This is a genomic window from Streptomyces sp. NPDC026522, from assembly GCF_055567555.1.
Genome location: NZ_JBVHQF010000010.1, coordinates 123,193 through 180,031, shown reverse-complemented (window position 1 = coordinate 180,031; position 56,839 = coordinate 123,193). Strand labels below are relative to the sequence as shown.

The window sequence follows — 56,839 nt, the reverse complement described above, 5'->3', positions numbered from 1 at the left end:
GGGACTTGAGCTGGCCCGCGTCGTCGACGACGAAGAGGTCGCTGACGTTGGTGGCGTTCTTGGCGGTGTTGCCGACGTTGGCGGCGACGATGAGCGGCTTGGTGGAGATGATGCCGGCCCACTCGATGCCGGGGGCGAGCTTGTACGAGGCCTTCGGCGCGCCCGTGGCGGGGTCGAGGGTCTGCGCGGTCAGGGTCACGTTGGGCTCGCGGCCGCACTTGCGGAGCACGGCGAGGGCCTCGCCGCCCGCGTAGCCGAGGTCGTAGCAGCCCTCGCCGTCGACCTTGGGCGTCCACAGCGACTTGCCGTCGGCGAGGTTCCAGGCGGCGCCGCCGCGCAGGCCGCCGGCGGCGACGGTCTGGCCGCTGAGGGTGACTTCGGTGAAGGCGACGGGCTTGTCGCCGTTGGTCTGTGACTTGGCGGTGCCGGACCACAGGAGCTTGCCGGCGTCGAGGTCGATGACGCCGACCTGGGTGCACTGGGGGTACTTGTTGCTGTCACTGGCCATGCCCTCTTGGAAGAGGATGGCCGTCTTGTTGCCGCTGACGTGCTTGGTCGCGGCGCAGATCTGGGCGGGGAGCGGGATCTCCCACTTCTTTCCGCCGTCGACGAGGTTGTACCCGACGACCTTGGCCACGTCGGACTTGACGTAGGTGGTGTCGGTGAGCCAGGAGCCGTCGACGGAGACGACGTCATCGGGCGCCGGGCTGGGGACGTTGACCAGGGTGCGGGACTTGGTGTTGGCCGGGACCTTCTCCGTGCCGCCCGGGGCCGCGGTGCCCTTGCCGTTGTCGGGGGAGCCGCTCTGGCCGCCGTTGGCGGTGGGCTGCGTGCCGCCGCCGCTGCCGTGGTCGGAGACGTACCAGAAGCCGCCGCCGATGATGAGGACGATGGCCAGCAGCGCGGCGCCGACGATCATCAGCTGGGTGCGCTTGTCGCCGCCGCCCGCGCCGCCGCCCTGGCCCGCGGCCTGCTGCGGGCCGGCGGGGTAGCCGGGCTGCTGCTGGGGGTACCCGTAGCCGGCCGGTGCCTGCGGGGGGTAGCCGTACGAGGGCTGCCCGGACGGGGCGGCGGACTGCTGCGGAACCGTCGGCGGGACCGGCGGTACGGGCGGGACCGGCGGGGGCGCGCCGTACCCGCCCGGCGGCGGCTGGTGGGGCGGCGGGGGCGCGCCGTAGCCGCCGGAGGGCGGCTGGTTCGGCGGGGGCGGGGTGCTGGGCGTGCTCATGGGGGGATCTATTGCCTCTCGGTGGGCGGCGCGGTGGACTCGTTCACTTGCCGAATGCCATCAGGAGCTTCTCGTCCTTGCCGTCGGCCTGCAGACGGGTGACGGACAGGAAGAACCGGCCGTCCACGTAGTCGAGCTCCGGGGAGTAGAACGCGCTCTCGACCTTCGAGGCGGCTCCCGAAGGGTTGTGCAGCAGCACGGTGGGGTTGCCACCGGCGGCCGGGACCGCGACGATCTCGCCGCCCTGGTCGGAGGAGAGGCTCTTGCGGTAGGCGACGAGCCGCCCCTGCTCGGCCACGAGCGGGGAGATGAGGGCGTTGTTCCCGGAGGGGGTGCGCCACTTCGCCTTGCCGGTGCCCAGGTCGAAGGCGACGATCTCGTTGGACTTGCCGCCCGTCGCGGTCGCGGTCGCCAGGTAGAGGGTGTCGTCGGCGACGGCGGAGGTGCCGCAGCCCTGCCGCCCTTCGTCGCCGCCGGGGCACGTGGGGAAGGAGCCTTCGGCGGACATGCTGGCGCGCTTCTGCCCGTCGGGGCCGAGGGAGATGACGGCCCGTTGCTTGGTGTCACGGTTGCCGACGTCGAGGACGACGGGGTCGACGGAGTAGACGCTGTTGACGGTGAAGCCCTTGGCCAGCCGGTAGGTCCAGCCCTTCTTGCCGCTGGCCGGGTCGATGCCCTGGACCTCGACGGTGCGGTCGGCGTCCTCGCAGGTGGCCAGGCCGATCATCTTGGCGTTGCCGCCGATGTAGGCGTGCGGCTTGCAGCCCTCGGGGACGTTGCCGGTGAAGAGCTTGTCCCCGGTGCTGATCTTGTAGGCGGTGCTGGAGATGAGGCGGTTGACGGCGACCGTGTCGCCCACGATGCTCGGGTAGGCGCTGACGGCGGTGTCGAAGAGGTTCTGCTGCTCGACGGTCTTCGTCCAGCCCTCCTTGCCCGCCTTGAGGTCGATCAGCTTCACCTGGTTGCAGTCGGCGCCGTCGCCGTCCCCCTCCTTGAGCAGGATGGCCGTCTTGCCGTCGCCGGTGGTCTGGTCGGTGGTCCCGCAGATGTCGGCGGGCAGGTCGAGCTTCCACTTCTGCTTGCCGTCGGTGACCTGGTAGCCGATGAGGGACTTGCCGACCGCCTTGACGACCGTGTCGCCGACGGCCCACTGGCCCTGCGCGGGAATGCCCGCGCCCGGCCCGTCGATCTTCGCGCTCTTGTACCAGAGGACCTTGTCCTCGCCGGGCTTGCGGCCCGCGTTGAAGTCTTCCTGATCGCCCGCGCCGTTGCCGCTGCCGTCGCCCGTGTCGACGGAGGGCGAGCCGGAGGGCTTGCCGTCGGAGTCGGAGGAGGTGGGGCCCGCGACGGGATGCCCGGGGGAGCCGCCGCCGTCGCGGCCGAAGGCGAAGTACGCGCCGGCGCCGAGGACGATGGTGGCGGCCGCGACGGCGGCGATGGTGACGACCAGCTTCTGCCGGCCCTTCCCGCCGGGGGCGCCGGGCGGGTGCGGCGGAACGCCGGGGGCGCCGGGCGGGTGCGGCGGAACGCCGGGGGCCGTCGGGGGCTGCGGCGGGAGCCCGTAGCCGGGCTGCGGGAACTGTGCGTGTCCCGGCTGGGGCTGCGGGGCCGTCACGGGCTGCTGGGCGTACGGGTTCTGGCCCGGCGGAGGTACGTACGCGGGCTGCGGCGGGCCGGGCAGGTGGCCGTAACCGGAAGGCGGTGGCGGCTGGTTCGGCGGCGGCTGGGGCGGCTCGGTCATCAGCGCATACCTTCGGCGTGGGACGGTCGTGACGGGAGGATGACCTTTCTATCACTGCCGCCGAACATGCATCGGGCCGGTCCACGCCCTGTTCCCAAGGGAGGACCGGCCCGTGACGCGGCCGTTATCCGGCCGCCGGGCGGCCGGGCGCGGTGCTGATCAGGCCTCTTCGGCCAGCTCCAACCAGCGCATTTCCAAGTCGTCCCGTTCTGCGATGAGTTCGCGCAGCTCGGCGTCGAGCTTGGCGACCTTGTCGTAGTCGGTGGAGTTCTCGGCGATCTGGGCGTGCAGGTTCGACTCGCGGTCCGACATCTTGTTGAGCTGCCGCTCGATCTTCTGGAGTTCCTTCTTCGCGGCGCGCGCGTCACCCGAGGAGGACGACTTGACGGCCGCGGGCGCGGGCGCCGGGGCGGCGGCCTCGATCATCGCGCGGCGGCGCTCCAGGTACTCGTCCAGGCCGCGCGGCAGCACCCGCAGGGTCGCGTCACCGAGCAGCGCCATCACGGTGTCCGTGGTGCGCTCGATGAAGAACCGGTCGTGGGAGATGACGATCATCGAACCGGGCCAGCCGTCGAGGAGGTCCTCCAACTGGGTCAGGGTCTCGATGTCCAGGTCGTTGGTCGGCTCGTCGAGGAAGAGGACGTTGGGCTCGTCCATCAGCAGCCGCAGGATCTGCAGTCGCCGCCGCTCACCGCCGGAGAGGTCGCCGACCGGCGTCCACTGCTTCTCCTTGGTGAACCCGAACTGCTCGCAGAGCTGGCCGGCGGTCATCTCGCGGCCCTTGCCGAGGTCGACGCGGTCACGGACGCGCTGGACGGCCTCCAGGACGCGCAGCGACGGGTCGAGCTCGCCCACCTCCTGGGAGAGGTAGGCCAGTTTGACGGTCTTGCCGACGGTGACGCTGCCGCCCGCGGGCTGCTCCTCGCCCTGGGTGCGGGCGGCCGCGGCGAGGGCGCGCAGCAGGGAGGTCTTGCCGGCGCCGTTGACGCCGACGAGCCCGACGCGGTCGCCGGGGCCGAGGTGCCAGGTGAGGTGCTTGAGGAGGATCTTGGGGCCGGCCTGGACGGTGACGTCTTCCAGGTCGAAGACCGTCTTGCCGAGGCGGGCGTTGGCGAAGCGCATCAGCTCGGACGTGTCGCGCGGCGGGGGCACGTCGGCGATGAGCTCGTTGGCGGCCTCGATGCGGTAGCGCGGCTTGGAGGTGCGGGCCGGGGCGCCGCGGCGCAGCCAGGCGAGCTCCTTGCGCATGAGGTTCTGTCGCTTGGACTCCTCGGTGGCGGCGATCCGTTCGCGTTCGGCGCGGGCGAAGACGTAGTCGCTGTACCCGCCCTCGTACTCGTGGACTGCGCCGCGCTGGACGTCCCACATGCGGGTGCAGACCTGGTCGAGGAACCAGCGGTCGTGGGTGACGCAGACGAGTGCGGAGCGGCGTTCCTGGAGGTGCTTGGCCAGCCAGGAGATGCCTTCGACGTCGAGGTGGTTCGTGGGCTCGTCGAGGACGAGCAGGTCCTGCTCGGCGATGAGGAGCTTGGCCAGGGCGATGCGGCGGCGCTCGCCGCCGGAGAGCGGGCCGATGACGGTGTCGAGGCCCTGCCCGAAGCCGGGCAGGTCGAGGCCGCCGAAGAGACCGGTCAGTACGTCGCGGATCTTGGCGTCGCCGGCCCACTCGTGGTCGGCCATGTCGCCGATGATCTCGTGGCGGACGGTGGCCTGCGGGTCGAGGGAGTCGTGCTGGGTGAGGACGCCCATGCGCAGCCCGCCGGACTGGGTGACCCGGCCGGTGTCGGGTTCCTCCAGCTTGGCGAGCATCCGGATGAGGGTGGTCTTGCCGTCGCCGTTGCGGCCGACGACACCGATGCGGTCTCCCTCGGACACGCCGAGGGAGATGCCGTCGAGCAGGGTACGGGTGCCGTACACCTTGCTGACTGCCTCGACATTGACCAGATTGACGGCCATCAGACGCGCTCCAGGTGGGGGTCCCCCCGGCCGGTGTCCGGGAGAGGGTGTGGATCAGCCCCTCAGCCTAACCCTCCGGGAGGGCCGTGGCTCCGGGGGCGGGGCTGGTCGCCACCCGGGTGGCACGGCAGGTCCCGGAGGCTTCGAGGGCGGCGGCGACGGTGGCGGCGGACTCCGCGTCGCGCACCAGGAAGGCGGTGGTGGGGCCGGAGCCGGAGACCAGCCCGGCCAGTGCCCCGGCGCGGGTGCCCGCCGCGAGGGTGTCGGCGAGGGCGGGCCGCAACGACAGGGCGGCGGGCTGGAGGTCGTTGGCCAGGGTCGCGGCGAGCGCGCCGGGGTCGCCCGAGGCGAGGGCGGCCAGCAGGGCCGGGGAGGCCTCGGGGGCGGGGATGTCCCGCCCGGCGGCGAGCCGGTCGAACTCGCGGAACACGGCCGGGGTGGACAGGCCGCCGTCGGCGACCGCGAACACCCAGTGGAAGGTCCCCGCCGGGACGGGCGTGAGGATCTCCCCGCGCCCGGTGCCGAGCGCGGCCCCGCCGACGAGGCTGAACGGTACGTCGCTGCCCAGCTCGGCGCAGATGTCCAGCAGCTCCGCGCGCGGGGTGGCCAGCCCCCACAGGGCGTCACAGGCCAGCAGGGCCGCAGCGCCGTCCGCGCTGCCGCCGGCCATGCCGCCCGCCACCGGGATGTTCTTGGCGATGTGCAGGTGGACGGCGGGGGTGAGGCCGCTGCGCTTGGCGAGGAGCTCGGCGGCGCGGGCGGCGAGGTTGCTGCGGTCCAGGGGCACCTGGCCGGCGTCGGGGCCTTCGCAGGTGACCGTCAGCTCGTCGGCGGGGGCCGCGGTGACCTCGTCGTAGAGGGACACGGCGAGGAAGACGTTCGCCAGGTCGTGGAAGCCGTCGGGCCGGGCGGCGCCCACCGCCAACCGGACGTTGACCTTCGCGGGGACCCGTACGGTCACGGAGCGGCTCACAGCGCGGGCCTCTCGGCGGCCGGCTTGTGCTCGGCGATCGCGGCGAACTCCTCCACCGTCAGGGATTCCCCGCGGGCCTGCGGGGAGATGCCCGCGGCGACCAGCGCGGCCTCGGCGCCCGCGGCGGAGCCGGCCCAGCCGGCGAGGGCGGCGCGCAGGGTCTTGCGGCGCTGCGCGAAGGCCGCGTCGACGACGGCGAAGACCTCCGCCTTGGAGGCGGTGGTCTTGATCGGCTCGGACCGGCGGACCAGGGAGACCAGTCCGGAGTCGACGTTGGGGGCCGGCCAGAACACCTTGCGGCCGATGGCCCCGGCCCGCTTGACGTGCGCGTACCAGTTGGCCTTGACGGAGGGGACCCCGTAGACCTTGTTGCCCGGTTCGGCGGCGAGCCGGTCGGCGACCTCCGACTGCACCATCACCAGCGTCCGCTCGATGCTCGGGAAGCGGTCGAGCATGGTGAGCAGGACGGGCACGGCGACGTTGTACGGCAGGTTCGCGACGAGCGCGGTCGGCGGGGGGCCGGGCAGCTCGGTGACGAGCATGGCGTCGGAGTGGACGAGCGCGAAGCGGTCCTTGCGCCCGGGCATCCGGGCCTCGATGGTGGCGGGCAGCGCGGCGGCGAGCACGTCGTCGATCTCGACGGCGGTGACCCGGTCCGCGGCTTCCAGCAGGGCGAGCGTGAGGGAACCCAGACCCGGTCCGACCTCCACGACCACGTCGTCCGGCCGCACCTCGGCGGTGCGGACGATCCGGCGGACCGTGTTGGCGTCGATGACGAAGTTCTGGCCCTTCTGCTTCGTCGGCCGGACGCCGAGTACGGCGGCCAGTTCGCGGATGTCGGCCGGCCCCAGGAGGGCGTCGGAAGGGGTCTCGTGGGGCTGCTGCTCTGCGGTGCTCACCGGTAAAGCCTACGGCCGCAGTGGGGCCAGGGAGTCGCCCCCCGCTGCACGTAGAGCTTCTTGGCCCGGTACGTCTGCTCCGCGCCCGGGGCGTCCTGGGGCCGGCCGCTGCCGCCGAGGCTCTGCCAGGTGCTCACGTCGAACTGGTACAGGCCGCCGTAGGTGCCCGAGGCGTCGGTGGCGGCGGGCCGGCCGCCGGATTCGCACTGGGCCAGTGCGTCCCAGTCGAGGTCGTCGGCGCCCGCGACGGAGGGCGGCAGCGGCTTGGTACCGACCTTGACGAGCTGGGTGACGGGTTCGCGGATGACCTCGTCGGCGATCCGGCGGGGCTTCTCCTGGACGCCGTTGACGGTGCGCAGGCTGTAGGTGACCCGGCGGGCGCCGGGCCGGCCGGCCCGTTCCACCAGCTCGGTGCCGGCGAAGAGGCTGTCGTCCTCGGCCCGCTCGGTCTCGAAGGGGATGCTCTCCTCGCGGACCTCGCGGGTGCCGGTGATGCGCAGCACGGTGACGGTCTGCCCGTCGCGGGGGAAGGACTCCGGGGAGACGGAGGTGGTGTCCTGGCCGCGCAGGGTGATCCCGGCCTGCCCGAGGGCTTCCTGGACGGTGGCGGCGTTGGTGCGGATGGTGGTCTCGTGGCCGTCGGCCATGAAGGTGACGCCGCGTTCGGTGCGGACGGTGAGGGTGAGCCCGGTGCGCGGTACGGCGGTGGTGCGGGAGGCGGAGAGGTAGGCGCCTTCGGCGCGGACGCCGAGCTGGTGCAGGGCGCCTTCCACGGTGCGGGCCGTGGTCCACACCTGGCGGCGCTGTCCGTCGAGGGTGAGGTGGAGGGGGCGGCCGTAGCGGACCACGACCTCCTCGCCGTCTTCGAGGGCCGTGTCGCGGCCGGGGGCGACGAGGTCGTGGGGGCCGACGCCGAGGTCTTCGGCGGCGAGCAGTTCATCGACGCCGTCGGCGAAGGTGTGGAGGGTGCGCGGTACGCCGTCGACGGTGAGGCGGACCGTCTTGTCGGCGGCGACGAACGCCGTGGTGCCGCCCGCGAGGAAGGCGACGACCAGGGCCTGCGGGACGATGCGGCGCCACTGGTCGGGGCCGGCCGGGGCGGGGGCCGCGCGGCGTCTTCCGGTGCCCGCCGGGGCCGGCAGGGGCGCGGCCGGTGGGTTCTCGGCCCGGCGGCGGCGCCCGGGCCCGGTCTCGGCGGGGGGCGGGAGGGTGGCGGGGCCGGCTTCCGGGCGGCGCCTGCGGCCGGGGCCGGGCGGCTGTGCCGCGGGGGTGCTGCGGTACGGGTCCTCGTGCGGGGCGGGGAGGGCGCCGCGGCCCTTGCGGCGGCGGGCGGAGCGGGGGCCGGGGACGGCGGGGTCCGGATCGCCGGCGGGCTCCGGGTCGTGCGGCGCGGGGTCGTCGCCGAGGGGGCCGAACAGGCGGTCGAGCGGGCCGCCGACGTGGCTCCAGTACGGGCCGTCGCGGTGGCCGGCGGGCGGGCCGCCGTCGTCCGGGCCGCCGCCGTCCGGGCCGAAGGGGCCGCCGCCCTGGCCGTGGAGGCCGTCGTACGGCCCGCCGTCGCGGCCGCGTCGGCCGCCGGGCGGTGCGTCCGGGGGCCGGGCGCCGGGGTCGGGCCACGCCGGGTCGGGTGCGCGGCGCCGGCCGGCGGCGGCCGGCCAGGGCACCGGTTCCGCCGGGTCGGGGCCCCATCCGCCGCGCTCCTCGGCCGGCCGGGGCGGGGCCGCCTGCGCGGCGCGGCCGCCACCGCGGTGTCCGCCACTGCCCTGTGTCTCGCTCACGACGCTCGCTCCACGTGTCCGGCCCGCGCTGGTTCGGGCACGGCACCCTAGCGGGAACGGCGGTCACTCATCAAAGCCGCAGCACTACTCAGCGTGTCGGCGGGAGCGGACTCGTACAGCCGTCTCAGTAGTCGAAGGCGCGGGCGGTGTTGGCGGCCAGCGCGGTGGCCATCGCGTCCTCGTCGATGCCGCGGACGGCCGCCATCGCCCGTACCGTCAGCGGAATGAGGTAGGGGGCGTTGGGCCGGCCGCGGTACGGCGCGGGGGTGAGGTACGGGGCGTCCGTCTCCACCAGCACCAGCTCCAGCGGCGCCACGGCCAGGGCCTCGCGCAGCGGCGCGGCGTTCTTGAAGGTCACGGTCCCGGCGAAGGACATGTAGTAGCCGGCCGCGGCGCACTCCCGGGCCATGGCCGCGTCGCCGGAGTAGCAGTGGAAGACGGTCCGCTCGGGGGCGCCCTCCTCGCGCAGGATGCGCAGCACGTCGGCGTGGGCGTCGCGGTCGTGGATGACCAGCGCCTTGCCCCGGCGCTTGGCGATCTCGATGTGGGCGCGGAAGGAACGCTCCTGCGCGGCCATGCCCTCGGGTCCGGTGCGGAAGTGGTCCAGCCCGGTCTCGCCGACCGCTTTGACGTGCGGGAGCGCCGCCAGCGCCTCGATCTCGGCCAGCGCGTCGTCCAGCGCGCCCTCGCCGCCGCCGGGCCGGGCGCCCTGCCTCGACCAGTTGTCGGCGTCGCCGTGGACGATCCGGGGCGCTTCGTTCGGGTGAAGCGCGACGGCCGCGTGGACGTTCTCGTACGCGGCGGCGGTCTCGGCCGCCCAGCGGGAGCCCTTCACGTCGCAGCCGACCTGGACGACGGTGGCCACGCCCACGGAGGCGGCCTTGGCCAGACCTTCTTCGACGGTTCCGGACTGCATGTCCAGGTGGGTGTGCGAGTCGGCGACCGCCACCCGCAGCGGTTCGGGCAGCGGGGGCGGCGCGTCGTTCGGGGTACGGCTCATGGGGCCGATCTTATGACCGGTCGGGCGGGGCCGGGCCCGCCGCTCACCTGCGCAGCAGTGCCCGCAGCCGGGCCAGCGGTCCGCGCCGGGTTCCGGCGTCCTCGACGGGGACCGGGCCGGGGGCCGGGTGGTCGGGGGCGCTCCTGCGCTGCTTGGGCGGGCGCGGGGCGTCGTGGGTGGCCGGGACCGGTCCCGCGATGCCGGGGTGGATGGCCTGGTGGTAGAGCTGGTCGAGCATGCCGAGGACCGACTTGACCTGTCCCTCGCGCATGATGCGGACCACGTGGCCGTCGCAGTTCATGCACGTCGGGTTGGACAGGGGGGAGGGCACGCGCTCGCTGTTGACCGTGTAGACGATGAAGGGCTCGCCCTTGCCGTTCACGTGGTGCTCGATTTCGTACCCCTGCTCCCAGCCGTACCCGCACTTCATGCAGGCGAACGAGTACGCCTCGTGCACGGTGTCCACGGACGGCCTGGACGGGACGGTGGGTACGGCGGTGGCGGTGGTCGGTGCGGGTGCCGGGGTCTCAGCGATCTCACTCATGCCAGCTCCTCTTGTTCCACTGGTGCATTGCCAGTGGACGCCTCTTCGGGCGGGAGCGCATCAGGTCCGGTCCAGTGTTGGACTGACTTTGGGCCACTCATGTCCAAAAGGGCCGGTGCGCGGTCTGAGCTTTGCTTTTCAGCTTATCTCTTTACCGATCTACGGGACGTTTTGAGCCGCATTCTTTGCCGCCACCACTGCGTCGAACACATCCCGCTTGGGTACCCCGGCCTCGGCGGCGACCGCCGCGATGGCCTCCTTGCGGCGCTCCCCCGCCTCCTCGCGCACCCGCACCCTGCGCACCAGCTCCTCGTCGTCCACGTCACCCGGGGCGGCGGCCGGCGCGCCCTCGACGACGATCGTGATCTCGCCGCGCACGCCGTCGGCGGCCCAGGCCGCAAGCGCGCCGAGGCCGCCGCGCTTGACCTCCTCGTACGTCTTGGTCAGCTCGCGGCACACGGCGGCCCGCCGGTCCCCGCCGAACACCTCGGCCATCGCGGCCAGGGTGTCGTCCAGCCGGTGCGGGGCCTCGAAGTAGACGAGCGTGCGCCGCTCGCCGGCGACCTCGCGGAGCCGGCCGAGGCGTTCGCCCGCCTTGCGCGGCAAGAACCCCTCGAAGCAGAACCGGTCCACGGGCAGCCCCGACAGCGCGAGCGCGGTCAGTACGGCGGAGGGACCGGGGACGGCGGTGACCTTGATGTCCTTGGCCACGGCGGCGGCGACGAGCCGGTAGCCGGGGTCGGAGACCGAGGGCATCCCGGCGTCGGTGACCAGCAGCACCCGCTTGCCGGACTCCAGGGCCTCGACCAGCTCGGGGGTGCGGGCGGACTCGTTGCCCTCGAAGTACGACAGCACCCGCCCGGTGGTGTGCACGCCCAGCCCCTGGGTGAGCCGGCGCAGCCGCCGGGTGTCCTCGGCGGCGATCACGTCGGCCCGCTCCAGCTCGGCCCCGAGGCGGGGCGGGGCGTCGGCGAGGTCGCCGATCGGGGTTCCGGCGAGCACGAGCACGCCGGTGGTGGAGGGGGCTTCGGCGGCGCGGGGCTGGTCAGTCGTCACCGGTCCATCCTCTCAGCCGTCCCAGCTGACTCGCGCAGCCACTGGGGTTCCCACAGGCGCGTTCCCTACGATGACCCGGTGACCAGAACCGCGACGCCGCCGCCCAGCCCCGCGGGGGCCCCGCCCGTCCCGCCGGGCGGACGCGGCTCCGAACCCGAGCCCCCCGTCTGGCTCCGCCGCCTGCGCGGCTTCGGCTACGCCCCGCAGGCGCGGGGCGCGGACGTGCGCACCCGCCTCGTGCCCCCGTACGCGCGACCCTCCGAACAGCTGTGGACCGCGCTGGGCGTGCCCGCCGCCGCGCGCGAGCGCTGGCAGCGCGTCGCGTCGTGGGTGGGTCCGCTGCTGGTGACGCTGGTCGCGGGGGTGCTGCGGTTCGCGCACCTGGGCAGCCCGAAGGCGGTGATATTCGACGAGACGTACTACGCGAAGGACGCGTGGGCCACCATCCAGCAGGGCTACGAGGCGAGTTGGCCCAAGGACATCGACAAGGCGATCCTCGCCGACCCGAGCGGGGTGGCGCTGCCGCTGGAGCCGGGGTACGTCGTCCACCCGCCGGTCGGCAAGTGGGTGATCGGTCTCGGCGAGTGGATGTTCGGCTTCGATCCGTTCGGCTGGCGGTTCATGACCGCCGTGCTGGGCACCTTGTCCGTCCTGATGCTGTGCCGGATCGGCCGTCGGCTGTTCCGCTCGACGTTCCTGGGCTGCCTGGCCGGTGCGCTGCTGGCCGTCGACGGACTGCACCTGGTGATGAGCCGGACCGCGCTGCTCGACCTGGTGCTGATGTTCTTCGTACTGGCCGCTTTCGGGGCGCTGCTCATCGACCGGGACCGGACGCGGGCGCGGCTCGCGGCGGCGCTGCCGGTGGACGGCGACGGCCGGGCCCGGCCGGACGCGGTCGTCGCACAGACGCTGCGGCTGGGCTGGCGCCCGTACCGGATCCTGGCGGGCGTCTGTCTGGGCCTGGCGTTCGGCACGAAGTGGAACGGCCTGGTGGTGCTGGCCTTCTTCGGCGTCCTGACCGTGCTGTGGGACGCGGCCGCCCGCCGCACGGCGGGCGCGGGCGCCCCGTACGCGGCGATGCTGCGCCGCGACGCGCTGCCCGGGTTCCTGTCGACGGTGCCGGTGGCGATCGCCGTCTATCTGGCGTCGTGGGCGGGCTGGATCCTGAGCCCGGACAACGGCAAGGGCGGCTACTTCCGCGACTGGGCCGCCAAGCAGGACCAGGGCAGTTCGCTGTCCTGGCTGCCGGAGTGGCTGCGGAGCCTGTGGCACTACGAGACCGAGGTGTACAAGTTCCACGTCGGCCTGACCTCGGGTCACACGTACGAGTCGAATCCGTGGAGCTGGCTGGTGCTGGGCCGGCCCGTCTCGTACTTCTACGAGTCGCCCGCGCCCGGTACGGACGGCTGCCCGGCGACCGAGACGGCCAAGTGCGCCCGCGAGGTGCTGGCCCTGGGTACGCCGCTGCTGTGGTGGGCTGGCTGCTTCGCGCTGCTGTACGTGCTGTGGCGGTGGTTCTTCCGCCGCGACTGGCGGGCGGGCGCGATCGCGTGCGCACTGGCCGCGGGTCTGCTGCCCTGGTTCAACTACCAGGAGCGGACGATCTTCTACTTCTACGCGGTCGTCTTCGTCCCGTACCTGTGCCTGGCGGTGGCGATGATGATCGGCGCGCTGCTCGGCCCGGCGGGATCCTCCGAGCGCCGCCGGGCGCTGGGGGCGATCGGCGCGGGCGTCCTGGTCCTGCTGATCATTTGGAACTTCATCTATTTCTGGCCGATCTACACGGGCGGGAGCATTCCGATGGACTCCTGGCGCGGCCGGATGTGGCTCGATACCTGGGTCTGAGACCTGGTGGAACGGGGTTCGTGAAGGGTCCGGCGCGGTCGTCGCGCCGGACCTTTCGCAGGAGGGCGGGAACCGGCCACGGGACGTTCCGGTCCGGTAACGACGTGTCGCGTGCGGCGTCGCGCCGCGTAAGGTCCACACCAAGAGTTCTTGAACATGTTCAGGGACTGTGGCCCGGGGAGGGGACGCAAGTGAACGGGGCGGCGAAGGGTGCCATCGTCGGCGGGGTGTTCCTCGCGCTGATCGGCGGTGGCGGGTACGGCGTGTACACGCTGGTCGGGGAGGACGGCGGCGGGGGCGGCGGGGGCGGCGGGGCGACGGGGGTCACGGCCGCCAAGGCCAGCGGGCCACCGACCGAGAAGGAAACGGCGCAGACCGCGAAGGACTTCCTCGCCGCCTGGGCGGCGGGCGACGAGCGCGCGGCCGCCGACCTGACGAACAACGCGCAGGAAGCGCAGGGCGCGGTCGCGGACTTCAAGGCCAAGGCGTACGTGTCCAAGGCCGTGATCACCCCCGGCACGCCGAACGGCGCGACCGTGCCGTTCAAGGTCGAGGCGGAGGTCACGTACGAGGGCACCACCAAGCCCCTCGCCTACGACTCCCGGCTGACCGTCGTACGCGGCGTCACCACCGGGAAGCCGCTGGTCGACTGGCAGCCCTCGGTGCTGCACCCGCAGCTCCAGAAGGGCGAACGGCTGCGTGCCGGGGCGCCCGCGAGCCCGCCGGTCAAGGCCGTGGACCACACCGGCGCGGAGCTGACGGCGGAGAAGTACCCCTCGCTGGGCCCGGTCCTCGCCGAGTTGCGCCAGACGTACGGCGCGAAGGCGGGCGGCAAGCCCGGCGCGGAGCTGTGGATCGAGCCGGCCGTCGCGAGCGCGCCGAAGCGGACCCTGCTGACCCTGGCGGAGGGCGAGCCGGCCACGCTCACGACGTACCTGGACGCGCGGGTGCAGGCGGCGGCGGAGCAGGCCGTCGCACGCTACCCGGAGTCCTCGGTGGTCGCCGTCCAGCCGAGCACCGGACACGTCCTGGCAGTGGCGAACAACCGCAAGGACGGCTTCAACGCGGCCATGCAGGGCGCCCGCGCCCCGGGCTCGACGATGAAGATCGTGACGGCGGAGATGCTGCTCGACCGGGGCAAGGCGGCGGCCGACCGGCCGTCGGAGTGCGTCAAGGAAGCGGTCTGGGGCGGGCGCGCCTTCCACAACCTGAACGACTTCGCGCTGCCCGGCGCGACCTTCGCGACCAGCTTCGCCAAGTCCTGCAACACCGCCTTCATCAAGCAGATCGACGACGTCAAGGACGACGCGGCGCTGGCGACGGAGGCCAAGGAGGTCTTCGGCATCGGCCTGGACTGGAAGACGGGCGTCAAGTCGGTCGACGGCAAGGTCCCGGCCGCCACGGGCGCGGAGGCGGCGGCCGAGTACATCGGGCAGGGCAACATCACCATGAACCCGCTGAACGTCGCGTCCCTGACGGCCACGGCGCGCAGCGGACAGTTCCGCCAGCCGCTGCTGGTCCCGGCGGAGCTGGACGGCCGGCCGGTCGCGGCGGCGGCGCGCGGCATGAAGCCGTCGGTGCGGCAGCAGCTGGTGTCGATGATGCGGCTGACGGCGTCGAGCGGGACGGCCGCGGGGGTGATGTCCTCGGTCGGCGGCGACAAGGGCGCCAAGACCGGCTCGGCGGAGGTGGACGGCGTCAGCCCGGACAGCTGGTTCACCGGCTTCAGCGACGACGTGGCGGCGGCCGCCATGGTCGAATCGGGCGGCCACGGCGCGGACGCCGCGGGCCCCGTCGTCGCGGCGGTGCTCCGCAGCGTTTCCTCTTGACGCGCCCCACTCCTTCTCGACGCGCCCCACTCCTTCTCGACGCGCCCCTCGCACCGCTCGGCCCTGGCGGGCCTCCCGGGCTTCGGGCCGCTGCGCCGAACTCCGTCCGGCGGCCGTCGGGCGGAGCACCCGCCGAGGCCGCCGGGTGGCGGCCCGACAGACCGTCGCATGCCGGCCCCACCGGGTCTTCCCGGCACCGAAAGCGGCGGCGAGCGCGGCTGCCCGGGCCGTACTGCGGGCGTGGACCGGCTACGCGCCGCCCCTGGCGCTTTGGTCCGCCTCGTCGTCGTGCGGCGGACCAGGGTCATGGGCCGAGGTCGGGGACCCGAACCGGGTGCCCCTCCCAGCGCTTCGGCGACGTCGTGGGCACGAGCGCCCCGTCCGGCCGGTCGGCCGTGGCTGGGCCGAGTGCTGGGTGCGGGCAGCCGCCCAGGTCTGCTGCCGGGCCACAGCGAGAGCGGCGGGCGCGTCCGGGTCGAGCACCGTGATGCCGGGCCGTGCGACCAGGCGCTCAGCGGTACCGGGGCGGGCCCGGTCGGCTTCGACGGGGGCGCACGCCGGCGCGTAGTACGGGACCAGCCGGCCTCGGCGTGCGCGCGGTGGATCAACCCGCGCCCGCTCGGCCCGCTCAGTCGGCCTCAGCGGCGTCCCGCCGGGCCCGAGCGGTACAGGGGACGTCAGGAGGCGAGCGACGCGCGGAGGGCGTGGAGGAGGGACTGGGCGCGGGGGTCGGCCGTGACCGACTTGGCCAGGGCGTTCGTGACGTAGCCGAAGCCGACGCCCGCCTCCGGGTCCGCGAACCCCAGCGAGCCGCCCCGCCCCGGGTGGCCGAACGACGCCGGGGACAGCAGCGGCGAGGCCGGGCCGTGCAGCATGTACCCCGGTCCGAAGCGGGTGTTCACCACCAGCACCCGGTCCGGGCCCGCCGACAGCTCGCGGGACGCCAGCGCCGCCGTCGCCGGGCTGAACAGCCGGGTGCCGTCCTCGGTGTCCCCGAGCAGCGCCGCGTAGAACCCGGCCAGCGCCCGCGCCGTCCCGATCCCCGCCGAGGCGGGCAGCTCGCCCGCCCGGTACTCGGGGGCGTTCTCGTCCGGCAGCGGGTCGATCGCCGCGAAGGCGCGCCGGGTCAGCGAATCCGGGTCGGCGTACGCTGCCGAAACGTTCCTGCGCGGCCGGGTCCGCAGCGCCCCCGCCGACTCCGGCGCCGCCACGGCCGCCACCCGTCCCACCCGGCCGGCCGCCGCCTCCGCTTCCGGCAGGCCGATCCAGAAGTCCAGCCCCAGCGGGCCCGTGACCTCCCGCGCCAGCCAGGCCCCGATCGACTCCCCGGTCACCCGCAGCACCAGCTCCGCCAGCAGCCAGCTGTACGTCTGCGCGTGGTAGCCGTGTTCCGTGCCCGGCTCCCAGAACGCCCGCTGCCCGGCGACCGCCCGCGCCCCAGAGACCCCGTCGACGGCCTCGGCCGGGCTCAGCGGCCGGTCCAGGGCCGGTACCCCGGCCCGGTGGGCGAGCAGGTCCCGGACCAGCGCGCGGTCCTTGCCGCCCGCCTTGAACTCCGGCCAGTACGCCCCGACCGGCGCGTCCAGGTCCAGCAGTCCCCGCTGGTGCAGCAGCAGCGGCACCGCCGCCGCCACGCCCTTGGTCGCGGACCGCACGACCTGCGCGGTCCCCTCCCGCCAGGGGTCGCTTCCTTCCGCGTCCTTCGTCCCGGCCCACAGGTCGACGACCCGGCGCCCGTCCCGGTAGACCGCTACGGCCGCGCCCCGGTCCCCGAGCACCTCGAAGTTGCGTACGAAAGCCGCGCGGACGGGCTCGAAGCCCTCCGCCACCTCACCCTGGATGTTCACGAGCGGTCCAACAACCGGCCCAGGGCGCTTATGCCGGGACCACGGGCAGCGTCACCGACCGCGGGTCGAAGCCGAACGGCAGCTCCAGCCGGTGCGCGCGCATCAGCTCCTCGTCGCACAGCAGGTCCTGCGTGCGTCCGTCGGCCGCGATGACCCCCTCGCTGAGGACCACCGCGCGCGGGCACAGCTCCAGCGCGTACGGCAGGTCGTGCGTCACCATCAGCACCGTCACGTCCAGCGAGCGCAGGATGTCCGCCAGCTCCCGGCGCGACGCCGGGTCGAGGTTGGAGGAGGGCTCGTCCAGTACGAGGATCTCCGGCCGCATCGCCAGTACGGTCGCCACCGCCACCCGGCGGCGCTGCCCGAACGAGAGGTGGTGCGGCGGCCGGTCGGCGAAGGCGGCCATGCCGACCTGCTCCAGCGCGTCCGTGACCCGCGCCTGGAGTTCCGCGCCGCGCATCCCCGCCGCCGCCGGACCGAAGGCCACGTCCTCGCGCACGGTCGGCATGAACAGCTGGTCGTCGGGGTCCTGGAAGACGATCCCGACCCGGCGCCGGACCTCGGCGAAGTTCCGCTTCTCCACGGGCAGCCCGGCCACGGTCACCGCGCCGACGCCACCGCCGAGGATGCCGTTGAGGTGGAGCACGAGGGTGGTCTTGCCCGCGCCGTTGGGCCCGAGCAGTGCCACCCGTTCACCGCGCCCGACGGTCAGGTCGACGCCGAAGAGGGCCTGGTGCCCGTCGGGGTAGGCGTAGGCGAGGCCGGAGACTTCCAGCGAGGGTGCGTCGGTGGTCACGGCGTCCGTCGTCACAGCATCCGTCGTCACAGCGTCCATCCCATCAGACAGACGGCGAGTGCCGTCACCGGGAGTGCGGCCGCGTACGCCCACTGGGCGCGCGAGGCCGAGATGTCGTCGATCGCCGGCATCGAACCGGCGTAGCCGCGGCTGATCATCGCGAGATGGACCCGCTCGCCGCGCTCGTAGGAGCGGATGAAGAGGGAGCCGGCGGTCTTCGCCAGCACCCCCCAGTGCCGGATGCCGCGCGCCTCGAAGCCGCGCGAGCGCCGGGCGATGGACATCCGGCGCAGCTCACCGGTGATCACGTCGCCGTAGCGGATCATGAAGGTGGCGATCTGGACCAGCAGCGGCGGCAGTTTCAGCCGCTCCATGCCGAGGAGCAGCGCCCGCAGTTCGGTCGTCGACGCGAGCAGCACGGAGGCGGCCACCCCCAGGGTCCCCTTGGCCAGTACGTTCCAGGCGCCCCAGAGGCCCGAGACGCTCATCGACACGCCGAGCACCTCGACCCGCTCGCCCTCGGCCACGAAGGGCATGAGGACGGCGAAGGCCACGAACGGGACCTCGATCAGCAGCCTCCGCAGCAGGAAACCGGCGGGGATCCGGGCGGCGGCCGCGACCGCGGCGATGAGGACGGCGTAGAGCGCGAACGCCCACACGGCCTCGCGCGGTGTGGAGACGACGACCACCACGAAGGTGAAGGCCGCGGCGAGTTTGCACTGCGGCGGCAGCGCGTGCACCGCCGAGTGCCCGTGGCGGTAGAGCTTGTGGGTGTGCCCGGCGCCCATGTCAGCCGGTGGCGGAGCTGGTCGGGGCGGAGGCGGCCGTCAGGTCCTCGGCGCGGCGGCGGCGCACGGTCCAGAAGATCCCGGTGCCGACGACGACGGTCGCGCCGACGCCGATGACGCCCGCGAGGCCGCCGGAGAGGCGGGTGTCGGTGACGTCCTTGACGCTGTAGTCGGCGAGCGGGGAGCCCGCGGCGGCGTGCTCCTCCACCTTCCGGTCGATGCCCTTGTCGGCGGCGACCTTCTCCAGGCCGTCCGGGCTGGCGGAGGCGTAGTAGGAGACGAAGCCGGCGAGCACGAGGGCGGTGACCAGGCCGGTGATCCACACGGGCTTGGTGGAGCGGGGCCCGGCGACGGGCGCCGCCGCGGCGGGGGCGTCGACCAGTTCGCCGCCGACGCGCAGCTTGAGCGGCGTGCTCAGCCCGCGCGCGCCGTGCACCAGGTCGGGGCGTACGGCGAGCACCGCGCCCACCGTCGCGGCGGTGATGACGGCCTCGCCGATGCCGATGAGGACGTGGACGCCGACCATGGCGGTGAACACCTTGCCGAGCGGTACGTCGGTGGTGCCGCCCAGGGCGTAGAGCAGGGTGAACATGACCGCGGCGGCGGGCACGGACAGCAGGGCGCCGGTGAACGCGGCGGCGGTGACCGAGCGCCGGGTCCTGGGCAGCACCCGCACCAGGCCGCGGAACACCGCGTAGGCGACGACGACGGTGACGACGGCCATGTTCATGATGTTGACGCCGAGGGCGGTCAGGCCGCCGTCGGCGAACAGCACGCCCTGCATGAGCAGCACCACGGACACGCACAGCACGCCGGTGTAGGGGCCGACGAGTATCGCGGCGAGGGCGCCGCCGAGCAGGTGTCCGCTGGTGCCGGCGGCGACGGGGAAGTTCAGCATCTGCACGGCGAAGATGAAGGCCGCCACCAGTCCGGCGAGCGGCGCGGCCTTCTCCTCCAGCTCCCGGCGTGCGCCGCGGAGGCTGACGGCCACCGCTGCGGCGGCTGCGACACCTGCGGCTACGGAGACGGGGGCATCGATGAAGCCGTCGGGCACGTGCATGGGTTTCGCTCCGCTTCCTGCGGTTGACTCGCAACACTCTTTAGCCGTTCAAGAGTAATGCCCAGTTGCAAACCGTTGGCAAGAGCGCTCACAGCACAAGTAGCAGCGAGCAGATTCGTGGGAATGTGCGAGGCTGGGGGGAACAAGGACCTATATGTCCCGATATGGAGGAGTCTTGGAGATGTCAGCCACCGCCGAGAATCCCCACGCGACCGCCACCACGACCGCAGTCGAGGAACGGGTCCGCGCCCGCGTGATCAGCGACGATCCGCTCTACCGCACCGTCCCGGCGGCGCTGCGGTTCGCCCCCGACGAGCCGCTCGCCGTCCGGATCGTGTTCCCCGCCGGGGTCTCCCCCGAAGGCACCGACAACGAGTGGGTCTTCCCCCGCGCCCTGCTGGAAGCGGGCCTGCTGGCCCCGACCGGCACCGGCGACGTACGCGTCTGGCCCTGCGGGCGGGTGCAGGTCATCGTCGAGTTCCACGCGCCCGAGGGCGTGGCCGTCGTCCAGTTCGACAGCGCCGCCCTGCGCCGCTTCCTGCGCCGTACGTTCGCCGCCGCCCGCTGACGCGGCCACGAACGGAACCGGCCCCGCACCACCTGGCGATCAGGCGGTGCGGGGCCGGTCGTTCACCCGTGCGGAGCAGGGTCAGGCGTCGACCAGCTCCCGGTCCTTGTCCGGACCCTGCGCGGACTCCCCGAGGTGCTTGCGCAGGCTCTCGCCCTCCACGTCCACGTTCGGCAGGATCCGGTCGAGCCACTTCGGCAGCCACCAGGCCTTGTGCCCGAGCAGCGCCAGCACCGCCGGGACGATGGCCATGCGGACCACGAAGGCGTCGAAGAAGACGGCGACGGCCAGACCGAAGCCGATCATCTTGACCATCTGCTCGCTGGCCCCGATGAAGCCCGAGAACACCGCGATCATGATGACGGCGGCGGCCACCACCACCCGCGCGCTGTACTGGAAGCCGGTCACCACGGCCTGCCCCGGGCGCTCACCGTGGACGTACGCCTCACGCATCCGGGTGACCAGGAAGACCTCGTAGTCCATCGCCAGGCCGAAGACGACGCCCACCATGAAGATCGGCATCATCGACATGATCGGACCGGTCTGCTCCACCCCGAAGAGCGAACCCAGCCAGCCCCACTGGAAGACCGCGACGACCGCGCCGAGCGCCGCGACGACCGACAGCAGGAAGCCGAGGGCCGCCTTCAGCGGGACCAGGATCGAGCGGAACACCAGCATCAGCAGCAGGAAGGCGAGGCCGACGACGAGGGCCAGGTAGGGCACCAGCGCGTCGTTCATCTTCTGCGAGAAGTCGATGTTCATCGCGGTCGCGCCGGTGACGAGGACGTCGTCGCCGCTGCCGTCGCGGATGGTGTGGACCAGCTTCTCGGTCTCGGTGGAGGACGGGCGGTCCTTGGGGATCACGTTGATGATCGCCGCGTCACCCGCCTTGTTCGGCATCGGCGGGGTGACCACGGCCACCCCGTCCAGACCCTTGATCCGGTCGACCGTCTTGTCCGCGAGCGCCTTGTCGCCGTCCACGACCACCATCAGCGGCCCGTTGAAGCCCGGGCCGAAGCCGTCGGACAGCAGGTCGTACGCCCGGCGCTGGGTGGTGGAGACCGGCTGGGCGCCGTCGTCCGGCAGGCCCATCTCCAGCTTGCCCGCCGGGATGGCGATCGCGCCGAGGCCGATCACACCGGCCAGCAGCACCATGACCGGGCGGCGCAGCACGAAGCGGGCCCAGCGGGTGCCGCCGTTGGCCTTGGGTTCGGCGCCGACCGGCTTGCCCTTGCCGAACAGCTTGCTCTTGGTACCGGCCGGCAGGACCTTCTTGCCGGCGAAGCCGAGGATGGCGGGGACCAGGGTGAGGGCGACGAGCACCGCGATGACGACGGTGCCGGCGGCCGCGAAGCCCATCTTCGTCAGCATCGGGATGTTGACGACGGCCAGGCCCACCAGGGCGATGACCACGGTCAGACCGGCGAACACCACGGCGGAGCCGGCGGTTCCGGCGGCCCGCCCCGCGGCCTCGTCGCGCTCGCGTCCCTCGGCGAGCTCGGCGCGGTAACGGGAGACGATGAAGAGGGCGTAGTCGATGCCGACGGCCAGGCCGATCATCATCGCGAGGGTGGAGGTGGTGGAGCCGAGGTCCAGCACGTTGGCGAGCGCCGTGATCGAGGAGACGCCGATGCCCACGCCGATCAGCGCGGTCAGCAGCGGCAGCCCGGCCGCGATCAGCGAGCCGAAGGTGATGACCAGGACGACGGCCGCGATCAGGATGCCGATGACCTCGCCGGAGCCGGTCTCGGGCGCCGTCATCAGCGCGTCACCGCCGATCTCGACGGTCAGCCCGGCGGCCTGGGCGTCCTTGCCGGACTCCTTGAGCGAGTCGCGGGTGGCGTCGGTCAGCTCCATGCCGCTGACCTTGTACTTGGCGCTGATGTAGGCGGTACGGGAGTCCTTGCTGATCGCCTTGGACTGGAACGGGTCGTCGACCGAGGCGATCTGGGCGGCGCCGGCGCCGCCCTTGAGGCCGGAGACGATCTTCTCCACCTCGGCCTTGGGAGCCGGGTCGGTGACCTTCGCGCCGTCCGGTGCCTTGATGACGATGCGGGCCGTCGCGCCGTTGGCGGTCATGCCCGGGAAGCGCTGCTCCAGCAGGTCGAAGGCCTTCTGGGCCTCCGTGCCGGGTATGGAGAACGAGCCTGAGGTGGGGGCGGACGCCGACGCCGCGCCGAAGCCGGCGGCGAACAGCAGTGCCACCCAGACGAGGGCGACGAAGCGGCGGCGCCGGAAGGCGCCCCTGCCGAGTCGGTAAAGGAAGGTGGCCACGTCTGTGGTTCTCCCGTTCGGGTCGTGGGATGGGTGGGGGCGCCTCGCGGCGCCCCCCGAGGGCATGGAGAGCCGGCCCGACGACGAGAGCGGCGTGTCAGGAGCAGCGGACCCGCCCCGGGGAGGGCGGGCGGAGGAGTCAGACGCCGAGGGCGGGGAACACCACGGCGTCGATGAAGCGGCCGAGGAAAGCCCGGTCCACCGAGCGGTCCTCGATCAGCGGGAGCGCGATGAACGCCCCGATGAGCATGTGCGGTACGAAATCGAGCGCCGGACAGTCCGGGGAGATCTCCCCCCGGTCCACCGCGCGCCGCAGCATCACCTGCAGGCCGTTGATCTCGGGGTCCACCAGCAGGTCCCGCAGCGCCTGGTGGAGCTCCGGGCTCTCGTGGACGGCGTGGGCCAGGCCCCTCATCAGGGCGGTGTCCTTGGCCATCTGCGCGTCGTCGGAGTGTTCGACCATGAGGGCGAAGTCCCCGCGCAGGCTGCCGGTGTCGATCTCCCGGAGGGAGACCGGCTGGGTGCACCGCAGGGCCTTCGCGACCAGCTCCGGCTTGCTCCCCCACTGGCGGTAGAGGGTCGCCTTGCTGGACTTCGTACGGGCGGCGACCGCGTCCATGGTCAACGCCTCGTAGCCGACCTCGCGCAGGAGGTCGAGGACCGCCCCGTGGAGTTCGGCTTCCCGTTCGGGACTGATCCGGGTACGCCGCGACGAGACCTCTTCGCTCATCTCCGCGCCTCCCATCCGAACGAAACCGTTTCGTACTCATCAGACCATACCCCCGCTCCGAGCGAAACGAAACCGTTCCGTTTCGCTGGCGCAGTGGCATGGATCACCTGTACGAGTTGCCAGGGCCCCTCCGCGCGGAAAGCATTGGGGGGTGAGTCACGACGGCGCGTACCTCCGATATCCGCACCTGCACGACGAGCTCCTGTGCTTCGCCACCGAGGACGACCTCTGGGTGGCGCCGCTCGTCCCGACCGGCGCGGCCGCCGGCCGGGCCTGGCGCATCACCGTCGACCGGACGCGGGTCGGGCACCCGCGCTTCTCCCCCGACGGGCGCCACATCGCCTTCACCACCTGGCGCAGCCTCGACCCCGAGATCCACCTCGCCCCGGTCGACGGCGGCCCCGCCCGCAGACTGAGCTACTGGGGCTCCACCGACACCCGCGTGTGCGGCTGGACCCCGCCGGACAAGGACGGCCGCAGCGACGTCCTCGCCGTCTCCTCGCACGGCCAGCCCTTCTCCTACTACTCGTGGGCCTATTGCCTGCCCACCGACGGCAGCCCCGGCGGCCGGCTCCCCTGGGGCCCGGTGTCCGACATCGCGGTCCAGGACGTCCCCAACGGGAACGGCTCCCCCGAGCGGCGCACCCTCCTGCTCACCGGCAAGCCGCCGCACGAGCCGGCGGCCTGGAAGCGCTACCGGGGCGGCGCGACCGGCCGGCTCTGGCTGCACGGCACCCGGCTGCTGGAGGACCTCGAAGGCCACCTCGACTCCCCCATGTTCGTGGACGGCCGGATCGCCTTCCTCTCCGACCACGAGGGGATCGGCAACCTGTACTCCTGCCTGCCCGACGGGACCGGCCTGCGGCGGCACACCGACCACGAGGAGTTCTACGCCCGGCACGCCTCCAGCGACGGCGCCCGGGTCGTCTACCAGTGCGCGGGCGACCTGTGGCTCGTCGACTCCCTGGCCGCCGACAGCTCCCCGCGCAAGCTCGACGTCCGCCTCGGGGGCCCGCGCGCGGGACGGCGTACGTACCAGGTCCCGGCCGCCAGCCACGTCGACTCGCTCTCCGTCGACACGACCGGCCGGGCCAGCGCGGTCGTCGTACGCGGCAGCCTGTACTGGCTCACCCACCGCGACGGCCCGGCCCGCACCATCGCCGACACCCCGGGCGTACGGGTGCGGCTGCCCGAGATGCTCGGCGGCGCCGGGCAGGTCGCCTACGTGACGGACGCCGAGGGCGAGGACGCCATCGAGATCGCGTACCTGCCCCGCGCCTCCGGGCCGCGACAGCCGCGCCGGCTGGCCTCCGGCAAGCTCGGCCGCGTCCTGGAACTGCTGTCCGACCCGGACGGCGAGCGCCTCGCCATCGCCTCCAACGACGGACGGCTGCTCCTCATCGACGCCACCGAGGAGTCCGACGGGGAGGTCACCGAGCTGATCCGGTCCACCAACGGGCCCGTCAACGACCTGGCGTTCTCCCCCGACGGCTGCTGGCTGACCTGGTCGCACCCCGGCATCGGGCGTTCGTTGCGCCAGATCAAGATGGCGCGGATCTCCGGCCCCGGCCCGCACCAGGTCGTCGACGTCACCAACGGCCGGTTCGAGGACGAGAACCCGGTCTTCACCCGGGACGGCCGCTACCTCGCCTTCCTGTCCTGGCGCGGCTTCGACCCGGTGTACGACGTGCACACCGGCGACCTGTCCTTCCCGCTGGGCTGCCGCCCGTACCTGGTGCCGCTGTCCTCGGCCACCCCCTCGCCGTTCGCGTTCACCCCCGACGGCCGGCCCGCCGCCGGCGGACTGGACCCGGTGGAGGGCGAGTCCGGCGAGGGCGACGGCGCGGTGACGGTGGAGGTCGAGGGGCTGGAGAGCCGGGTGACGCCCTTCCCGGTGTCGGCGTCGAAGTACTCCGCACTCTTCCCGGTGCACGGCGGCGGACTGGTCTGGCTGCGCTGGCCGATCTCGGGCGCGCTCGGCGAGACCTTCGCCAACCCGGCGGACATGACGGGCAAGCCGACGCTGGAGTACTTCGACATCACCAAGGCGCGCAAGACCGAACTGGCCTCCGGGCTGGACTGGTTCGCGGTCAGCGGCGACGGCACCCGGCTGGTCGTCAACGACGACGGCGACCTGCGGGCGGTCCCGGCCACCGAGTCGGGCGACAGCGACTCCACCGTCTACCTGGACCTGCGGCGCATCCTGCACGAGGTCGATCCGGCCGCCGAGTGGCGCCAGGCCTTCGACGAGGCGGGACGGCTGATCCGGGCCTACTTCTGGGAACCGGGCATGTGCGGCATCGACTGGGACGGGGTGCTGCGCCAGTACCGCCCCCTGGTCGAACGGGTCGCCTCCCCCGACGAGTTCGCGGACCTGATGCGCGAGGTGCTCGGCGAACTCGGCACCTCGCACGCGTACGTGTCCCCCGCGCGCCGCAACGAGGGCCCCCCGCACTACCAGCGGGCCATCGGCCTGCTCGGCGCCAACCTCGTCCCGCGCGACGGGGCCTGGACCGTCTCGCGGATCCTGCCCGGCGAGTCCTCGGACTCCAAGGCCCGCTCCCCGCTCGCCGGGACCGGCATCCGCGAGGGCGCGGTCCTCACCCACGTCGACGGCCGCCCGGTCGATCCGGTGGCGGGGCCGTACCCGCTGCTGTCGGCGGCGGGCGGCACCACGGTGGAGCTGACCTTCGAGCCGGCCGAGGGCGAGGGCCCGGCCCGCCGGGTCGCGGTCGTCCCCCTCGTCGACGAACGGCCGCTGCGCTACCAGGACTGGGTCTCCAAACGGCGGGCGGTGGTCCGGGAGCTCAGCGGCGGCAAATGCGGCTACCTGCACATCCCCGACATGGGCGGTTCGGGCTGGGCCCAGTTCAACCGCGACTTGCGGATGGAGATGTCCCGGCCCGCGCTGATCGTGGACGTCCGCGGCAACGCGGGCGGCCACATCAGCGAGCTGGTGGTGGAGAAGCTGACCCGCTCCATCCTCGGCTGGGACCTCACGCGGAACGCGGAGCCGGTGTCGTACGCCTCCAACGCGCCCCGGGGGCCCATCGTGGCGCTGGCCGACGAGGCGACCTCCTCGGACGGGGACATGATCACGGCGGCGATCAAGCTGCTGGGGCTCGGGCCGGTCGTCGGCCAGCGCACCTGGGGCGGGGTGGTCGGGATGACCGGCCGGCACACCCTGGGCGACGGGACGGTGATCACGGTCCCGATGAACGCGGCGTGGTTCCCGGAGTACGGCTGGTCGGTGGAGAACCACGGCGTGGAACCGGACCTGGCGATCCTGCGCACCCCGCTCGACTGGGCGGAGGGACGGTACGCGCAGCTGGACGACGCCGTTCACCTGGCGCTGGAGCTGCTGGAGCAGGACCCCGCCGCCGTTCCCCCCGGCTACGAGGACGTCCCGGACCTGCGCCGCCCGAAGCTGCCGCCGAGGTAGGGCGTACGGGTGCGGGGCGCGACCCGCCGCGACGGGCCGCGCCCCGCGCCCCGCACCGTCAGCCGCGCCGCGTGCCCGCCGCCCGCTCCTTCTCGTCGGCGGCGCCCCCGGCGCCCACCAGCCCGCGCGGGACACCGGCCAGCCGCGGCTCGAAGCGGCGCATCTCCCGCTGCCCGCCGGCGGCTATGACCGCCGGCAGGTAGCCCCGTACGCCCTGCATGCCCCGCAGCCACCACTGCGCGTACACGTGCGGGGAGCGCCGCTCGATGCCGGCCACGATCCGGTCGACGGCCGGGCCGAGCGGGTAGGTGCGGTTCGCCGGCCAGGGCAGCCGCCCGCGCAGCTCCCGCATGACCTCGTCCTGGTCGGCGCCGCGCACCATGTCGGTGTCGGTCCAGGAGAGGTAGCCGACGCCCACCTTGACGCCCTTGTAGCCGACCTCGGCGCGCAGGCAGTGCGCGAACGCCTCGACCCCGGACTTGGAGGCGCAGTACGCCGTCATCATCGGCGCCGGGGTGATCGCCGCGAGGGAGGCGATCTGGAGGAAGTACCCGCGGCTCTCGGTCAGTACGGGCAGGAAGGCGCGGGCGGTCACGGCCCCGCCGATCAGGTTCACCTCGATCACCCGGCGCCAGGCGTCGGGGTCGGAGTCGGTGAACGGCCCGCCCGCGGCCACGCCCGCGTTCGCGACGACGACGTCCACCTTGCCGAAGCGCTGCTTGACCTCCTGCGCGACGCGGGCCATGGCCTCGTGGTCGGTGACGTCGGCGTGCCAGTGGTCGCTCTCGGTGTGCAGCCGCTCGGAGACCTCCTTGAGGGCCTCCGGCTCCAGCCCGACCAGGGCGACCTTCGCGCCGCGCGCGGACAGCTTGCGGGCCAGCAGCTCGCCGACCCCGCGGGCGGCGCCGGTGACGACGGCGACCTGGCCTTCCAGACTCCTGCGAGCGCTCACGGCGTCTTCTCCTTCGGGGTGGTGACGGGTCGGTGGGGGGCCGGGAGCCGGGCGGCCAGCTCGCGTACCACGCGGGTGACGGCCTCCGGCGCCTCGATCGGGGTCATGTGACCCCTGCCGGGCAGCTCGGTGAGGCCGGCGCAGTCCGGCAGCGCCGCCGCCAGGGCGCGGGCGTGCGCGATCGGGGTCAGGCGGTCTTCGGTGCCGCCGATGACGGCCGTGGGCACGGTCAGTGCGGCCAGGTTCGCCTCCAGGTCCAGCCCGGCGAGCACCTGCGACCAGGCGTACCGGACGCCCGTGGGACAGCCGTGCACGATGCGGGCGCAGGCCTCGACCTGCTCCGGCGTGGCACCGGGGCCCATGGTCGCGTACCTGAGGACCCGTTTGCCCACCGGCGTGACGGGCCCGAGGGGGGCGCGGGATCCGAGGATCGCGCCGGTGATACGGGTCCGCGCGCGCCCGGCGCGCACCGGCAGGACCAGCGCCTCCGCCACCAGCCGCGCGCTGCCGGTACTGCACAGCAGGGCGGCCGCGACGTGCTCGGCGAACCCCGGCCGCCCGGCGGCGGCCATGATCGTCATGCCCCCCATGGAGTGGCCCGCGACGACCGCCCGCTCCCCGGGGGCGAGGGTGGCCGCCAGGACCGCGACGAGGTCGTCGGCCAGCGCGCCGGTGGTGTACCACCGCCCGGCGGGGCTGCGGCCGTGCCCGCGCTGGTCGTAGGCGATGACCCGGTGGTCCTGGGCCAGGTCGCGTATCTGGGCGGCCCAGAACGCGGTGGAGCAGGTCCAGCCGTGGGACAGGACCACGGGCGGCGCGTCCTCGTCGCCGTGGACCTCGACGTGCAGCCGGGCCCCGTCGGCGGAGACGGCGACCAGCTCGCGCCGGGCCGCCGGGGGCGCGTACGGGCCGGAGGTGACGTACGCCGGGCGCCTCATGCCGCGCCCTCCTCGACGCCGGCCGGCGCGGCGGCCGTGACTTCGGCGGCGGCCGGGGCTCCGGCCGGGGCTCCGGCTGCCGCGGGCGCCGGGAGCGCCGCGCCGGCCGTGACGGGCCGCCGCTTCCGGTCCCGGACGCGGACGACCTCGTACTCCGCGAGGTCGACCGCGCGCGTCTCGCGCCGGAACTCGCCCGTGGTGCCCGGCCAGACGGTGGTGTTGCGGCCGCTCGCGTCCAGGTACCAGCTGGTGCAGCCGCCGGTGTTCCACACCGTCCGCTTCATCCGGTCCTGGACGTGCCGGTTCCACGCGCCCACCGCCGAGGGCCGGGCGGCGAGGGCGGCCCGGCCGCCGAGCACGTTCAGCTGGCGCAGGTAGTCCGCCATGTAGTTGAGCTGCGACTCGATCATCAGGATCATCGAGCTGTTGCCGAGCCCGGTGTTGGGTCCGATGATCGTCATCCAGTTGGGGAAGCCGGCCGCCGTCGCCCCGCGCAGGGCCTGCATGCCGTCCTTCCACGCGTCCGCGAGCGTCTCGCCCCCGGCACCCACCACCCGGTCGGCGATCGGCATGTCCGTGACGTGGAAGCCCGTGCCGAAGATGACGGCGTCCACCTCGGTCTCGGTCCCGTCCGCCGCCACCAGCGTGCTCCCGCGGATCTCCGTCAGCCCCGAGGCGACCAGGTCCACGTTGGGCCGGGCGAGCGCCGGGTAGTACTCGCTGGACAGCAGGATCCGCTTGCAGCCGATCCGGTAGGAGGGGGTCAGCTTGGCCCGCAGCTCCGGGTCCTTGATCGAGCGCGCCATGTTGGCCTTGGCCAGCGACTCGATCAGCCCGAGCTGGTTCGGCCGCTTGGTGAAGGCGCTGACCTGGAGCTCGCGGATCCCCCACAGCAGCCCGCGCCGCGCCGCCCGGGTGACCGGCAGCTGCCGGTGCAGCCAGCGCTCGGCGGTGGAGATCGCCCGGTCCGTACGCGGCATCACCCACGGCGGGGTGCGCTGGAAGAGCGTGAGCCGCTCCACGTCGGGGGCGATGGCGGGGACGATCTGGATGGCCGAGGCGCCGGTGCCGATCACCGCCACGCGCTTGCCGCGCAGGTCGTAGTCGTGGTCCCAGCGGGCGGAGTGGAAGACCTTGCCCGGGAACTCGGCCAGCCCCGGGATCTCGGGCATCTTCGGGTCCGACAGCGGCCCGGTCGCCGACACCACCACGTCCGCGGTCAGTTCACCGGCGGAGGTCTCGATCTCCCAGCGCAGCTCGTCGGCGTCCCAGCGCATCATCCGCACCTCGGACCGCAGCCGGATGTGCGGGCGCAGCCCGAAGGTGTCGGCGACGTGTTCCAGGTAGGCGCGGATGGCGGGCTGCCCGGAGAAGGTCCGGGGCCAGTCGGGGTTCGGCGCGAAGGAGAACGAGTAGAGGTGCGAGGGAACGTCGCACGCGCACCCGGGGTAGCTGTTGTCGCGCCACGTCCCGCCGACGGAGTCGGCCCGTTCCAGTACGACGAAGTCGGTGATCCCCTCGCGCCGCAGCCGCACCGCCGCGCCCAGTCCGCCGAACCCGGAGCCGATCACCGCCACCCGCACGTGTTCGCGCCCGTCCATGCCGCTCATGCCCGCCCGCCTTCCGCTTCCACAGTCCCAGCCGCACCGTCACCGAACACTGCCAGCAATCACTGGCACAATCGGGAGAGTAGAGCAGCCCCGTACCCATGGGTAGGGGTCGCGCCGGGAAAGTTACTGCGGGTACGCCCTACGCTGCGCATGTGGCGGAAGAAAAGACACGCGAATACCGTACGGAGGAGCTGGCCGAGGCGGCCGGCATCCCGGTGCGCACCCTGCGCTTCTACCGCGAGCGCAAGCTGCTGCCGCCGCCCCGGCGCGCGGGCCGGATCGCCTGGTACGACGAGCACCACCTCGCCCGGCTGCGCACCATCGCCGCCCTCCTGGAGCGCGGGCACACCCTCGGCGGGATCGCCGAGCTGACGGCCGCCTTCGAGAACGGCCGCGACGTCGGCCAGCTCGGCGAACTGCTCGGCATCGGCTGGTCGGAGGAGACCCCCGTCCGCCTGACGCCGGAGGCGCTGGCCGACTACTTCGAGGGGGAGGTCACCCCGGAGAACCTGGCGGCCTCCCTGGACCTCGGCTACCTCGCCGTAGCCGGCGACGAGATCGTGCACGTCAGCCGCCGGCTCCTGGAGGTCTCCTCGGCGCTGGTCCGCGAGGGCGTTCCGCTGGCCGCGGTGCTGGAGACGGGACGCCGGGTGCGCGAGCACGCCGACGCGATGGCGGCCCTCTTCACCGAGCTGATCTCCGCGCACCTGGCGGACGACGCCCTGCCCCGGCTGCGCCCGCTCGCGAAGAGCGTGGTCGAGGCGGAGCTCACCATGGCGATGGACCGCCTGCTGGCCTCCGGCGGTCAGGAGCCCAGCTCGTAGACGACCGTCACGGGGGCGTGGTCGGACCACCGCTCGGGGTGCGTTTCGGCCCGCTCCACCCACGCCTTCACGGCCCGCCCGGCCAGCCCGGGAGTGGCGACCTGGAGGTCGATGCGCCAGCCGGCGTCGTTGTCGAAGGCCCGGCCGCGGTAGGACCACCAGGAGTACGGCCCGTCGGTGTCCGGGTGCAGCACCCGCACCACGTCGACGTAGCCCGCCTCCCGGTACACCTTGCCGAGCCACTCCCGCTCCTCGGGCAGGAACCCGGCGTTCTTGCGGTTGGTCTTCCAGTTCTTGAGGTCGGCTTCCTGGTGGCAGATGTTCCAGTCGCCGCAGACCACGACCTCGCGCCCGTCGGCCGCGGCCCGCACCTTGAGCTCGGCGAGGTGGGCGATGAACTCCTCCATGAACCGGTACTTCTCGTCCTGCTTCTCGGTCCCGGCCTCCCCGGACGGCAGGTACAGGCTCGCCACGGTCACCCCGGGCAGGTCCACCTCGACGTACCGGCCGGAGCCGTCGAACTCGGCGCTCCCGAAGCCGATCTGCACCCGCTCCGGCGCCCGGCGCGTGTAGAGCGCGACCCCGGCCCGCCCCTTCGCGGCGGCCGGGGCGAACACGGTGTGCCAGCCCTCGGGCTCCCGCGCCTCCACCGGAATCTGCCCCTCCTCGGCCCGTACCTCCTGGAGGCACACGACGTCGGCGTCGGATCCGGCGAGCCACTCGACGAAGCCCTTCTTCGCGGCGGCGCGGATCCCATTCACATTCACGGTGGTCACGGTGAGCATCCCCGCACGATAGCGGGAGCGTTCCGTACGATGTTCCGATGTCTCACGGGATAACCCTCCGCACGGTGCCGTTCGACCACCCGGACGCGCTCAAGCTCAACGACCAGGTCCAGCTCGAATACCAGGCCCGTTACCAGGGCGAGGGCGACGCCACCGTCCTCGACCCGGCGATGTTCGCCCCGCCGAACGGCCTCTACTTCGTGGCGTACGACACAGCGGAGGTCCCGGTCGCGAGCGGCGGCTGGCGCGCCCGGGACGAGAGCCCGGAGGGCTACCGCGACGGCGACGCGGAGCTCAAGCGCATGTACGTCGTCCCCGAGGCCCGCGGTCTGGGGCTGGCCCGCCGCATACTCGCCCTCCTCGAAGCCGACGCCCGCACGGCGGGCCGCCTGCGCATGGTCCTCGAAACGGGCGACCAACAGCCGGAGGCGATAGCCCTCTACGGCTCGTCGGGATACTCGCCCTGCCCCAAGTTCGGCTACTACCGCGCCTACGAGTCCAGCATCTGCATGGCCAAGTCCCTGACGGCCTGAGCGCCCGGTACAAACAGAAGATCCCGCCCGGTCTCACGACCGGGCGGGATCTCATGACGCTCTCGGGAGCAACCCGTGAACTGTCGTTTGTGGACCTGTGGGGATTTGAACCCCAGACCCCCTCGATGCGAACGAGGTGCGCTACCAGACTGCGCCACAGGCCCTTGCGACGTGTGAAACATTAGCATCCCCGCGCTGGTGCTCCAAAACCGGTTCTCGGGAGCGTCCGCGCAGGTCACCGATCACTCGTTCGCGGCGCGCGGGCGGGACTCACCCTCGTACTGGTCGAAGAGCGGGGTGCGTCCGCGGTCGCGGCCGCGGGGGCGCGGGGTGGCCGGCTGCTTCGGTTCCGCCGCGGCCTTGGGGGGCCCCGGCTGGGCGCGCAGCCGGGGTTCCGTCGGCTCCGCGGTGCTGGAGCGGGCCGCGCTCCAGGCGTCCGGGGCGGCCGGGCCGGTGGCGCGGGGCGCGACCGGGGCCGTCACGTACGTCGGCAGCGGGACCGGGACCGGCTCCCAGCTGTCGCCGCGCGCCGGGCCCCGCTCGCGCTCGCGCTGCTGGTCCACCCACTCGGCGTGGTCGGTCTGCTCCACCACCGCGCGCCGCCCGGCCTCCTGCGGGGACACCGGCGGTGCGGGGTCCGGTTCGACTCCGGCCTGCGCCTCGGACTCCCGGCGGCGCGAGTGGTGTTCGCGCAGCCGCCGGGCGGCCGCCTCCGCGCGCCGGCGGTCCATGGTGAACTCGTAGCGGCGCCGCTCCTGCACCCGCAGGTGCACGATGTAGGCGCTGAGCAGCAGCGCGGGGACGGCCGGGGCCCACAGGAAGCGCAGGCCGCCGACCGCGGCGACGACCGCACCCAGGGTGAAGATCAGGAAGAGCAGCGCGGTGGTGCGCCTGCGGCGGGCGAGGACCTGGAGGCGCTGCTCGCGCCGTGCCCGCTCCGCCCGCTGCGCGCCGGCCGACCTCGGTTCCGCCCTGGTCGGGGGCACGACGAAAGCCCGGGCGTCGGCGTCCACGGAATTCACCGTTTCGGTCGCCGCGTCCGGGTCCGCGTGGGGCTGGGATTCCACCTCTTCGGCACCGCGCTCACGCAGTCCCTTGGCGTAACGGCGCTCCATTCCCGCCCGGCCGGAAAGCAGCCGGATGGCAGTGGAGAAGCGTTCCGTCGGACGGGCTTCGTTCAGCTCGTCCTGCCTCCGGAGCCACATGGGCACCAAGTAGGCGGCCCAGGCCCCGACGATGACTGCGTAGATGAGGCCGCTGCTGCTCACACCCCACACCGTAGAGGGATGCGGCCGCGGGGATCGGCCAATTGAGCCGGTGTGTCGCGCGATCTCGCTGATATCACGGACTTTTTTTGTGATTCTCCGGATCAGCTTATGGGCGAATCGGCCAGAAATTCGAACGCTTTTGCGATTTCGCTATTTCGGCAGCCCCTGCGGACCCTGGGAACGCCGGTGCCAGCGGCGCAGCAGCCCTTCCGGCACCTCCTCCGCCGTGAGCGCGAAGACGAGGTGGTCGCGCCAGGCCCCGTCGATGTGGAGGTAGCGCGGCCGCAGCCCCTCCTCGCGGAACCCGAGCTTCTCCACCACCCGGCGGCTCGGCCCGTTCTCCGGCCGGATGCACACCTCGATCCGGTGCAGCCCGACCTTGGCGAAGCAGTGGTCCACGGCCAGCGCGACCGCCGTCGGCATCACCCCGCGCCCCGCGACGTCACGGTCCACCCAGTAGCCCACGTGACCCGCGCACATCGAGCCCCAGGTGATCCCGGCGACCGTCAACTGACCGACCAGCCGCCCCTGGTATTCGATGACGAACGGCAGCATCCGCCCCGCGTTCGCCTCCGCCCGCAAGTGCCTGACCATCTGACGGTACGTCGGCCGGTGGATCACCGGCCCCCACGGCGCGGGCGGCGGGATCGTGGCCTCCCACGGCCGCAGCCAGTCGCGGTTGCGCCGGTTGACCTCGCGCCACGCGCGCTGGTCGCGCAGCTTTATCGGCCTGAGCGTGACGTCACCGTCCGTCAGCACCACGGGCCAGGCAGGGCCGTTCAGCTCGCGCTCCCGGAAGGTCTGCCCGGGGGCGTGCGATGATCTCCGCCCCGGATCTGGTCGACGGCGTGCAGCAGGATCCGGTCCAGCACCGCGAGGCCGTCGCGCACCCCGCCCGTCGAGCCCGGCAGGTTCACGATCAGGGTGCGGCCCGCCACGCCCGCCAGGCCCCGGGACAGCGCGGCCGTCGGTACCTTCGCCAGGCCCTCGGCGCGGATCGCCTGCGGGATGCCGGGCACCTCGCGGTCCAGGACCCGCGCGGTGGCCTCGGGGGTGCGGTCGGTCGGCGAGATACCGGTGCCGCCGGTGGTCAGGATGACGTCGTACCCGGCGGCCACGCCCTCGCGCAGCGCCTCCTCGACGGGATCGCCGTCCGGCACCACGCGCGGCCCGTCCACGGCGAACCCGAGCCGGCCGAGCCCCTCCGCCAGCAGCGGGCCGCCCTTGTCGGCGTACACGCCCGCCGAGGCGCGGTTGGAAGCGGTGACCACCAGCGCGCGCAGGGCGCGTACCGGCTCCCCGGCGGCCGGCTCGGCCGCCCAGGCCTCCCCCCGCACCGGCGGGACGTGGCTGTGGCTGAACGCCTCTCCGCCGCGCGGGGGGTTCACGATCGGCTCCAGTCGCCGGACTTGCCGCCGGTCTTCTCCTCCACCCGGACGTCCGTGATGACCGCGCCCTTGTCGACGGCCTTGACCATGTCGATGACGGTGAGCCCGGCGACGGCGACCGCGGTCAGCGCCTCCATCTCCACGCCGGTGCGGTCGGTCGTCTTGACGGTGGCCAGGATCTCCACGGCGTCATCGGCGACCGACAGGTCGACCTTCACCCCGGAGACGGCCAGCGGGTGGCAGAGCGGGATCAGGTCGGGGGTCTTCTTCGCCCCCATGATCCCGGCGATCCGCGCGGTGGCGAGGGCGTCGCCCTTCGGTACGCCCTCGCCCCGCAGCAGCTCGATCACCCGGGGGGAGACGAGGACCCGCCCGCTGGCCCGGGCCGTCCGGGTGGTGACGTCCTTGCCCGAGACGTCGACCATCCGGGCCGCCCCGGCCTCGTCGATGTGGGTCAGCCTGCTGTGCTGAGGGGGCCGGGGGGGCTCCCCCGGGGAAAACGCTGCCATAGGTTCGTGCCGCTCCCGCTCCGGGCCCCGCAAGGGCCTGTGTGGTGCAACACGCTACCCGCACCGGCCGGTCCTCAGCCGAGCAGGACCACTTCCAGCCCGTCCCCCGGCTCCACCCTGGTGACGTCCTCCGGTACCACCATCAGCGAGTCGGCGTGCGCCAGGGCCGCGATCAGGTGGGACCCCGATCCGCCGACCGGGCTGACCGTCCCGCTCTGCGCGTCGTACGCGCCGCGCAGGAACTGGCGGCGGCCGGCGGGGGAGCCGATCGCCCGGTCCGCCTTGAGCACCGCCCGTACGGCAGGGCGGCTGACGTCGGGCAGGCCCATCAGCGCCCGGATCGCGGGGCGCACGAACAGCTCGAAGGAGACGTAGGACGACACCGGGTTGCCGGGCAGCGCCAGCAGCGGGGTGTGGTCGGGGCCGATGGTGCCGAAGCCCTGCGGCTTGCCCGGCTGCATGGCCAGCTTGCGGAAGTCGATCCCGGTGCCGGCCACCTCGTCGGAGCCCGTGGCGACCGCCGTCAGCGCCTCCTTGACCACGTCGTACGCGCCGACGCTGACCCCGCCCGTGGTGACCAGCAGGTCGGCCCGGACCAACTGGTCCTCGATGGTTGCGCGCAGCGTCTCCGCGTCGTCGGCGACGGCGCCGACCCGGTAGGCGATGGCCCCGGCGTCCCGCGCGGCGGCGGCCAGGGCGAAGCTGTTGGAGTCGTAGATCGCCCCGGCGGTCAGCGCTTCCCCCGGCTGGACGAGTTCGCTGCCGGTGGACAGGACGACCACCCGGGGCCGGGGCCGGACCCGGACGCTGCCCCGCCCGATGGCGGCCAGCAGCGCGATCTGCGGCGGGCCGAGCACCGTACCGGCGGCCAGCGCCAGGTCACCGGCCTGTACGTCGCTGCCGCGCGCGCGGACGTGCGCCCGGGCCTCGGCGGCCCGGTGCACCCGTACCTCGCCGCCCGCGCCCTCGGGCGCGGCGCTGGCCGGGGTCATCCCCGAGGCCGCGCCGCCCCCCGTGCCGCCGTCGGTCCACTCGACCGGTACGACGGCCTCCGCGCCGGGGGGCAGCGGGGCGCCGGTCATGATCCGGGCAGCCTGGCCGGGTCCCACGGTGGGCAGCTCACCGCTGCCCGCCGCGACGTCCCCGATCACCGTCAGCACCGCCGGGTACTCCTCGCTCGCGCCCTGGACGTCGGCCACCCGGACGGCGTAGCCGTCCATGGAGCTGTTGTCGAAGGGCGGCAGGGCGACGGGCACGGTGACGTCCTCGACCAGGACGCAGCCCTGGGCGTCGAGCAGCTGGAGCTCGATGGGCTCCAGCGGCCGGACGGCGGCGAGGACGTCCGCGAGGTGCTCGTCCACCGACCACAGCCGGTGCGGGCCGGTGTCCTGCGGTGCGTCGGGACTGCTCAAGGTGCTACATCTCCTCCGTGACGTAACGGTGAAGCCAGGTACGGAACTCGGGGCCCAGGTCCTCCCGCTCGCACGCGAGCCGGACGATCGCCCGCAGGTAGTCACCGCGGTCCCCGGTGTCGTAGCGGCGGCCCCGGAAGACCACGCCGTGCACCGGGCCGCCCACGCTCTCGTCGGCGGCAAGCTTCTGCAGGGCGTCGGTCAGCTGGATCTCGTTGCCGCGGCCCGGCTCGGTCTCCCGCAGTATGCCGAAGATCGCGGGGTTGAGGACATAGCGGCCGATGACCGCGTAGTTGCTGGGGGCGTCCGCCGGCTCCGGCTTCTCGACGAGTCCGGTGACCCGCACGACGTCCGTCTCGTCGGTCGGCTCGACGGCGGCGCAGCCGTAGAGGTGCACGCTCGCCGGGTCGACCTCCATCAGCGCGATGACGGTGCCGCCGGTGCGGCCGTGGACGTCGACCATCTGGCGCAGCAGCGGGTCGCGGGGGTCGATGAGGTCGTCGCCGAGGAGGACGGCGAAGGGCTCGTCGCCGACGTGCGGCTCGGCGCAGAGCACGGCGTGCCCGAGGCCGCGCGGGTCGCCCTGGCGGACGTAGTGCATGGTGGCCAGGTCGCTGGACTCCTGGACCTTCTTGAGCCGGTCGTCGTCGCCCTTGGCGATGAGGGCGGACTCCAGCTCGTAGTTGCGGTCGAAGTGGTCTTCGAGGGCGCGCTTGTTACGTCCTGTGATCATGAGTACGTCGTCGAGCCCCGCCGAGACGGCCTCTTCGACCACGTATTGGATGGCGGGCTTGTCCACGACCGGAAGCATTTCCTTCGGGGTCGCCTTGGTCGCCGGAAGGAAGCGAGTACCGAGGCCCGCGGCCGGGATGACGGCCTTCTTGATCACGGGGTGCAACTGATTCATGCGCAGAACGATAGTGGGTTACGCAGAAACGCCAGGTCAGATTCCGGGGAGAAGCTCCCGGTCTGTGCCGTTTAGGAAGGAAATCTGATTCAGCTGTGGTAGGCAACCAGTCAGACCCGTCCGGCGGGCGGGCGGCCCGCGTGGCCGAGAAGGCGGCCCTGCGCCGCGAGCTGCTCGCGGCCCGCCGCGCCCGGTCCCCCGAGTCCCGCCGCACGTCGGCCCGCGCGCTCGCCCGGTCCGCCTCGGGACTGCCCGAACTGGCCGGAGCGGCAACGGTCGCGGCGTACGTCTCCGTCGGCACGGAACCCGGCACCCGCGAACTGCTCGACGCGCTGCGGGCCGCCGGGAAGCGGGTCCTGCTGCCGCTGCTGCTGCCGGACGACGACCTCGACTGGGCCGTGTACGAGGGCCCGGACGGCCTCACCGAGCGGGCGCACGCGGGAAAGATGGCCCTGCTGGAGCCCTCCGGGCCGGCCCTCGGCCCGGACGCGGTGACCGGGGCGGACGCCGTCCTGCTGCCGGGCCTGGCGGTCGACGCGCGCGGGATGCGGCTCGGCCGCGGCGGCGGCTCGTACGACAGGGTGCTGGCCCGGCTGGAGCGCGCCGGGGCGCATCCCGCGCTGGTGGTGCTCCTGTACGACGAAGAGGTGGTCGCGCGGGTCCCGGAGGAACCGCACGACCACCCCGTCAAGGCGGTGGCCACCCCGTCGGGGGTGGTCCGCTTCTGAGCGCTACGGCTTGAGCGTCAGGGTGTCGACCGTGGCCTTGTCCACGGCCTCCTTGCCGAACGGCCAGTCCAGCAGCTCGCCCTTGGCCCACATCGTGGTCTGGTCGGTGTAGTTGGAGTTGTACGCGTGCCCCGAGGCGCCGGTCAGGTTTATCCAGCGGGACTTGTCGAGGTCGTTGAGGTTGACGACCATCCGCATCGACGGCACCCAGGTGACCCCGTAGCCGCTGGAGGCGTTCCAGCCGGTGGCGTTGACCGTGGCCTCGCCGCCGCCCAGGTTCCACGGACCGCGGTTCAGCAGCCACCGCAGGAAGCCGGGGCCCTCGGTGCCGATCGTCTGGTTCTTGAGCGTCAGCTGGTGCAGCCGGCCCCAGCTCCAGGTCGACTGGTCCTTGCCGAGCTTGGCGGTCAGCTCCCAGCGGGCGTCCTTCATGGCCCGGGCGAACAGCTCGTCGCGGGTGGTGGTCGACTTCTCCCGCACGGTGCCGGGCGACTTCCACCACGCCGACTTCTCGTCCTTGACCAGGCGGCGGACCACCTCGAACCAGCGGTCGCCGCCGTCGGGCTGCGCCGCGTCCGCGCCCCGGGTGCCGCATTCGCGGACGATGGTGGCGAGGTCGTCGGCGGGCCCGTTGCCGCTGTCCTGGACGTTCATGCAGCTGCTCGTGACGCGCAGCTCCTTCGGCATCTTGTCGCCGAACGCCCGCTTGAGGATGTTGCGCCAGACGGCGTTGAAGTAGGCGGCCGCCGCCGAGTCGGGCTCCTGGGTGTAGTTCCAGTCCTCCAGCAGCTTCTGCGCCGAGCGCACGTCCGGGTCGGAGACCGGGATCTTGGCCAGCATCGGGGTCAGCAGCGCGGCGATCTCGCTGCTGTTGTCCATCTGCATGGTGCGCATGTCATCGGTGGAGATCTTGCCGTTGTCCTTGGTCTTCGCCTCGATGAGGTCGTTGATCCGCTGGCTGCGGGCGCCGTAACCCCAGTCGGTGGTCAGCACGTACGGGTACTTGCCCGCGCCGGTGCCGCTCTCGGTGACGGCCTGGTTGGCCGTCACGATGTAGCCGCGCGCCGGGTTGTAGTCGTACGGCATCTCGTCCTGCGGGACGTAGCCCGCGTTGCCGTCCTTGCCGCCCTTCCAGGCGTACTTGGAGTCCCAGCCGGGGGCCGGCATGCGGCCGTCGCCGGCGCCGCGGATCGGGATCCGGCCCGGGGCCTGGTAGCCGATGTTGCCGCTGACGCCCTTGTTGTCGGCGTAGATCAGGTTCTGGGACGGCACCTCGAAGTCGCGCGCGGCGGCGCGGAAGCCCGCGAAGTCCTTGGCCCGGTCGAGCTTGAAGACGGCGTCCATCGACTTGCCCGGGTCCAGCGCCGTCCAGCGCAGGGCCACGCCGTAGCCGTCGCCGCGGTCGGGGGCGGAGCCGGAGACCGGGGCGCGGGAGCCGACGGTGGCGAGCTCGTCGCTGCGGTCGGAGATCAGCGGGCCGTTGTTGGTGGTGCGGACGGTGATCCGCTTGCTCTTGCCGCCCGCGACCTTGATCTCCTCTTCACGGGTCGTGAAGGGGACCACCTTGTTGTCGTAGACGTAGCCCTCGGGCTTGATCTGCTCCAGGTAGAGGTCGGTGACGTCGGCGCCCAGGTTGGTCATGCCCCAGGCGATGTCGGCGTTGTGGCCGATGACCACGCCCGGCATGCCGGAGAAGGTGAAGCCGGCCACGTCGTACTGGCACTGGGGCGAGGCCGCACGGCAGTGCAGGCCCATCTGGTACCAGACGGAGGGCAGCTGCGGCGAGAGGTGCGGGTCGTTGGCGAGCAGCGGCTTGCCGGTGGTCGTGTACTTGCCCGCCACGACCCAGGAGTTCGAGCCGATGCCGCTGCCGTTGGGGCCGAGGATGGCCGGGATCTCGTCCAGGGTCTTGGCGAGCGAGGACAGCTGGGTGCGCAGGCCGACGCCGGCGCCCTGGGCGGTGGCGTTGTCGGCGAGGCCTGTGGTGATGCCGCCGTTCGGGGTGGCCTGCGAGCCGGTGCCGGTGGATCCGGTGGTGCCGGTTCCCGTACCCGTACCCGTACCGGAGCCCGTGCCCGTGCCCGTGCCCGTGGAGGCCGTGCCCTGGGGCCCGTACTTCCCGCCGGCGACGGTGCCGCCCTCGACGATCGGCTTGTTCCGGTCGAAGGGGTAGGGCGGGTAGAGGTCGTCGATCTGCTGCGGCGAGAGCTTGCCGGCCATCAGGGACCGGTCGATCTCGTCCTGCATGTTGCCGCGCAGGTCCCAGGCCATCGCCTTGAGCCAGGCCACCGAGTCCACCGGCGTCCACTGCTCCGGCGTGTAGTCGCCGGTCAGCTTGAGGGCCGCGTGCTCCACGGAGAGGTCCTTGCCGGACTTCCCCTTGAGGTAGGCGTTGACCCCGTCGGCGTACGCCTGGAGGTACTTCTTGGTCTCCGGTGAGAGCTTGGTGTCGTACTCGGCCTGCGCGACCTGGCGCCAGCCCAGCGTGCGCAGGAAGGCGTCGGTCTCGACCTGGCCGGAGCCGAACATCTCGGAGAGCCGCCCGGAGGTCATGTGGCGGCGGACGTCCATCTCCCAGAAGCGGTCCTGCGCGTGGACGAAGCCCTGCGCGCGGAAGAGGTCCTCGTCGTTGTCGGCGTAGAGCTGCGGGATCCCGTGTTCGTCGCGTTTGACGTCCACGGTCCCGGTCAGGCCGGGCAGCTTGAGGGAGCCGGTGGTCTGGGGATAGGACGCACGGACGCCGTCGACGCTCCAGTACGCCCCGTAGCCGAGTCCCGCCAAGAGCGCCAGGACCATGACGAGCACGATCAGACGTGCGCGTCGTCCCTTCTTCTTGACGGAAGGGCCGGATGAGTTGGCGGGCATCGCTGTCCTTAGAGGGGCAGGGTGGTCCTGGGATTGCTGGAAGCAACCATAGGCGCAGGACCACCCCCGGTGATCCGCCAGGGGTCGAGGTCCTGAGGACAGGGTCGGACGGGCGTTTCACAATGTGATTGTCGAGTAAAGACTCCGTCAAAGATTAGGTAAGGTAACGAAGTGTTCGTCGCACGTGCCCGCGGAGGAACGATCCGTCAGGGCACATGGAGGGAAAGGGCCGCCCGCTGACTGTCCACCTGCTCAATGAGCTCCTGCTGGTCTGCTCGCTCGTGCTGCTCGTCGCGGTAGCGGCGGTACGCGTCTCCTCGCGCAGCGGTCTCCCCAGCCTGCTCATCTACCTCGGCATAGGCATAGCGATAGGCCAGGACGGCATAGGCAACGTCAGGTTCGACAACGCCGAGCTGACCCAGGTCATCGGCTACGCCGCGCTCGTCGTGATCCTCGCCGAGGGCGGACTGGGCACCAAGTGGAAAGAGATCAGACCGGCCCTGCCGGCGGCGATCACGCTCTCCCTCGTCGGGGTCGCGATCAGCGTGGGGGTCACGGCGGCGGGGGCGCACTACCTGGTCGGGCTGGAGTGGCGGCAGGCCCTGCTGATCGGCGCGGTCGTCTCCTCAACCGACGCGGCGGCCGTCTTCTCGGTGCTGCGCAAGGTGCCGCTCCCCTCCCGCGTGACGGGTGTGCTGGAAGCGGAGTCCGGCTTCAACGACGCCCCGGTGGTCATCCTGGTGGTGTCCTTCGCGACCGTCGGACCGGTGGACGAGTGGTACGTCCTGATCGGCAAGATCGCGCTGGAGCTGGCCATCGGCATCGCCATCGGCCTGACGGTGGGCTTCCTGGGCGCGTACGGCCTGCGGCACGTGGCGCTGCCCGCCTCCGGCCTCTACCCGATCGCGGTCATGGCGATCGCCATCACGGCGTACGCGGCCGGTGCGCTGGCGCACGGCTCCGGCTTCCTCGCGGTGTACCTGGCGGCGATGGTCCTCGGGAACGCGAAGCTGCCCCACTGGCCGGCCACCCGGGGGTTCGCGGACGGGCTCGGCTGGATCGCCCAGATCGGCATGTTCGTCCTGCTCGGCCTGCTGGTGACCCCGCACGAGCTGGCCGGCGACTTCTGGCCCGCGGTGATCATCGGGCTGGTGCTGACGATGGTGGCGCGGCCCCTGGAGGTCTTCGTCAGCCTGCTGCCCTTCCGCATCCCCTGGCAGGAGCAGGCCCTGATGTCGTGGGCGGGCCTGCGCGGCGCCGTGCCCATCATCTTGGCCACGATCCCGATGGTGACCGGGATCGAGGGCAGCGACCGGGTCTTCAACATCGTCTTCGTGCTCGTCGTCGTCTACACGCTGGTCCAGGGCCCGACCCTGCCGTGGCTGGCGCGCAAGCTCGAACTCGGCGACACCGACGAGGCCGCGGCGGACCTGGGCATCGAGTCCGCGCCGCTGGAGAAGCTGCGCGGGCACCTGCTGTCCTTCGCCATACCGCCGGCCTCGCGGATGCACGGCGTGGAGGTCAGCGAGCTGCGGCTGCCGGCCGGCGCCTCGGTGACCCTGGTGGTCCGGGACGCGAAGAGCTTCGTACCGGCGCCGGCCACGGTGCTGCGCCGGGGGGACGAGCTGCTGGTGGTGGCCACGGACCAGGTGCGGGACGCGGCGGAGGCGCGGCTGCGGGCGGTCGCTCGGGGCGGCAAACTGGCCGGCTGGCTGGGACAGGGGCCCAACAGGGCCTGAGCGGGACCGGGCGGGCTTGAACAGAGTGTTAGATCGACGTTCTAAATCTGTGATTTCACGGCCGGGTGTGCGTTCCTGCCCTGCTTTGCGGGCATGTGGAATGCGAACTTCCAGTTAATCGCAGGTGAAGACATACCTTGTCGCCGGAATCACAGGGCACAGGTGGAGGTCTGCCTGTACGATAAAGGCACACCACATCGAACCAACTCTGCCTGACGCAGAGCTGGCGCGACCGCAAAGCGGCCGTGGCTCCCTCCCGCAGTGGGCGCCCAGGTATCACTCGGTTCTGCGCAAGAGGACAGCTCTCGGGGCTCCCACATGTACGGGTGCGACCCGCCCACAAGGCGATGCACCGTCCGCAGACGGGGAGTTCTACCAGGCAGCGGAAAGGCAAGGCCGTGACATCCGCGGTCACGACCGACACGTCCGCCCGCCCCGGATACGGGCAGCTCCTGCGCACTCCCGGCGCCCTCGGCTTCCTGGTCCCGGGCTTCGCCGCCCGGCTCCCCTTCGGCATGCTGACCATCAGCATCCTGCTGCTCGTCCAGCACACCACCGGCTCCTACGCCAACGCCGGCATCGTCGCCGCCGTCACCGGCATCTCCATGGCGCTGTGCGCCCCCGTAATGGGCAACCTCACCGACAAGCACGGCCAGAGCGCCGTCCTGCTGCCGGTCGTCCTCGTCCACGCCGCCGCCGTGAGCGCCCTGGTCGCGCTCGCGCTGCTCGGCGCCCCCGTCCTCGCCCTCGCGGCCGCCGCGATCCCGGCCGGCGCCTCGGTGCCGCAGGTCGGCCCGATGGTCCGGGCCCGCTGGGCCGCCAAGCTGGAGGGCTCGCCGCTGCTGCCGACCGCCGCCGCGTTCGAGTCCGTCACCGACGAGTTCACGTTCGTCGTCGGGCCGGTCCTCGCCACCGCGCTGTGCACCGGTCTGCACCCCTCGGCCGGTCTCATCACCGAAGCCGCCCTGTCGTTGGTCGGCGGTCTGTTCTTCGCCGCCCAGCGCGCCACCCAGCCCAAGGCGCACACCCCGTCCGCCACCGGCACCGAGCGGGCCCCGGCCCTGTCCTTCCCGGGCCTGCGCGTCCTGATCGTCGCCTTCCTCGGGATCGGCGCCGTCTTCGGCGGCATGCAGGTCTCGATGGCCGCCTTCTCCAACGAGATGGGCAACCCGGGTGCGAACGGCCTGCTGTACGGCGTCTTCGCGGCGGGCAACATGGTCGCCGGCATCGCTTGCGGCGCCATCGCCTGGAAGATCGGCCCGCGCCGCCGGCTGCTGCTCGGCTACATCGGGCTTACCGCCGCCGCGTCGCTGCTGTGGACCGCCGACTCGATGGTCCTGCTGGCCGCGCTCGGCCTGCTCGTCGGTCTGTGCATCGCCCCGGCCCTGATCACCGGTTACACGATGATCGAGGCGCTGATCCCGGCGAACGCCCGCACCGAGGCGTTCACCTGGCTGACCGGTGCGGTCGCCTTCGGGCAGGCCATCGCCGTGATCGTGGCCGGCCGGCTGACGGACGCGCACGGGTCCTCGTACGGCTTCCTCGTGCCGGCCGCCGCCACCGCGCTGGCGCTGGTCACGCTGCTGTCCCTGCGGGCGCGGCTCGCGCCGAGGACGGCCGGCCGGATCGTCAGCTCGTCGGGCGCCCCGGAGAGCCAGGAGAACCGGGCCCAGCAGCGGGACCTCACCACCGTCTGAGGGTGGTGTCGGTCACCGCGCGGCCGAGATCGGTGGACTGTTCCGCCGGAATACGTCACCATGGAGCGTCGTTAGCACTCATTGAGTGAGAGTGCCAGGAGGAAATTCGTGCCGACCTACCAGTACCAGTGCACCGAGTGCGGTGAGGGCCTTGAGGCCGTGCAGAAGTTCACCGATGACGCACTGACCGTGTGCCCGAACTGCGACGGACGCCTGAAGAAGGTGTTCTCAGCGGTCGGCATCGTCTTCAAGGGCTCCGGTTTCTACCGGAACGACAGCCGCGGTGCGTCGTCGAGCAGCACGCCTGCCTCGAAGCCGGCCGCGTCGTCCACCCCCGCGCCCGCCGCCGCCCCGGCCTCCTCGTCGTCGGCTTCGAGCACGAGCAGCAGCTCCAGCTCGGCTGCCTGACCCGTCCGCATTCCGTAAGGCCCCGCCGCCCTCCTGGGCAGCGGGGCCTTACGCGTCCCGGGCTAGGGTGGCCGCATGGCGAACGCAGAGATCGGTGTCATCGGCGGCTCGGGCTTCTACTCCTTCCTGGAGGACGTCTCCGAAATCCAGGTGGAGACCCCTTACGGGCCCCCGAGCGACTCCCTGTACCTGGGCGAGCTGGCCGGCCGGTCGGTGGCGTTCCTGCCGCGGCACGGGCGCAGCCACACCGTGCCGCCGCACAAGATCAACTACCGGGCCAACCTGTGGGCGCTGCGCTCGGTCGGCGTCCGCCAGGTACTGGGGCCCTGCGCCGTGGGCGGCCTGCGGGCCGAGTACGGGCCGGGCACGCTGCTGGTGCCGGACCAGCTGATGGACCGTACGAAGTCCCGGGTGCAGACCTTCTTCGACGGCGAGCCGCTGCCCGGGGGCGCCGTGCCGAACGTCGTGCACACCACCTTCGCCGACCCGTACTGCCCGGTGGGCCGGGCGGTGGCGATGGGCGCGGCGCGCGGGCGGGGCTGGGAGCCGGTGGACGGCGGCACGATGGTCGTGGTGGAGGGCCCCCGGTTCTCGACGCGGGCGGAGTCGGTCTTCCACGCGGCCATGGGGTGGTCGGTGGTCGGCATGACGGGGCACCCGGAGGCGGTCCTCGCGCGGGAGCTGGGCCTCTGCTACACCTCGATGGCGCTGGTGACGGACCTGGACGCGGGCGCCGAGACGGGTGAGGGCGTCTCCCACACGGAGGTGCTGCGGGTGTTCGGCGAGAACGTCGGGCGGCTGCGCGAGGTCCTGTTCGACGCGGTCGCGGCCCTGCCGCCGACGGACTCGCGGGACTGCCTGTGCACGCACGCGCACGACGGCTGGGACCTGGGCATCGAGCTGCCCTAGCGCGGACTCACCCCTGGAGGTGACGGGGTTTTCCACAACCTGGGGACCGTCCACAGGCGTGAGCGGGATCCGCCGCCGGGGCGGATGGTGAGGGGTGTCCGGGCGCCGGGTCCGGACACCGAACTCACAGCCAGGTGGTGTTCAGCATGTCCGCTTTCCCTTCCCCGCGTACTCCCACGGCGCTGCCCGCACGCCCTCACACGTGTCTCCCCGCGCGCCCCGTGCCGCTCTTCCCACCGCTGCGGGTCGGGCCTGGCGGGGACCGGCTCAGGCGGGCCCTGCGCCGCCGGCGGCGGGCCGGGGCGGCCGGGCTGGCCGTCGTGGCGGCCGCCCTGGCGGTGGGCGGGACGCAGGCGCGGGCCTCCCGGGGCGCCGGGCCGCCGCAGGCGCAGCCACCGCCGGCGGTGGTGCGGATGGTGTCGGCCCCCGTACGCATCGCCGACGGGGCGACGGTACGGCTGCTGCGGCCCGGCGACCGGGTCGACGTGGTGGCGGCGGAACGCGCGGGGCCGCCCCGGGTGGTCGCGGTCGCGGCCCGGGTCGCCGAAGTGCCGGAACCGGAGAAGACGGCGGGCGACGGCGGGGCCCTGGTGGTCCTGTCGGTGCCCCGGGAGACCGCGCGGGCCCTGGTGGGCGCCGGCAGCGTGTCCCGGCTGGCGGTGACGTTGTGCTGAATCGAACGCGCGACCCGTCACGTCGCCCCGGGACGGCCATCGATTGGACACGTGGGGGTCCGACTGCCGTAGTTTTCGAAGTCGGCTCCGTGTTCCGTAGATGCGAGATGAGGCTCAGTAGTGAGCAAGAAGAACGAGAGCGTCCTGGCGGGCTTCAAGGCCTTCCTGATGCGCGGCAACGTCGTCGATCTGGCGGTGGCCGTGGTCATCGGCGCGGCGTTCACCAACATCGTGAACTCCGTGGTGAAGGGGATCATCAGTCCGGTGGTGGGCGCCGTCGGCACGCAGAGCCTGGAGGGCTACTCGTCCTGCCTGAAGGCCCCGTGCGGCGTCGACGCCAAGGGGGAGCCGACCGGCGTCAACATCATGTGGGGTTCGGTGCTGAACGCCACGCTGACCTTCCTGATCACCGCGGCGGTCGTCTACTTCCTGATGGTGCTGCCGATGGCCAAGTACCTGGCCCGGATGGAAGAGCGGCGCAAGGCCCGCGAGGGCGTGCAGGAGACCATGGAGATCACCGAGCTGGAGGTCCTCAAGGAGATCCGCGACAACCTGGTCGCCCAGCGCAACGGCTCCGGCTCCGCCGGTGGCCACGCCCAGGGCGTCCAGGGCCCGGGTTACGGCCGGCCGCAGAGCTACGGGCAGGGGCGCGACGGTTCGATCTGAGGCTCCGCGCTCAGACGTGGTGCGGGGGCTTCTCGTCGAGGAAGCGGGCCAGGTCGCCCGCGCTCCCGCCGGCGGGGGGCCGCTCGCCCCAGCCGCGGTCCGTGTCGTCCGAGGACTGCTGGTCCAGCGGGTCGCCGAAGTCGAGCTTCGGCTTCGGCTTCGGCCCGGGCGTGGCCGCCGGGGCGGGCCCGGCGGCGCCGGAACCGGTCGTGGGACCCGACGGGCCCGCGGGGTCCTGGCGGTCGGAGGCGGAAGCGGTGCTCATGCCTCCAGGGTACGGCCGCCCCCGTCGGCGCCCCGCCCGGCCCGGGCATGCAGCGGGCGTCCCGTACGGTCTCGACCCGTACCGTCCGGGACGGCCGTGGGTGGTTTGCCGATACGCCGTCCGGGTGAGGCCGGGCGGGTACCGGTTTCGCCCGGAGTCCGCGCGCCTCGGTTCACGGACGGCGTACGGCTGCTGTCCTGGGCGGCATGATCTACGTACAGATGACCGCCCGGCGGCCGGACGAAGCGCACCGGACCGCGACGCCGCTGGAGCTGTTCTTCGACCTCTGCTTCGTCGTCGCCGTCGCCCAGGCCGGGGCGCGGCTGGTGCACGCACTCGCCGAGGGCCACGTCGGCGCGGGCATCACCGGCTACCTCTTCGTCTTCTTCGGTGTGTTCTGGGCCTGGATCAACTTCTCCTGGTTCGCCTCCGCCTACGACTGCGACGACATCCCGTACCGGCTGGCGACCCTCGTCCAGATCTCCGGTGTGCTGATCTACGCGGCCGGGGTGCCGCGCGCCTTCGACAGCCAGGACTGGACCGTCGCGATCATCGGCTACGTGGTGATGCGCATCGCGCTCACCGGGCAGTGGCTGCGCGCCGCCGCGGGCGAGAGCGGCGCGGCCCGCCGTTCGGCGCTGCTCTACGCCGCCGGTCTGGTGGTGTGCCAGGCCGGGTGGATCGCCCTGCTGGCGGCCCCCGCCGGAGCGCGGCGCTGGCTGTTCCTGGTGCTGGTCCTGGCCGAGGTATCCGTCCCGGTGATCGCCGAGAGAAACCATCAGACGGCCTGGCACCCGCACCACATCGTGGAGCGGTACGGCTTGTTCACGCTGATCGTCCTCGGCGAGACGGTCTCGGCGAGCACCATCGCCGTGCAGTCCGCACTGGACGAGCACGAGGCGCTGGGCGTGCTGCTGCCGATCGCCGCGGGCGGCCTGCTGGTCGTCTTCGCCGCCTGGTGGATCTACTTCGCGGTCCCCGCGCACGAGCGGCTGTCCACCAACCGCGAGGCGATCCCGTGGGGTTACGGGCACTACGTGATCCTGGGATCGGCCGCGGCCATCGGCGCCGGGATGGAAGTGGCGGTCGAGCAGGCGGTCGGCAAGGCCGACATCTCGCAGCTGGCGGCCAATCTGGCGGTGACCGTACCCACCGCCCTCTACCTGGGGGCCGTCTGGTTCCTGCACGCCCGCCACTTCAAGCGCACCGCGGCCCAGCAACTGCTGCTGCCGCTCTCCGCGCTGGCGGTCCTCGGCTGCGCCTGGACCGGGGAGTACGCGGTGCTGTGGGCCGGGCTGGTGATGGCGGCCGCGGTGGCGGTGGGCGTGACCTTGACCGAGCGGGCGCGTTCTGGTGCGTGAGTACCAAGAGGGCCGGGGGGCAGCACGGCGACGGCGCCGACGACGAGGAAGTGGGTGCGGACCATGACGGTCCCGGCACAGCGGTACGCGGACCGGCCCGGGCAGGAGCTCGCCGATCCGGCCTTCTGGCAACTGCCCCCGCAGGAGCGGCTGGCCGCCTTCGCCCGGCTGCGGGCGCTCGACGCCCCGGTGTTCGTGCCCGAGGGCCGGGGGCGCGGCCACTGGGCCCTGGTACGGCACGCGGACGTACAGGAGGCGAGCCGGCTGCCGAAGGTGTTCGCCAGCGCGCCCGGGGTCACCACCCCCGAGCCCGCCCGCTGGGTGCGGGCCCTGTTCGGCGACTCCATGGTCAATCTGGACGGGCCGGACCACGCGCAGCTGCGGAAGATCGTGCAGCGCGCCTTCACGCCCCGGCTGCTGGCGGCGGCCGAGGCGGACATCCACGCGGTGGCGGCCCGGATCGTGGACGACGTACTGGCGCAGCAGCCGGACGAGTTCGTCTCGGCGGTGGCTTCCCGGCTGCCCCTGGAGGTCATCTGCAACATGATGGGCATCCCGGAGCACTACCGGCCGGAGATCGCCGACCGGGTCAACCACGCCTCGGAGAACATCGGGGTCGAGCGCGGCCTGGCGGCCCGGCTGCGGATGCCCGGGCGGGGGCTGCGGGCGCTGGCCCGGATGCAGCGGATGGTCGCGGGCATCGGGCGCGAGCGGCGCAGGAACCCGCAGGACGACCTGATCTCCGCGCTGGTCCGGGCGAACGTGGACGGCCAGGCGCTGGGCGCCCGCCAGCTGGGTGCGTTCTTCTCGCTGCTGATGGTGGCGGGGGTGGAGACCACCCGCAACGCCATCACCCACGGGCTGACGCTGTTGACCGACTTCCCGGACCAGCGGGACCTGCTGCTGGGCGATTTCGAGGCGCACGCCGACGGCGCGGTGGACGAGATGATCCGCCATTCGACGCCGATCATCCAGTTCCGCCGGACGGTCGCCGCCGAACACGAGCTGGGCGGCCGGCTGTTCCGGCCGGGCGAGAAGGTGGTGCTGTACTACGCCTCCGCCAACCGCGACGAGGCGGTCTTCCCCGACCCGGACGCCTTCGACATCACCCGCTCGCCCAACCCGCACCTGGGGTTCGGCGGCGGCGGCCCGCACTTCTGCCTGGGCGCGCACCTGGCCCGGGTGGAGATGAAGGCGCTGTTCCGGGAACTGCTGACCCGGCCGGTGGGGCTGCGGGCGGTGGGCCTGCCCGATCTGGCGGGCTCCAGCTTCGACAACCGGGTCCGCTCGCTCCGGTTCGCCTTCGACCGGCCCTGACGAGGGCCGGCCGCGGGGGGCCGGCCACCGGGCAGGCTGGGGGCCCGGCGGCCGGGGAGGGGGCGCGTCGCTACTGGCGCAGGCTCTGCACCGTGATGACGCAGTGGGCGCTGCTGGTGAGCACCGCCTCGTCGCCCGCGAACGCCTGGAGCACCTCCGGGCTCACCGGGTTGCCGGGGACGGCCTCGGGCCAGGCGGTGGTGGCGAAGAGGAAGTACGCCTGGCCGCTCTCGTTCGCCGCCGCCACCCACTCGTCGGGTGCGGTGCAGGTGGCGTTCAGGCCGGGCATGGTGAGCGCGATCTGATTGTCCGCCAGCAGGATCTGCACCGCGAAGGTGGAGGGGCTGCGGGTGCCGTCCATGACAACGTCGCCGAGGGGCAGCCCGATCTCCTCCAGCAGCCCCCGGGCGGCCGCCTCACCGGCCTCCTTGCCCTTCGGGCCGTCGCCGAGGGTGTAGGCGAGGAGGTACGGGATGTCGTGGCCTTCGGAGGGGTCGCCGATCCAGGCGAGCACCGAGAGGGTGCCGAGGTCGGACCGGTCGATTTCGGCTTGGGTTGAAGTCATGCGCCGCACCTTAGTGCTCTCTCCCGCGACCCTTTCACGGCCTTTCACCCGGGCGGGCTACGGCGCCGCTACACCGCCCAGAATCCCCCACCGGAATTCGCCTGGATGTTCGCGTCCTGGTACTGGAGCCGCACGGCGCGCACCTTTTCCGGAATTTCGAACACCACCCATCCTTCGGCCCGTTCCCCGACCTCCAGGGAATCGAAGACGAGCGGTTTGCCCGTCGTCAGTTCCCCGGTGGGCACCACCGCGTGCCGCCCGCCCGCGCTGTCGTACGCCCACATGCGCCCGAGCGCCCCGTACGAAGCGCCGCCCACGTTGACGAACGACATCGAGGCGGCCACCCAACGGGTCCCGGCGGCCGGCGCGAAGTTCTTGTCGACGCTGACGGCCGGGTCCACGTACGCGTTCAGCACCACCTGGAGGTGACGGCCCACCTGCTGCCCCCGCACCCGTACGGACTCGCCCACATGGGCGTCCTTCGCGGCGCCGGGCGAGGCCTGCGACCCGGGGCCGGCCGGGTCCTCGCCGGCGCCGGGAGCCCCGTCGTCCACCGGGCCGGCCGCCGCCGCGGCGTGGGCCGGCGCGCCCGCCACGGGCGCGCTCTGGCAGGCGGTGGCACCGAACAGCAGGCAGGGCAGGAGGACGGCGACGGCGAGAACGGAAGCGGAGTGGCTGCGCATACGGGATCCCTTCGGGGATCTTCGGGGATGTATTGCGGCCAGTTTCACGCCCCCGGGCGGGAAATTGCACACACCGACACGAGCCCACGGGGCGCGTCGCCGCCCAACTGCCAGCACAATGCGTTCCGGCGGAATTCCGTCACCCACGCCCACCTGGAGGAATGATGGCCCTGACCGGCCCCCGAATGGCCTTGTCCGCGTTCTCCGCACTGGCCGCCGCCGCGGTATTCGCCGCCCCTGCGAGCGCCACTTCCTACTACAATTCGATTTCCGTACAGCCGTACGCTCACATCACGCCGGAGGGCACGATCACCCTTTCCGGTAAGTACCTCTGCACCGACCCGTCACCCGCGGGGGCGGTCCAGCTGATGGCCGTGGTCGTCCAGGACTCCGTCCGTCTCGGCAGCAACGCGGACGAGGAGCCCGTCTGCGACGGCGTTGAGCACGAGTGGCAGAGCCACGCCAAGCTCGCCTGGACCCCCGGCCTGCACGCCGGTGAGGCGGGTGTCGAGGTACGGCTCCAGCGGGTGAACCGGGGCGGCGGCATCATGCCGAAGTCCGTCGACACCCTCGCCGAGGACGTCCACGGCGTCGAGGTCGTCGACCACCGGTGACCGCGACCGCGACGGGAGGCATAGCGCCGGCCGGTCCGGTAGCCGCCGCTACCGGGCGGGGCCGCCGCCGCGCCGTCCGTGAGGGGGCGTCAGCGGCAGTGGGGCGCGACGCCGGTCATCGACATGAACGCCACCGTCTGGCAGCCGGGGTCCGCGTGCGGAAGGCCGGTCGTCCAGTCCACCACCGCCGGGATGCCGGCGGCCAGCAGGAGCAGGGCCAGGACGGCGGTGGCGACCCGCCCGTTCAGGCGGCGCACGTCACGCCCCCCGTGTCACACGTCGGTTCCATGGCCGCATCATCACCCCGCACTCCCCAGCGCACAACCCGGTGCGACCGTCCGGTCACACCGCGCCACGCGGGACGCCCGTCGCCTCGAACTCGCACCACACGGCCTTCCCCTCGCCCCGGGACTCCACCCCCCAGTGCGAGGCCAGCGCGTCCACCAGGAGCAACCCGCGCCCGGTGGTCGCCGACTCCCCCGGGGTGCGCCGGCGCGGCCACACGCTGGAGCGGTCCTTGACCCACAGCCGGATCCGCCGGACCGGCTCGGGCAGCACCTCCATCGTCAGCACCGCCCCGCCGTCGGTGTGCAGCAGGGCGTTGACCAGCAGCTCCCCGGCCGCCAGCTCCACGTCGTCGGCGAGCTCCGGCATGCCCCAGTCGCGCAGCGCCTGCCGCAGGGCGTAGCGGGCCTCCGACAGGCCCTCGGGGTCGGCCTGGTGGATGTACTGGTGGATCCGGGGCGCGCGGTGCGTGCCCGGGTCGGGGGCCCGCCGCAGCACCAGCAGGGCCACGTCGTCGCCGGAGCCCCAGCGTTCCCAGAGCCGGTCCGAGAGGTGGTCGGCGAGGGCCCCGGCGTCCTCGGGGCCGCTGCGCACCGCGTGGGCCAGCGCCTCCATGCCCTGCGTGATGGCGGTCCCGGGCTCCTCCACGAGCCCGTCGGTGCACAGCACGAGCGTTTCGCCGGGCACCAGGTCGAGGCGGGTCTCGGGGAACTCCTCCTGCTCGAACACCGAGGCCAGCCCGAGCGGCAGGCCGCCGCGGACGTTCGGCCAGCCGGTACGGCCGTCCGTGTGCCGGATCAGCGGTCCCAGGTGGCCCGCGCGGACCGCCCGTACGCCACCCGTCTCCAGGTCCACCTGCGCGTACATGCAGGTCGCGAAGCGTTCCGTGTCGAGTTCGGCGAGGAAGCGGGAGGCCCGCGCCAGGACCGTGGACGGCGGGTGACCCTCGCCCGCGTAGGCCCGCAGCGCGATCCGCAGCTGCCCCATGATCGCCGCCGCGTGCGTGTCGTGGCCCTGCACGTCGCCCACGACGATGCCGACCCGGTCCCGGGGCAGCGCGATCACGTCGTACCAGTCCCCGCCGACCTCGCGCCCGCTCCAGGCCGAGTGGTAGCGCACCGCGATCTCCCCGCCGCTGATCTCGGGGATCCGGCGCGGCAGCATGGCGGCCTGGAGGCCGGTCGCGAACTCCCGCTCCTGGTCGAAGAGCAGGGCCCGCTGGAGCGACTGGGCCACGATGCCCGCCAGGCCCAGGCACAGGTTGCGCTCCTCGGGGCTGAACTCGCTGCGCCTCCGGTAGAACAGCACCAGCCCGCCGATCGCCTTGGCCTGCGCGATCAGCGGCAGGTAGGCGGCCGCGCTGTACGGGATCCGGGCGAGGTAGTCCGCGAGCAGCGGGAACTCGGCCGCGACCGCGGAGAGGGAGGCGGCGAACCGGGCCTGCCCCGTGACCACCGCGTGGGAGAGCGGCAACGAGCCGTCCAGCCGGGTGAACTGCCGCTCGCTGAGGATCTCCAGGCTCTCCCCGCTCAGCGCGATGATCTTGATGGCGTCGTTCTCGACCAGCCCCAGCGCCAGCCCGTCCGCCCCGAGCCGCTCCAGCGCCCCGGCCCCGGTCAGGCTCGCCGTCACGTCGTCGACCGTCACCGCCCGCGACAGGGCCTCCGTGGTGCGCTGCACGATCGTCGCCTGGTGGGCGCGGGCCGTCTCCAGCTTCCGCAGCGCGCTCAGGTGGGCGAGTTCGGCCGTCGCGTCCCGGACGATCCCGACGATCCGCAGCGGCCTCCCGCCGGGATCGCGCAGCACCCGGCCCTGCGTGTGCGTCCACTGGTCGCGGCCGTCGCGCCGGCGCACGGTGAAGTACGCGCCGTACGTCTCCTCCCCGCCGTCCAGGACGCCCTGCACGGTGTCGGCGAGGCGCGCGCTGTCATCGGCCGGGATCCGCAGCCCCAGGCCCTCCGGGGTGCCGTCGAACTCCTCCCGCTCCAGGTCGAAGACGGTCAGGCCGGCGTCGTCGAGCACCAGCACCCCGGTGCCGAGGTTCCAGTCGAAGCTGCCCATGCCGTTCAGGGCCAGCCGCTCCCCGGGCCCGGTCAGGGGCTCCCGTGCTTCCGGGCCGTCCCGCCCGGGTCCGTCGGATCGCTCCGCCGCTGCCAAGAGACACACACCACCTAACGGCCTGGCCAGCACGGCTGGGAAATGAGCCGCTCCCACTCCTCGTCAGGATGCCCCGGAAGGGTCCGACCGGCCTCCCGCCAGCGCGAAAGGAGGGAGAGGTAGATCGTGTGCTGCTCGCCGGGAGCAGGACCGGCGGCGGCCCTGGCGGCCGGTGGCTGTTCCGCGCGGCTCGCCGGAATGCGTACCCAGCCACGGCCGCCGCCCTGTGCTCGCTCCGCGCCCATCACGACCCCTTCTCAGCGCACCAAAGCCGCTCACCGCAGATACGTCTTGGGATACCCCGCGGCCGCCCGGTCGACCCGGAATCCGCCCGGCGGACCGGGCAGCGCGCCCCGGCCGCCGAGGCGCCCCAGGACTCCCTTGACCAGTCTCCCCGCCGTGAAGCCGGCGCCGTGCACGAATCGCATGGAAGGGCCGAACGAGGGAGCCGTCAGCAGTCCGGCGAAGAACAGGCCGGGCCACGACGACTCGAACCGGGGGCCCAGCTCCGGTGTGCCGCCGTCGCCCACGACCGCCAGCGCCCCGCGCAACCCCGCGTCGAGCAGCTCCAGCCGGCTCAGCCGGGGGGCGAAGCCGGTCGCCGCGATGACGTGCGCGACGTCCAGGACGACCGACTCCCCGGCCGCCGTGGTCAGCCCGAGCCGGGTCCGCTCGCCGACCGCGACCGCCCGGTGCAGGTGGTGCCCGAGCAGTACCGGGACCCGCTGCTCGAAGCGGTCCCGCAGCCACCACGCCCCGGCCGGGCCCAGCGCGGTGGCGGCGATCCGCTCCCGGGCGGGCGCGGGCAGCCTCCGTACCGCCCAGGGCAGCTCCGACCACACCCAGCTGCGCCAGCCGGTGCCCAGGCCGCTGTGCGGGTCGCGCAGCGCGCGGGTCAGGGACCGTTCCAGGGGCTGCGGAACGGTGTTCCAGTTCAGCCGCGGGCGCCGGGCCACCAGACACGGCCGGGCCCCCGCCTCGGCCAGCAGCGCGGCGGTCTCCAGGGCGGCTTGCCCGGCGCCGAGGACGGCGACCTCGCGGCCCGCGAACCGGGTGAGGTCGCGGTGGCCGCTGCTGTGCGAGTAGTGGGTGGGCGGGAGGTCGCGCAGCGCCGCGGGGAAGTTCACGAACGGCATGACCCCGACGGCCAGCGCGACCGTGCGGGTGAGCCGGGGCGGGCCCTGCGCCGTCCTGACCACGAACCCGTCACCGCGCGGGGCCACCTCGGTGACGGTGACCTCCTCCACCTCGGGGCCGCCCGCGTGCCGGGCGAACCAGAGCCCGTACGCGCTGAACGTGCCGATCGGCAGCGGGCTGCCGTGCTCGGCGGCCAGCCCCCGGGTCGCGCAGTAGTCGGCCAGCGTGTACCGGCCCCCGGGCGCGGACAGGTTGGACGACCAGGGCTCCGACTTGAGGTACATGCCCTCGGGCATGTGGTCCCGCCACGACGCCATGGGCCGTCCCAGGACCCGTACCCGCAGCCCGGCGGCCGCCGCGTGCGCGGCGATCGACAGCCCGTACGGTCCCGCGCCGACCACCACGAGATCGTCCATCCGCGTCATCGCTGTCCTTCCAGTCCCATGGATGCCCGGCCCCGCCCCCGTGCGTGCGGCGCCCCGCCCCGGCCCGGAGCCACTCGCACGGGCCGCCCTGCGGGGCGGGAGGCCGGCGGTCTCACCGGTTCACCGGGTCACCAGCTCGTCCGGCTCCGCCGAAGCCTCCGGCGGCTGGGCCGGCCGGGCGGCCGGGCCGCCCGAAGCGGCCGGCGGCTGCTGCCGGCCCCGCTGCCGGGGCGCCCGGACCACCGCGCGGGCGGTGCGCCGCCCCCGCGCGGGAACCCCGCGCAGCAGCCCGGCCCCCTTGTCCGCACCCCGCCCGAGGAAGGCGGCCAGCATCGCCAGGAACGGCATCAGGTCGTCGGCGGCGAACCAGGCCGCCTCCACCCGGCCGCGCCGCGGCGCGGCCGGGGCGGCCGCGGCCGCGTCCCGCGCGCCGCCCGGGGCGAACGGCAGGCGCCGCCCCCGTACGGCCGCCAGCAGCGCGTAGTTCTCCGCGACGAACACCCGGCCGGGGCCGCCCGCCGGCTCCGGTACCCGTTGCCCCGTCAGGTCCAGGTACATCGCCTGCACCACGTCCAGCCCGCTCGCGTCGGTGAACAGCCGGAACTGCGCCCCGGGACGCGGGTTGAAGTCCACCAGACGGAAGCAGCCCCGCTCGTCGCGGCGGAAGTCCAGGTCCAGGATCCCCTGGTAGCCCAGCCGTTCGGCGAGCCGCAGCCCCGCCTCCTCCACCGCCGGGTCCGGCAGCCACCGCCCCACCGCCGTCAGCCCGGTCCGCACCGGCCAGGACAGCTCCTTGCGGCCCGATCCGACCAGCAGCGGGCGCCCGCCCCGGGCGAAGGCCCCGTGGAAGAACCAGTCCGTGTC

General features: G+C 73.1%; 49 protein-coding genes, 1 tRNA gene and 1 pseudogene (2 of these 51 running past the window's edge). 16 read left to right on the top strand and 35 right to left on the bottom strand.

Translation table 11 applies throughout. The annotated features are described in order from the left end of the window. The 9 genes from ACZ4M3_RS25545 to rsmI form a co-directional block, all read right to left on the bottom strand. A protein-coding gene (locus ACZ4M3_RS25545; protein WP_467736335.1) for an outer membrane protein assembly factor BamB family protein crosses the window boundary here: on the bottom strand, positions 1-1,228 show its 5' portion. 506 nt of this gene lie to the left of the window's left edge; the window shows 1,228 of its 1,734 coding nt (coding positions 1-1,228); the start codon lies at positions 1,226-1,228; the stop codon falls past the left edge of the window. A 43-nt stretch (positions 1,229-1,271) separates the two neighbouring features. Beyond that, complete coding sequence (locus ACZ4M3_RS25540; protein WP_467736333.1) at positions 1,272-2,969, bottom strand: outer membrane protein assembly factor BamB family protein; 1,698 nt, start codon at positions 2,967-2,969, stop codon at positions 1,272-1,274. 159 nt (positions 2,970-3,128) lie between these two features. Next, complete coding sequence (locus tag ACZ4M3_RS25535) at positions 3,129-4,925, bottom strand: ABC-F family ATP-binding cassette domain-containing protein (protein WP_467736331.1); 1,797 nt, start codon at positions 4,923-4,925, stop codon at positions 3,129-3,131. Positions 4,926-4,992: 67 nt separating this feature from the next. Next, positions 4,993-5,898, bottom strand: coding sequence for a 4-(cytidine 5'-diphospho)-2-C-methyl-D-erythritol kinase (locus tag ACZ4M3_RS25530; RefSeq protein WP_467736329.1), 906 nt, complete (start codon positions 5,896-5,898; stop codon positions 4,993-4,995). After that, on the bottom strand, positions 5,895-6,797 hold the full coding sequence (gene rsmA, locus ACZ4M3_RS25525) for a 16S rRNA (adenine(1518)-N(6)/adenine(1519)-N(6))-dimethyltransferase RsmA (protein ID WP_467736327.1): 903 nt from the start codon (positions 6,795-6,797) through the stop codon (positions 5,895-5,897). Before rsmA ends, ACZ4M3_RS25530 begins: the two co-directional genes overlap by 4 nt. Then, positions 6,794-8,215, bottom strand: coding sequence for a ubiquitin-like domain-containing protein (locus ACZ4M3_RS25520; protein WP_467736552.1), 1,422 nt, complete (start codon positions 8,213-8,215; stop codon positions 6,794-6,796). Before ACZ4M3_RS25520 ends, rsmA begins: the two co-directional genes overlap by 4 nt. 484 nt (positions 8,216-8,699) lie before the next feature. Next, positions 8,700-9,575, bottom strand: coding sequence for a TatD family hydrolase (locus ACZ4M3_RS25515; protein WP_467736325.1), 876 nt, complete (start codon positions 9,573-9,575; stop codon positions 8,700-8,702). Between the two features lie 43 nt (positions 9,576-9,618). Next, positions 9,619-10,119, bottom strand: coding sequence for a hypothetical protein (locus ACZ4M3_RS25510; RefSeq protein ID WP_453357140.1), 501 nt, complete (start codon positions 10,117-10,119; stop codon positions 9,619-9,621). A gap of 159 nt (positions 10,120-10,278) precedes the next feature. After that, positions 10,279-11,175: a 16S rRNA (cytidine(1402)-2'-O)-methyltransferase gene (rsmI, locus tag ACZ4M3_RS25505; RefSeq protein WP_467736322.1), complete on the bottom strand. Its 897-nt coding sequence runs from the start codon at positions 11,173-11,175 to the stop codon at positions 10,279-10,281. Positions 11,176-11,253: 78 nt separating this feature from the next. Between rsmI and ACZ4M3_RS25500 the strand changes: the two genes are divergently transcribed. Further along, positions 11,254-13,020 (top strand): dolichyl-phosphate-mannose--protein mannosyltransferase, encoded by a 1,767-nt coding sequence (locus ACZ4M3_RS25500; protein ID WP_467736320.1) that lies wholly within the window; start codon positions 11,254-11,256, stop codon positions 13,018-13,020. A 191-nt stretch (positions 13,021-13,211) separates the two neighbouring features. After that, complete coding sequence (locus tag ACZ4M3_RS25495; protein ID WP_467736318.1) at positions 13,212-14,849, top strand: penicillin-binding transpeptidase domain-containing protein; 1,638 nt, start codon at positions 13,212-13,214, stop codon at positions 14,847-14,849. A gap of 304 nt (positions 14,850-15,153) precedes the next feature. Here ACZ4M3_RS25495 and ACZ4M3_RS25490 read toward each other — a convergent pair. The 5 genes and pseudogenes from ACZ4M3_RS25490 to ACZ4M3_RS25470 all read right to left on the bottom strand — a co-directional run bounded on the left by ACZ4M3_RS25490 (position 15,154) and on the right by ACZ4M3_RS25470 (position 19,340). Further along, positions 15,154-15,481 (bottom strand): annotated as a pseudogene (locus ACZ4M3_RS25490) (PIN domain-containing protein). Positions 15,482-15,526: 45 nt separating this feature from the next. Further along, on the bottom strand, positions 15,527-16,696 hold the full coding sequence (locus ACZ4M3_RS25485; protein ID WP_467736316.1) for a serine hydrolase domain-containing protein: 1,170 nt from the start codon (positions 16,694-16,696) through the stop codon (positions 15,527-15,529). 28 nt (positions 16,697-16,724) lie between these two features. Further along, positions 16,725-17,531 (bottom strand): energy-coupling factor ABC transporter ATP-binding protein, encoded by an 807-nt coding sequence (locus tag ACZ4M3_RS25480; RefSeq protein ID WP_467736314.1) that lies wholly within the window; start codon positions 17,529-17,531, stop codon positions 16,725-16,727. Next, a complete protein-coding gene (cbiQ, locus tag ACZ4M3_RS25475; protein ID WP_467736312.1) occupies positions 17,519-18,280 on the bottom strand; it encodes a cobalt ECF transporter T component CbiQ in 762 nt (253 codons plus the stop codon). The genes ACZ4M3_RS25480 and cbiQ overlap by 13 nt, the downstream gene beginning before the upstream one ends. Before the next feature lies 1 nt (position 18,281). Beyond that, positions 18,282-19,340: an energy-coupling factor ABC transporter permease gene (locus tag ACZ4M3_RS25470; protein WP_467736310.1), complete on the bottom strand. Its 1,059-nt coding sequence runs from the start codon at positions 19,338-19,340 to the stop codon at positions 18,282-18,284. A 181-nt stretch (positions 19,341-19,521) separates the two neighbouring features. On the opposite strand from ACZ4M3_RS25470, the gene ACZ4M3_RS25465 reads away from it, so the two are divergent. Further along, positions 19,522-19,908 carry an SsgA family sporulation/cell division regulator gene (locus tag ACZ4M3_RS25465; protein ID WP_467736308.1) on the top strand — a complete coding sequence of 129 codons (387 nt, stop codon included), beginning with the start codon at positions 19,522-19,524 and terminating at the stop codon, positions 19,906-19,908. Between the two features lie 81 nt (positions 19,909-19,989). Here ACZ4M3_RS25465 and ACZ4M3_RS25460 read toward each other — a convergent pair whose 3' ends face one another. Both ACZ4M3_RS25460 and ACZ4M3_RS25455 read right to left on the bottom strand, forming a co-directional pair. Continuing rightward, positions 19,990-22,182: an MMPL family transporter gene (locus tag ACZ4M3_RS25460; RefSeq protein WP_467736306.1), complete on the bottom strand. Its 2,193-nt coding sequence runs from the start codon at positions 22,180-22,182 to the stop codon at positions 19,990-19,992. A gap of 139 nt (positions 22,183-22,321) precedes the next feature. Continuing rightward, positions 22,322-22,912 carry a TetR/AcrR family transcriptional regulator gene (locus tag ACZ4M3_RS25455; RefSeq protein ID WP_453355315.1) on the bottom strand — a complete coding sequence of 197 codons (591 nt, stop codon included), beginning with the start codon at positions 22,910-22,912 and terminating at the stop codon, positions 22,322-22,324. A gap of 151 nt (positions 22,913-23,063) precedes the next feature. Here ACZ4M3_RS25455 and ACZ4M3_RS25450 point away from each other — a divergent pair, with 151 nt between their 5' ends. Further along, complete coding sequence (locus ACZ4M3_RS25450) at positions 23,064-26,354, top strand: S41 family peptidase (RefSeq protein WP_467736304.1); 3,291 nt, start codon at positions 23,064-23,066, stop codon at positions 26,352-26,354. Positions 26,355-26,412: 58 nt separating this feature from the next. Here ACZ4M3_RS25450 and ACZ4M3_RS25445 read toward each other — a convergent pair whose 3' ends face one another. Genes ACZ4M3_RS25445 through ACZ4M3_RS25435 form a run of 3 tightly spaced genes read right to left on the bottom strand, consistent with a single transcriptional unit; the run spans position 26,413 to position 29,845 of the window. Beyond that, the gene (locus ACZ4M3_RS25445) at positions 26,413-27,306 is read right to left on the bottom strand and encodes an SDR family oxidoreductase (RefSeq protein ID WP_467736302.1); all 894 of its coding nucleotides are present in this window, start codon (positions 27,304-27,306) and stop codon (positions 26,413-26,415) included. After that, positions 27,303-28,244 (bottom strand): alpha/beta fold hydrolase, encoded by a 942-nt coding sequence (locus tag ACZ4M3_RS25440; protein WP_467736300.1) that lies wholly within the window; start codon positions 28,242-28,244, stop codon positions 27,303-27,305. Before ACZ4M3_RS25440 ends, ACZ4M3_RS25445 begins: the two co-directional genes overlap by 4 nt. Continuing rightward, positions 28,241-29,845 carry a flavin-containing monooxygenase gene (locus ACZ4M3_RS25435; protein ID WP_467736550.1) on the bottom strand — a complete coding sequence of 535 codons (1,605 nt, stop codon included), beginning with the start codon at positions 29,843-29,845 and terminating at the stop codon, positions 28,241-28,243. The genes ACZ4M3_RS25440 and ACZ4M3_RS25435 overlap by 4 nt, the downstream gene beginning before the upstream one ends. Positions 29,846-30,006: 161 nt before the next feature. Between ACZ4M3_RS25435 and ACZ4M3_RS25430 the strand changes: the two genes are divergently transcribed. Continuing rightward, the gene (locus ACZ4M3_RS25430; RefSeq protein ID WP_467736298.1) at positions 30,007-30,678 is read left to right on the top strand and encodes a MerR family transcriptional regulator; all 672 of its coding nucleotides are present in this window, start codon (positions 30,007-30,009) and stop codon (positions 30,676-30,678) included. Here the strand turns inward: ACZ4M3_RS25430 and ACZ4M3_RS25425 are convergent. Beyond that, positions 30,660-31,463, bottom strand: coding sequence for an exodeoxyribonuclease III (locus ACZ4M3_RS25425; protein WP_467736296.1), 804 nt, complete (start codon positions 31,461-31,463; stop codon positions 30,660-30,662). The two genes, ACZ4M3_RS25430 and ACZ4M3_RS25425, sit on opposite strands and share 19 nt — an antisense overlap. 38 nt (positions 31,464-31,501) lie before the next feature. On the opposite strand from ACZ4M3_RS25425, the gene ACZ4M3_RS25420 reads away from it, so the two are divergent. Then, positions 31,502-31,996 (top strand): GNAT family N-acetyltransferase, encoded by a 495-nt coding sequence (locus ACZ4M3_RS25420; protein ID WP_467736294.1) that lies wholly within the window; start codon positions 31,502-31,504, stop codon positions 31,994-31,996. A gap of 90 nt (positions 31,997-32,086) precedes the next feature. Here ACZ4M3_RS25420 and ACZ4M3_RS25415 read toward each other — a convergent pair. The 7 genes from ACZ4M3_RS25415 to galU all read right to left on the bottom strand — a co-directional run bounded on the left by ACZ4M3_RS25415 (position 32,087) and on the right by galU (position 37,480). Further along, positions 32,087-32,160: transfer RNA gene (locus tag ACZ4M3_RS25415), tRNA-Ala, on the bottom strand. A 78-nt stretch (positions 32,161-32,238) separates the two neighbouring features. After that, entirely contained in the window at positions 32,239-33,264 is a 1,026-nt protein-coding gene (gene sepX / locus ACZ4M3_RS25410) for a divisome protein SepX/GlpR (RefSeq protein ID WP_467736292.1), read from the bottom strand. 150 nt (positions 33,265-33,414) lie between these two features. After that, entirely contained in the window at positions 33,415-34,026 is a 612-nt protein-coding gene (locus ACZ4M3_RS25405) for a GNAT family N-acetyltransferase (RefSeq protein ID WP_453355431.1), read from the bottom strand. A 17-nt stretch (positions 34,027-34,043) separates the two neighbouring features. After that, positions 34,044-34,601 (bottom strand): MogA/MoaB family molybdenum cofactor biosynthesis protein, encoded by a 558-nt coding sequence (locus ACZ4M3_RS25400; protein WP_467736548.1) that lies wholly within the window; start codon positions 34,599-34,601, stop codon positions 34,044-34,046. Positions 34,602-34,648: 47 nt separating this feature from the next. After that, a complete protein-coding gene (gene moaC / locus ACZ4M3_RS25395) occupies positions 34,649-35,161 on the bottom strand; it encodes a cyclic pyranopterin monophosphate synthase MoaC (protein ID WP_467736289.1) in 513 nt (170 codons plus the stop codon). Between the two features lie 74 nt (positions 35,162-35,235). After that, positions 35,236-36,573, bottom strand: a complete 1,338-nt coding sequence (glp, locus tag ACZ4M3_RS25390; RefSeq protein WP_467736287.1) for a molybdotransferase-like divisome protein Glp — start codon at positions 36,571-36,573, stop codon at positions 35,236-35,238. A gap of 4 nt (positions 36,574-36,577) precedes the next feature. After that, a complete protein-coding gene (gene galU, locus ACZ4M3_RS25385) occupies positions 36,578-37,480 on the bottom strand; it encodes a UTP--glucose-1-phosphate uridylyltransferase GalU (RefSeq protein ID WP_467736285.1) in 903 nt (300 codons plus the stop codon). A gap of 140 nt (positions 37,481-37,620) precedes the next feature. Between galU and ACZ4M3_RS25380 the strand changes: the two genes are divergently transcribed. Continuing rightward, entirely contained in the window at positions 37,621-38,208 is a 588-nt protein-coding gene (locus tag ACZ4M3_RS25380) for a 5-formyltetrahydrofolate cyclo-ligase (protein ID WP_467736283.1), read from the top strand. Between the two features lie 3 nt (positions 38,209-38,211). Here the strand turns inward: ACZ4M3_RS25380 and ACZ4M3_RS25375 are convergent, their stop codons facing one another. Beyond that, on the bottom strand, positions 38,212-41,073 hold the full coding sequence (locus tag ACZ4M3_RS25375) for a penicillin acylase family protein (protein ID WP_467736281.1): 2,862 nt from the start codon (positions 41,071-41,073) through the stop codon (positions 38,212-38,214). 215 nt (positions 41,074-41,288) lie between these two features. Here ACZ4M3_RS25375 and ACZ4M3_RS25370 point away from each other — a divergent pair, with 215 nt between their 5' ends. From ACZ4M3_RS25370 to mscL, 6 genes are all read left to right on the top strand, one after another. After that, positions 41,289-42,812: a potassium/proton antiporter gene (locus ACZ4M3_RS25370; protein ID WP_467736279.1), complete on the top strand. Its 1,524-nt coding sequence runs from the start codon at positions 41,289-41,291 to the stop codon at positions 42,810-42,812. Between the two features lie 398 nt (positions 42,813-43,210). Continuing rightward, a complete protein-coding gene (locus ACZ4M3_RS25365) occupies positions 43,211-44,509 on the top strand; it encodes an MFS transporter (protein ID WP_467736278.1) in 1,299 nt (432 codons plus the stop codon). A gap of 108 nt (positions 44,510-44,617) precedes the next feature. Beyond that, on the top strand, positions 44,618-44,917 hold the full coding sequence (locus ACZ4M3_RS25360) for an FmdB family zinc ribbon protein (protein ID WP_467736276.1): 300 nt from the start codon (positions 44,618-44,620) through the stop codon (positions 44,915-44,917). A 75-nt stretch (positions 44,918-44,992) separates the two neighbouring features. Then, the gene (locus ACZ4M3_RS25355) at positions 44,993-45,826 is read left to right on the top strand and encodes an S-methyl-5'-thioadenosine phosphorylase (RefSeq protein WP_467736274.1); all 834 of its coding nucleotides are present in this window, start codon (positions 44,993-44,995) and stop codon (positions 45,824-45,826) included. A 146-nt stretch (positions 45,827-45,972) separates the two neighbouring features. Next, positions 45,973-46,500, top strand: a complete 528-nt coding sequence (locus tag ACZ4M3_RS25350) for a hypothetical protein (protein WP_467736272.1) — start codon at positions 45,973-45,975, stop codon at positions 46,498-46,500. A gap of 120 nt (positions 46,501-46,620) precedes the next feature. Next, positions 46,621-47,166 (top strand): large conductance mechanosensitive channel protein MscL, encoded by a 546-nt coding sequence (gene mscL, locus ACZ4M3_RS25345; RefSeq protein WP_467736270.1) that lies wholly within the window; start codon positions 46,621-46,623, stop codon positions 47,164-47,166. Between the two features lie 10 nt (positions 47,167-47,176). On the opposite strand, the gene ACZ4M3_RS25340 is transcribed toward mscL, so the two are convergent. Continuing rightward, on the bottom strand, positions 47,177-47,431 hold the full coding sequence (locus ACZ4M3_RS25340; RefSeq protein ID WP_467736268.1) for a hypothetical protein: 255 nt from the start codon (positions 47,429-47,431) through the stop codon (positions 47,177-47,179). A gap of 206 nt (positions 47,432-47,637) precedes the next feature. Here ACZ4M3_RS25340 and ACZ4M3_RS25335 point away from each other — a divergent pair, with 206 nt between their 5' ends. Together ACZ4M3_RS25335 and ACZ4M3_RS25330 are read left to right on the top strand one after the other, a co-directional pair. Continuing rightward, positions 47,638-48,792: a low temperature requirement protein A gene (locus ACZ4M3_RS25335; protein ID WP_467736266.1), complete on the top strand. Its 1,155-nt coding sequence runs from the start codon at positions 47,638-47,640 to the stop codon at positions 48,790-48,792. Between the two features lie 63 nt (positions 48,793-48,855). Next, entirely contained in the window at positions 48,856-50,109 is a 1,254-nt protein-coding gene (locus ACZ4M3_RS25330; protein ID WP_467736264.1) for a cytochrome P450, read from the top strand. A gap of 70 nt (positions 50,110-50,179) precedes the next feature. On the opposite strand, the gene ACZ4M3_RS25325 is transcribed toward ACZ4M3_RS25330, so the two are convergent. Next, positions 50,180-50,674 (bottom strand): DUF5949 family protein, encoded by a 495-nt coding sequence (locus tag ACZ4M3_RS25325; protein WP_467736263.1) that lies wholly within the window; start codon positions 50,672-50,674, stop codon positions 50,180-50,182. 68 nt (positions 50,675-50,742) lie between these two features. Continuing rightward, entirely contained in the window at positions 50,743-51,357 is a 615-nt protein-coding gene (locus ACZ4M3_RS25320; RefSeq protein ID WP_467736261.1) for a DUF4352 domain-containing protein, read from the bottom strand. A gap of 185 nt (positions 51,358-51,542) precedes the next feature. Here ACZ4M3_RS25320 and ACZ4M3_RS25315 point away from each other — a divergent pair, with 185 nt between their 5' ends. Next, positions 51,543-51,971, top strand: a complete 429-nt coding sequence (locus ACZ4M3_RS25315; RefSeq protein WP_467736259.1) for a DUF6299 family protein — start codon at positions 51,543-51,545, stop codon at positions 51,969-51,971. Between the two features lie 89 nt (positions 51,972-52,060). Here ACZ4M3_RS25315 and ACZ4M3_RS25310 read toward each other — a convergent pair whose 3' ends face one another. From ACZ4M3_RS25310 to ACZ4M3_RS25295, 4 genes are all read right to left on the bottom strand, one after another. Then, positions 52,061-52,228 (bottom strand): hypothetical protein, encoded by a 168-nt coding sequence (locus ACZ4M3_RS25310; RefSeq protein WP_453353429.1) that lies wholly within the window; start codon positions 52,226-52,228, stop codon positions 52,061-52,063. A gap of 85 nt (positions 52,229-52,313) precedes the next feature. Then, positions 52,314-54,422, bottom strand: a complete 2,109-nt coding sequence (locus tag ACZ4M3_RS25305) for a SpoIIE family protein phosphatase (protein ID WP_467736257.1) — start codon at positions 54,420-54,422, stop codon at positions 52,314-52,316. A gap of 266 nt (positions 54,423-54,688) precedes the next feature. Next, positions 54,689-55,966: an NAD(P)-binding domain-containing protein gene (locus ACZ4M3_RS25300; protein ID WP_467736546.1), complete on the bottom strand. Its 1,278-nt coding sequence runs from the start codon at positions 55,964-55,966 to the stop codon at positions 54,689-54,691. 129 nt (positions 55,967-56,095) lie between these two features. Next, positions 56,096-56,839, bottom strand: partial view of a carboxylate--amine ligase gene (locus ACZ4M3_RS25295; protein ID WP_467736255.1) — the 3' portion only. 510 nt of this gene lie beyond the right edge of the window; the window shows 744 of its 1,254 coding nt (coding positions 511-1,254); the start codon falls outside the window, past its right edge; the stop codon is at positions 56,096-56,098.

Bases quoted from the DNA above. Each gene is read 5' to 3' on its own strand.
- ACZ4M3_RS25315 (WP_467736259.1), top strand. From the start codon at position 51,543: ATGGCCTTGTCCGCGTTCTCCGCACTGGCCGCCGCCGCGGTATTCGCC.
- ACZ4M3_RS25355 (WP_467736274.1), top strand. From the start codon at position 44,993: ATGGCGAACGCAGAGATCGGTGTCATCGGCGGCTCGGGCTTCTACTCC.
- ACZ4M3_RS25455 (WP_453355315.1), bottom strand. From the start codon at position 22,912: ATGAGCGAAGAGGTCTCGTCGCGGCGTACCCGGATCAGTCCCGAACGG.
- moaC (WP_467736289.1), bottom strand. From the start codon at position 35,161: ATGGCAGCGTTTTCCCCGGGGGAGCCCCCCCGGCCCCCTCAGCACAGC.
- ACZ4M3_RS25320 (WP_467736261.1), bottom strand. From the start codon at position 51,357: ATGCGCAGCCACTCCGCTTCCGTTCTCGCCGTCGCCGTCCTCCTGCCC.
- ACZ4M3_RS25370 (WP_467736279.1), top strand. From the start codon at position 41,289: ATGGAGGGAAAGGGCCGCCCGCTGACTGTCCACCTGCTCAATGAGCTC.
- ACZ4M3_RS25425 (WP_467736296.1), bottom strand. From the start codon at position 31,463: ATGCTCACCGTGACCACCGTGAATGTGAATGGGATCCGCGCCGCCGCG.
- ACZ4M3_RS25515 (WP_467736325.1), bottom strand. From the start codon at position 9,575: ATGAGCCGTACCCCGAACGACGCGCCGCCCCCGCTGCCCGAACCGCTG.
- ACZ4M3_RS25440 (WP_467736300.1), bottom strand. From the start codon at position 28,244: ATGAGGCGCCCGGCGTACGTCACCTCCGGCCCGTACGCGCCCCCGGCG.
- ACZ4M3_RS25470 (WP_467736310.1), bottom strand. From the start codon at position 19,340: ATGCACGTGCCCGACGGCTTCATCGATGCCCCCGTCTCCGTAGCCGCA.
- ACZ4M3_RS25350 (WP_467736272.1), top strand. From the start codon at position 45,973: ATGTCCGCTTTCCCTTCCCCGCGTACTCCCACGGCGCTGCCCGCACGC.
- ACZ4M3_RS25300 (WP_467736546.1), bottom strand. From the start codon at position 55,966: ATGGACGATCTCGTGGTGGTCGGCGCGGGACCGTACGGGCTGTCGATC.
- ACZ4M3_RS25420 (WP_467736294.1), top strand. From the start codon at position 31,502: ATGTCTCACGGGATAACCCTCCGCACGGTGCCGTTCGACCACCCGGAC.
- ACZ4M3_RS25335 (WP_467736266.1), top strand. From the start codon at position 47,638: ATGATCTACGTACAGATGACCGCCCGGCGGCCGGACGAAGCGCACCGG.
- ACZ4M3_RS25510 (WP_453357140.1), bottom strand. From the start codon at position 10,119: ATGAGTGAGATCGCTGAGACCCCGGCACCCGCACCGACCACCGCCACC.
- ACZ4M3_RS25435 (WP_467736550.1), bottom strand. From the start codon at position 29,845: ATGGACGGGCGCGAACACGTGCGGGTGGCGGTGATCGGCTCCGGGTTC.
- ACZ4M3_RS25465 (WP_467736308.1), top strand. From the start codon at position 19,522: ATGTCAGCCACCGCCGAGAATCCCCACGCGACCGCCACCACGACCGCA.
- ACZ4M3_RS25325 (WP_467736263.1), bottom strand. From the start codon at position 50,674: ATGACTTCAACCCAAGCCGAAATCGACCGGTCCGACCTCGGCACCCTC.
- galU (WP_467736285.1), bottom strand. From the start codon at position 37,480: ATGAATCAGTTGCACCCCGTGATCAAGAAGGCCGTCATCCCGGCCGCG.
- ACZ4M3_RS25540 (WP_467736333.1), bottom strand. From the start codon at position 2,969: ATGACCGAGCCGCCCCAGCCGCCGCCGAACCAGCCGCCACCGCCTTCC.
- ACZ4M3_RS25340 (WP_467736268.1), bottom strand. From the start codon at position 47,431: ATGAGCACCGCTTCCGCCTCCGACCGCCAGGACCCCGCGGGCCCGTCG.
- ACZ4M3_RS25375 (WP_467736281.1), bottom strand. From the start codon at position 41,073: ATGCCCGCCAACTCATCCGGCCCTTCCGTCAAGAAGAAGGGACGACGC.
- ACZ4M3_RS25480 (WP_467736314.1), bottom strand. From the start codon at position 17,531: ATGGACGCTGTGACGACGGATGCTGTGACGACGGACGCCGTGACCACC.
- ACZ4M3_RS25535 (WP_467736331.1), bottom strand. From the start codon at position 4,925: ATGGCCGTCAATCTGGTCAATGTCGAGGCAGTCAGCAAGGTGTACGGC.
- ACZ4M3_RS25330 (WP_467736264.1), top strand. From the start codon at position 48,856: ATGACGGTCCCGGCACAGCGGTACGCGGACCGGCCCGGGCAGGAGCTC.
- cbiQ (WP_467736312.1), bottom strand. From the start codon at position 18,280: ATGGGCGCCGGGCACACCCACAAGCTCTACCGCCACGGGCACTCGGCG.